The sequence below is a fragment of the Secundilactobacillus angelensis genome, assembly GCF_012641075.1.
Lineage (GTDB): Bacteria > Bacillota > Bacilli > Lactobacillales > Lactobacillaceae > Secundilactobacillus > Secundilactobacillus angelensis.
Genome location: NZ_JAAXLJ010000019.1, coordinates 1 through 45,284 on the forward strand (window position 1 = coordinate 1; position 45,284 = coordinate 45,284).

39 protein-coding genes, 11 tRNA genes, 1 rRNA gene, 1 riboswitch and 1 other annotated feature are annotated in these 45,284 nt (G+C 43.7%); of the genes, 13 read left to right on the forward strand and 38 right to left on the reverse strand.

Annotated elements, in window-relative coordinates; genetic code table 11:
- Nucleotides 1-433 precede the first annotated feature (433 nt).
- Both HC026_RS09575 and HC026_RS09580 read left to right on the forward strand, forming a co-directional pair.
- Complete coding sequence (locus HC026_RS09575) at nt 434-862, forward strand: hypothetical protein (RefSeq protein ID WP_168925751.1); 429 nt, start codon at nt 434-436, stop codon at nt 860-862.
- Nucleotides 863-1,124: 262 nt separating this feature from the next.
- On the forward strand, nt 1,125-1,577 hold the full coding sequence (locus HC026_RS09580) for a TM2 domain-containing protein (RefSeq protein WP_168925752.1): 453 nt from the start codon (nt 1,125-1,127) through the stop codon (nt 1,575-1,577).
- Between the two features lie 157 nt (nt 1,578-1,734).
- On the opposite strand, the gene HC026_RS09585 is transcribed toward HC026_RS09580, so the two are convergent.
- A complete protein-coding gene (locus tag HC026_RS09585) occupies nt 1,735-2,046 on the reverse strand; it encodes a YbjQ family protein (protein WP_168925753.1) in 312 nt (103 codons plus the stop codon).
- A 138-nt stretch (nt 2,047-2,184) separates the two neighbouring features.
- Here HC026_RS09585 and HC026_RS09590 point away from each other — a divergent pair, with 138 nt between their 5' ends.
- Together HC026_RS09590 and HC026_RS09595 are read left to right on the forward strand one after the other, a co-directional pair.
- Nucleotides 2,185-2,736, forward strand: a complete 552-nt coding sequence (locus HC026_RS09590; RefSeq protein WP_168925754.1) for a biotin transporter BioY — start codon at nt 2,185-2,187, stop codon at nt 2,734-2,736.
- A gap of 129 nt (nt 2,737-2,865) precedes the next feature.
- Complete coding sequence (locus HC026_RS09595; protein ID WP_168925755.1) at nt 2,866-3,330, forward strand: MarR family winged helix-turn-helix transcriptional regulator; 465 nt, start codon at nt 2,866-2,868, stop codon at nt 3,328-3,330.
- A gap of 111 nt (nt 3,331-3,441) precedes the next feature.
- Here HC026_RS09595 and HC026_RS09600 read toward each other — a convergent pair whose 3' ends face one another.
- The 3 genes from HC026_RS09600 to HC026_RS09610 are packed head-to-tail and all read right to left on the reverse strand — an operon-like array spanning nt 3,442 to nt 5,048.
- A complete protein-coding gene (locus HC026_RS09600) occupies nt 3,442-4,149 on the reverse strand; it encodes a CPBP family intramembrane glutamic endopeptidase (protein WP_168925756.1) in 708 nt (235 codons plus the stop codon).
- A 41-nt stretch (nt 4,150-4,190) separates the two neighbouring features.
- Nucleotides 4,191-4,430 (reverse strand): hypothetical protein, encoded by a 240-nt coding sequence (locus HC026_RS09605; RefSeq protein WP_168925757.1) that lies wholly within the window; start codon nt 4,428-4,430, stop codon nt 4,191-4,193.
- A gap of 21 nt (nt 4,431-4,451) precedes the next feature.
- Nucleotides 4,452-5,048 carry a hypothetical protein gene (locus tag HC026_RS09610; protein WP_168925758.1) on the reverse strand — a complete coding sequence of 199 codons (597 nt, stop codon included), beginning with the start codon at nt 5,046-5,048 and terminating at the stop codon, nt 4,452-4,454.
- A 183-nt stretch (nt 5,049-5,231) separates the two neighbouring features.
- On the opposite strand from HC026_RS09610, the gene mscL reads away from it, so the two are divergent.
- From mscL to pgmB, 4 genes are all read left to right on the forward strand, one after another.
- A complete protein-coding gene (mscL, locus tag HC026_RS09615; protein ID WP_168925759.1) occupies nt 5,232-5,597 on the forward strand; it encodes a large-conductance mechanosensitive channel protein MscL in 366 nt (121 codons plus the stop codon).
- Between the two features lie 168 nt (nt 5,598-5,765).
- On the forward strand, nt 5,766-8,063 hold the full coding sequence (locus HC026_RS09620) for a glycoside hydrolase family 65 protein (RefSeq protein WP_168925760.1): 2,298 nt from the start codon (nt 5,766-5,768) through the stop codon (nt 8,061-8,063).
- A gap of 209 nt (nt 8,064-8,272) precedes the next feature.
- Complete coding sequence (locus tag HC026_RS09625) at nt 8,273-10,990, forward strand: glycoside hydrolase family 65 protein (protein ID WP_168925761.1); 2,718 nt, start codon at nt 8,273-8,275, stop codon at nt 10,988-10,990.
- Nucleotides 10,991-11,012: 22 nt separating this feature from the next.
- Nucleotides 11,013-11,684, forward strand: a complete 672-nt coding sequence (gene pgmB, locus HC026_RS09630; RefSeq protein WP_168925762.1) for a beta-phosphoglucomutase — start codon at nt 11,013-11,015, stop codon at nt 11,682-11,684.
- 162 nt (nt 11,685-11,846) lie between these two features.
- Here the strand turns inward: pgmB and HC026_RS09635 are convergent, their stop codons facing one another.
- The 3 genes from HC026_RS09635 to HC026_RS09645 all read right to left on the reverse strand — a co-directional run bounded on the left by HC026_RS09635 (nt 11,847) and on the right by HC026_RS09645 (nt 17,912).
- Nucleotides 11,847-12,497: a TetR/AcrR family transcriptional regulator gene (locus HC026_RS09635; protein WP_168925763.1), complete on the reverse strand. Its 651-nt coding sequence runs from the start codon at nt 12,495-12,497 to the stop codon at nt 11,847-11,849.
- 29 nt (nt 12,498-12,526) lie between these two features.
- Complete coding sequence (locus tag HC026_RS09640; protein ID WP_168925764.1) at nt 12,527-16,861, reverse strand: 2-hydroxyacyl-CoA dehydratase; 4,335 nt, start codon at nt 16,859-16,861, stop codon at nt 12,527-12,529.
- 280 nt (nt 16,862-17,141) lie between these two features.
- On the reverse strand, nt 17,142-17,912 hold the full coding sequence (locus HC026_RS09645; protein ID WP_168925765.1) for a Cof-type HAD-IIB family hydrolase: 771 nt from the start codon (nt 17,910-17,912) through the stop codon (nt 17,142-17,144).
- Between the two features lie 213 nt (nt 17,913-18,125).
- Here HC026_RS09645 and HC026_RS09650 point away from each other — a divergent pair, with 213 nt between their 5' ends.
- The gene (locus tag HC026_RS09650; protein WP_168925766.1) at nt 18,126-18,791 is read left to right on the forward strand and encodes a deoxynucleoside kinase; all 666 of its coding nucleotides are present in this window, start codon (nt 18,126-18,128) and stop codon (nt 18,789-18,791) included.
- 58 nt (nt 18,792-18,849) lie between these two features.
- Here the strand turns inward: HC026_RS09650 and HC026_RS09655 are convergent, their stop codons facing one another.
- Nucleotides 18,850-19,344 carry a universal stress protein gene (locus HC026_RS09655; protein WP_232843718.1) on the reverse strand — a complete coding sequence of 165 codons (495 nt, stop codon included), beginning with the start codon at nt 19,342-19,344 and terminating at the stop codon, nt 18,850-18,852.
- Between the two features lie 12 nt (nt 19,345-19,356).
- Nucleotides 19,357-20,772, reverse strand: coding sequence for a dipeptidase PepV (gene pepV / locus HC026_RS09660; protein WP_168925768.1), 1,416 nt, complete (start codon nt 20,770-20,772; stop codon nt 19,357-19,359).
- A gap of 198 nt (nt 20,773-20,970) precedes the next feature.
- Between pepV and HC026_RS09665 the strand changes: the two genes are divergently transcribed.
- Nucleotides 20,971-21,795 (forward strand): NAD(P)H-hydrate dehydratase, encoded by an 825-nt coding sequence (locus HC026_RS09665; RefSeq protein WP_168925769.1) that lies wholly within the window; start codon nt 20,971-20,973, stop codon nt 21,793-21,795.
- A 60-nt stretch (nt 21,796-21,855) separates the two neighbouring features.
- On the opposite strand, the gene HC026_RS09670 is transcribed toward HC026_RS09665, so the two are convergent.
- The 13 genes from HC026_RS09670 to leuS form a co-directional block, all read right to left on the reverse strand.
- Nucleotides 21,856-23,520: a putative polysaccharide biosynthesis protein gene (locus HC026_RS09670; RefSeq protein WP_168925770.1), complete on the reverse strand. Its 1,665-nt coding sequence runs from the start codon at nt 23,518-23,520 to the stop codon at nt 21,856-21,858.
- Between the two features lie 267 nt (nt 23,521-23,787).
- Nucleotides 23,788-25,038, reverse strand: coding sequence for a phosphoribosylamine--glycine ligase (gene purD / locus HC026_RS09675; protein ID WP_168925771.1), 1,251 nt, complete (start codon nt 25,036-25,038; stop codon nt 23,788-23,790).
- Nucleotides 25,039-25,059: 21 nt separating this feature from the next.
- Nucleotides 25,060-26,589, reverse strand: coding sequence for a bifunctional phosphoribosylaminoimidazolecarboxamide formyltransferase/IMP cyclohydrolase (gene purH, locus HC026_RS09680; RefSeq protein WP_168925772.1), 1,530 nt, complete (start codon nt 26,587-26,589; stop codon nt 25,060-25,062).
- Nucleotide 26,590: 1 nt separating this feature from the next.
- Complete coding sequence (gene purN, locus HC026_RS09685; protein ID WP_168925773.1) at nt 26,591-27,181, reverse strand: phosphoribosylglycinamide formyltransferase; 591 nt, start codon at nt 27,179-27,181, stop codon at nt 26,591-26,593.
- Nucleotides 27,153-28,190, reverse strand: a complete 1,038-nt coding sequence (purM, locus tag HC026_RS09690) for a phosphoribosylformylglycinamidine cyclo-ligase (RefSeq protein WP_168925774.1) — start codon at nt 28,188-28,190, stop codon at nt 27,153-27,155. Before purM ends, purN begins: the two co-directional genes overlap by 29 nt.
- Entirely contained in the window at nt 28,187-29,644 is a 1,458-nt protein-coding gene (gene purF, locus HC026_RS09695) for an amidophosphoribosyltransferase (protein ID WP_168925775.1), read from the reverse strand. Before purF ends, purM begins: the two co-directional genes overlap by 4 nt.
- Nucleotides 29,629-31,848 (reverse strand): phosphoribosylformylglycinamidine synthase subunit PurL, encoded by a 2,220-nt coding sequence (gene purL, locus HC026_RS09700; protein WP_168925776.1) that lies wholly within the window; start codon nt 31,846-31,848, stop codon nt 29,629-29,631. The genes purF and purL overlap by 16 nt, the downstream gene beginning before the upstream one ends.
- Nucleotides 31,849-31,853: 5 nt before the next feature.
- A complete protein-coding gene (gene purQ, locus HC026_RS09705) occupies nt 31,854-32,528 on the reverse strand; it encodes a phosphoribosylformylglycinamidine synthase subunit PurQ (RefSeq protein WP_269814119.1) in 675 nt (224 codons plus the stop codon).
- Nucleotides 32,525-32,782 (reverse strand): phosphoribosylformylglycinamidine synthase subunit PurS, encoded by a 258-nt coding sequence (gene purS / locus HC026_RS09710; protein ID WP_168925777.1) that lies wholly within the window; start codon nt 32,780-32,782, stop codon nt 32,525-32,527. Before purS ends, purQ begins: the two co-directional genes overlap by 4 nt.
- Before the next feature lie 12 nt (nt 32,783-32,794).
- The gene (gene purC / locus HC026_RS09715) at nt 32,795-33,505 is read right to left on the reverse strand and encodes a phosphoribosylaminoimidazolesuccinocarboxamide synthase (protein ID WP_408640996.1); all 711 of its coding nucleotides are present in this window, start codon (nt 33,503-33,505) and stop codon (nt 32,795-32,797) included.
- A gap of 20 nt (nt 33,506-33,525) precedes the next feature.
- On the reverse strand, nt 33,526-34,647 hold the full coding sequence (purK, locus tag HC026_RS09720; RefSeq protein ID WP_232843719.1) for a 5-(carboxyamino)imidazole ribonucleotide synthase: 1,122 nt from the start codon (nt 34,645-34,647) through the stop codon (nt 33,526-33,528).
- Complete coding sequence (gene purE, locus HC026_RS09725) at nt 34,631-35,116, reverse strand: 5-(carboxyamino)imidazole ribonucleotide mutase (RefSeq protein ID WP_168925778.1); 486 nt, start codon at nt 35,114-35,116, stop codon at nt 34,631-34,633. Before purE ends, purK begins: the two co-directional genes overlap by 17 nt.
- 229 nt (nt 35,117-35,345) lie before the next feature.
- A complete protein-coding gene (gene leuS, locus HC026_RS09730; protein WP_168925779.1) occupies nt 35,346-37,769 on the reverse strand; it encodes a leucine--tRNA ligase in 2,424 nt (807 codons plus the stop codon).
- 67 nt (nt 37,770-37,836) lie between these two features.
- Nucleotides 37,837-38,040 (reverse strand) — a binding site (T-box leader).
- Nucleotides 38,041-38,207: 167 nt separating this feature from the next.
- Between leuS and HC026_RS09735 the strand changes: the two genes are divergently transcribed.
- Complete coding sequence (locus HC026_RS09735) at nt 38,208-38,774, forward strand: tRNA (mnm(5)s(2)U34)-methyltransferase (RefSeq protein WP_168925780.1); 567 nt, start codon at nt 38,208-38,210, stop codon at nt 38,772-38,774.
- A gap of 56 nt (nt 38,775-38,830) precedes the next feature.
- Here the strand turns inward: HC026_RS09735 and HC026_RS09740 are convergent, their stop codons facing one another.
- The 3 genes from HC026_RS09740 to metK form a co-directional block, all read right to left on the reverse strand.
- On the reverse strand, nt 38,831-39,136 hold the full coding sequence (locus HC026_RS09740) for a DUF960 domain-containing protein (RefSeq protein ID WP_168925781.1): 306 nt from the start codon (nt 39,134-39,136) through the stop codon (nt 38,831-38,833).
- A 61-nt stretch (nt 39,137-39,197) separates the two neighbouring features.
- Nucleotides 39,198-40,664, reverse strand: a complete 1,467-nt coding sequence (locus HC026_RS09745; RefSeq protein ID WP_168925782.1) for an MDR family MFS transporter — start codon at nt 40,662-40,664, stop codon at nt 39,198-39,200.
- A 118-nt stretch (nt 40,665-40,782) separates the two neighbouring features.
- On the reverse strand, nt 40,783-41,991 hold the full coding sequence (gene metK, locus HC026_RS09750; RefSeq protein ID WP_168925783.1) for a methionine adenosyltransferase: 1,209 nt from the start codon (nt 41,989-41,991) through the stop codon (nt 40,783-40,785).
- Nucleotides 41,989-42,085, reverse strand: a riboswitch (SMK box riboswitch). Its footprint overlaps the gene before it by 3 nt.
- Nucleotides 42,086-42,208: 123 nt before the next feature.
- Between metK and HC026_RS09755 the strand changes: the two genes are divergently transcribed.
- A complete protein-coding gene (locus tag HC026_RS09755) occupies nt 42,209-42,928 on the forward strand; it encodes a hypothetical protein (RefSeq protein WP_168925784.1) in 720 nt (239 codons plus the stop codon).
- A gap of 94 nt (nt 42,929-43,022) precedes the next feature.
- A complete protein-coding gene (locus HC026_RS09760) occupies nt 43,023-43,397 on the forward strand; it encodes a hypothetical protein (RefSeq protein ID WP_168925785.1) in 375 nt (124 codons plus the stop codon).
- A 43-nt stretch (nt 43,398-43,440) separates the two neighbouring features.
- Here HC026_RS09760 and HC026_RS09765 read toward each other — a convergent pair whose 3' ends face one another.
- The 13 genes from HC026_RS09765 to rrf form a co-directional block, all read right to left on the reverse strand.
- Nucleotides 43,441-43,851: a hypothetical protein gene (locus HC026_RS09765; RefSeq protein WP_168925786.1), complete on the reverse strand. Its 411-nt coding sequence runs from the start codon at nt 43,849-43,851 to the stop codon at nt 43,441-43,443.
- Between the two features lie 142 nt (nt 43,852-43,993).
- A tRNA-Leu gene (locus tag HC026_RS09770) sits at nt 43,994-44,078 on the reverse strand.
- A 49-nt stretch (nt 44,079-44,127) separates the two neighbouring features.
- A tRNA-Cys gene (locus tag HC026_RS09775) sits at nt 44,128-44,198 on the reverse strand.
- Nucleotides 44,199-44,227: 29 nt separating this feature from the next.
- Nucleotides 44,228-44,299: transfer RNA gene (locus HC026_RS09780), tRNA-Gln, on the reverse strand.
- Between the two features lie 9 nt (nt 44,300-44,308).
- Nucleotides 44,309-44,383, reverse strand: a tRNA-His gene (locus tag HC026_RS09785).
- A gap of 13 nt (nt 44,384-44,396) precedes the next feature.
- A tRNA-Trp gene (locus HC026_RS09790) sits at nt 44,397-44,467 on the reverse strand.
- A gap of 1 nt (nt 44,468) precedes the next feature.
- Nucleotides 44,469-44,554: transfer RNA gene (locus HC026_RS09795), tRNA-Tyr, on the reverse strand.
- A gap of 5 nt (nt 44,555-44,559) precedes the next feature.
- Nucleotides 44,560-44,632, reverse strand: a tRNA-Phe gene (locus HC026_RS09800).
- Between the two features lie 33 nt (nt 44,633-44,665).
- Nucleotides 44,666-44,739 (reverse strand) — tRNA-Asp (locus tag HC026_RS09805).
- An 8-nt stretch (nt 44,740-44,747) separates the two neighbouring features.
- A tRNA-Val gene (locus tag HC026_RS09810) sits at nt 44,748-44,820 on the reverse strand.
- A 37-nt stretch (nt 44,821-44,857) separates the two neighbouring features.
- Nucleotides 44,858-44,929, reverse strand: a tRNA-Glu gene (locus HC026_RS09815).
- Between the two features lie 17 nt (nt 44,930-44,946).
- Nucleotides 44,947-45,038 (reverse strand) — tRNA-Ser (locus HC026_RS09820).
- A gap of 79 nt (nt 45,039-45,117) precedes the next feature.
- Nucleotides 45,118-45,234: ribosomal RNA gene (gene rrf, locus HC026_RS09825) — 5S ribosomal RNA — on the reverse strand.
- Nucleotides 45,235-45,284: the final 50 nt, after the last annotated feature.

The window sequence follows — 45,284 nt, forward strand, 5'->3', positions numbered from 1 at the left end:
CATAATAAACGTGATTAAATCATGTTATAACGACTGAAAACGCCTAGAAATGGGCGTTTTTATTTTGCATAAAATGAATAGAAATGATACAAAATGAACATTACTCAGGTGAAATTGATACAAGAGCGTGAATTAGTTTTCAGTGAAATCCCAATTTTTCAACCATTAGCGCCCACTCTATTAATTTGTTGCAATTCTTTAACTAATAAGCTGACTAGAGTAACATAAACTTCGTTAGAGAAAAATAATCAGAGTTATTCTTTTGTTGCAGTATTCACGGTTAAAGCTTACTTGGCCAGAAGTTCAGATGGCTACCATTACAACGCATGTGATACTAGATGCAAAGCTTCACGTAAATTATTGCTTCTATCTGGGACAGCAACCACGAAGACCGCTACCCCTAACAAATAATTATAGATTTGGAGACGTTCTTATGAATAAATTTATTACAACTCAAATTGCAATTGCAATCGGCTTAGTTAGTGGGACCATGATAATATCTCCTAATGTTCAAGCTGCTACGTGGCACAAAGGTACCCCTAAAGCCATTCGTGGCAACTGGCGGCATTATACGACAAAAAATGGACAGTATACTCATAATATCGGTAAATCTGTCATTTGGAATGGTAACGGTCCTTGGGCCACTCGAAAAGAAACTAAAATAAGATACTATAAATACAATGCTCATTACTATCGTGTTCAAGGAATCTACCCAGGGACCGAATTTCATCCTGAAGTCAAACTAGATTATCTGATCGCACGTAACGGCAAAACGTTAAAACTGATTAGCTATAATAAATTCGTTAAAAACCATCATCAAACAACCGGTTTGATAGCGACATATCGTCCAGCGGGATACTAAAATCACTTACGTATCCTTCATCTCTGGTTAATGAACAAAGATTATTTACCTGCCTTACCATTCGAAACAACTTTCAAATCGTAAGTTCCAATTTTCTCGTTTATCAATTTCGGCTACGAAGTGAAATTTTCATCAGGACAGGCCCCATAAACTCGATTGGGACACTGTTTAAGATATACAATTTGTGGTAGATTTAGTCTTAGAGTTTCCAGTCCAGATACGGACGACTTTAAAAGCTGAAATGATTACAGGGGAAGTCAACATGAACAATCAATATTATTTGAGTCAACTTACAAACGATGAATTGATGTTGGTCAATTCTGAAGTTCAAAAGCGGAAGAAATCTGCCGCAGTAGCCTATATCTTATGTGTGCTTTTAGGAACTCTTGGTGGTCACCGCTATTACATGAACAAAATCGGTTCAGCAATTGCTATGACATTGATTAGTGTCCTGACATTCGGTTTTGGACTGATTGTCACCGGTATCTGGACCATCGTTGACCTATTTTTAATCGCTGGTTGGCTTCAGGAGGATCAAAACAGTGTCGAAGAAGAAGCTGCCAAGGAAGTCTTGAGCCGTAGAGGTATGCCTAATAATAACTTTGCCGGACAAGCTGGTCCATATGCAAATCAAGCCTATACATCCAATGTTAATGGACAACCAATGGGCAATCCTAATTCAACAAATAATAATCAAGATCAAAATCAATACTAATTCATCGAAATTATCACTGCTATTATTGGTACGTATCATCATGAAGAACACCTGGACACCGTTAAACGTGAGTTTAACGATGTCTTTTTTGACGAAAAAAGCAACTCACTCCCGCCCAACTGAAACCATGCGATTGTTAGCTGCCTGATGCTGGAACTTATTTATGATCCTCAATATCTGTATTGTTATTCTTCGTTGGCAAAGAAATCACAGTACCATACCCGTGTACCACTAAAAACTTTGGCGCCACACTCATCCGGACGACTTCGGTGTCGAAAGAAACATCCACAATACCGTCGCCTTGCTTTTGCTTTGCTTGTTCAAACAGCTTCTGCTTAGCCTGATCAAAAAGACCATCAAACTTTGAGAACTCATCCGGCTTTTCAGAAGTCAGCATGGTAGAAACCGTTACTGTAATAACACCTTTAATAACATGGGCTTGATTAAACCCGCCAGTTGACATGAACATTCTACCGCCCCCCTTAGGACTCAATTATACTCATTCCAACTAGTTCGCGCATTATTTTATCGGGAATCACAGATTAAATACTTGACTATATCCAGCTTATGCGATATTTTCTAACATAACCTATGTTGGAGGCCAATCATGAATTCAAATCAATCCTTGCTCAGCTGGATCCTCGCCAGTCAATTTGCCGCTATTTTAGTTGTCTGTTCCAAACTCACCATTCCATTGGGTCCGATTCCGTTAACCGGTCAAACCCTAGCGGTAGGCACTATTGCCTCACTGCTGACCGTACGAACGGGGCAAAAAGCAATTTTTCTGTATCTGCTCCTAGGGCTGCTTGGACTGCCAGTCTTTGCTGGTAGTTCCACTAGCTTAGCTGCCCTTTTCGGCCCAACTGCTGGTTATTTATGGGGATTTTTCGTATACGTGACCGCTACCGCCTGGTTGCTGAACAATCGAAAAAAGGGTGTGTTAGTGCTTTTTGTTGCTAATCTAGTTGGCGCAATTTTACAATTAATAATGGGTAGTCTCTGGCTTACAGTCAGCAACCAATTAAGTATTCCTGCGGCTTTTTTAACTGGCTTCGTCCCGTTCCTCATCCCCGCGGTGATTAAAATCATCATGGTAGTTGCCGTTGTCCAATTAATTCAACAACGCGTATCCTTGCCCTTGGGACGGGAAGGCAATTAATAGCATAAATATTATAATAATTATTTCAACATTATAGACAAATTAGTAACAACAGGATAAAATGACAGCAACAGAACAATTTAGTTGCACACGATTTATCTAATAATACTTCGGAAGGAAGGTTCTTTCATGTCAAATACCACGCCACGCCGACTAGACGATCAACTTTGTTTCGCCTTTTATAGCGCCAGCAAAAAATTCAACCACTTTTATCAAGATGCATTAAAACCATTTCATCTAACTTACCCGCAATACATCACCCTCTTGGCCCTTTGGGAAACTTCGCCAATGACTGTTCGTGAACTCGGCAGTCATTTAAACTTAGATAGTGGTACCTTAACCCCACTATTAAAGCGGTTAGAAAAACAAGGCTGGATTTCCAGGGAACGCAGTGATCAAGATGAACGCCAAGTGAACGTTTCAGTTACTGAATACGCCGTTGAAAAACGTGATGAAGTTTATGAACGCGTCAATGACTGCATTAACTTAATGTCATTTAACGGAGTTGACTATCATCAGTTAATTGACCAGATTCACCAAGTCATGAGTGAACTTGATGATATCAGTGACAAAGATTTGATTCAAGAAGCCTGATGTTACGCAGATATAGACAGGCTCCATTTATTTCATAAAAACACGTATTCCGGCGAGCATAATCGGAATACGTGTTTTTGTTAAATTTAGGCATATAACGAGTTGTATCGATTATTGTATCAACACTGCCATTCCAATCATGGCAATCAGATTATTCAACATATGCAACCCAATGGATACGCCCAAGTTTTTCGTGCGTCGATACGTGTACGCTAAAAATAAGCCCAACGCCATGTAAATCAGGAAACTCACGATTGTGGTACTGGCATGAGCCAAGGAGAACAAGGCGGCACTGACGATAATTGGTAGCCAAAAGCTGTCCGGTTTAAAGAAAGCGTTCATCAAATAGCCCCGGAACAATAATTCTTCGGCAAAAGGAGACAGAAAAACGCCCGAGAACATCAATAAATAAAAGATCCAGTGGTCACTGGACAATAGCGTCTTAATTGCTTCATTATTAGCTGTTTGCGATTGATGGAAGACACTACGGTTAATTAAATCTAAACCCAACTCAACAACAATCGCCGTGACATATGTAAGCAAGATAAGCCGCACATCTCTTAACTTTGGCCATTGCCAAAAAGGTCGAGTTGCAACGTGTTTCATACTATGCATTAACGCAAAAATGATGACAACGAAGCCACCAAGGTAAACCAATGCCAGAGCACTACGGATTAATAATTGGCTCTGTGCAGCATTTCGAATCCCAACCAGCACCACTGGCACTGCTTCGATAGCGACGAAATACGTGACAAATAATAAAAGCCGTGTGAATATCGATGGCTTGGTTGGATCAGTCGGTTGTTTAAGTTGTTGCATGTCGCCACCCCCTATTCAATATGTAAGGGAAGACAGCAAAATTAATGCTGCTTGCTTTCCCCAGTATTTGGTTTTTTGGAATTTTGTAGCCTTTTCATGTTCGGTCGATGAATCAATAACAGATACAGAACCGTTACAATAATCATGGAAATCAACCAAGCAATCGTCCAGGTCACAATGGTCAAACTGCCAGTCGGTGGCCAACTACGGGTTAAATACACGGTGGTTCCAATAATCAATGCTGGAAACAACACAATTAAAAAGTATGCTAATCCTTTCAAGCGATAACCTCATTTACTTGTTTAATGATAATCCTTAGGCATATAACGTTCCAGCACAGCTGTAATCCCAAAGGTATTAAAACTACCAACTTCAACATAATTCAGATCAGCATAGGCCAGTTTAACTTGCCAACGAGCTTCCAGATCAGTGGGGTCAACCACGTTCAAGTGCAGCTTTTCATGCTTCAAAGACGCAATAAAGCCGGTATAGGTCTTCTCGGATCGACCAGGATGTATGCCAAGGCTAACGACCTGATCAGCCTTGAACGCCCACTTTAACGTTGCTTTTAAAATTGACCGATGACTAAAATCAAGCTCACTTAACAGTTTTTCCACGTGCCAAATGTCAACATAATGGCGTTCTCGAGCCAACGCAACGATTGCAATCAACGACTTTAAGTAATCAGACTGCGTCGCAACTTTGGAAATCGTGTTGATTCGGATAACGATTGCGCCATCCGTAGCACCATTTTGATTGACGCGTTTCAGTAACAAAAACTTATTATCCACCGCCACGACGTTACCTGCCAGAAAATGTGCTTCATCACCATAGCGAAAAATTTCTACCAGTCTGCCCTTTTTCTGGGCAGCTGATAGCTGTTCTCGAACTGTTTCCATTGTCTGCCTCCGTGTAAAACATCGATCAGGTCCGCATCCACTAGTCATAAATTTATTCCGTGTTTTAAAGGTAGCAAGTTTAAATCAATAGTTCAAGCATATTGTTGCCATTCTGCATTTTTATTGCGCACCTCACGTCAAATTAGATATGATGAAACTAATCAATTAATATGAGGTGAGTATATGTTAAAAGAATTTAAGGCATTCATTGCTCGTGGTAACGTAGTGGACTTGGCTGTCGGGGTCATTATTGGTGCCGCCTTCACGTCAATCGTGACTTCACTGACGAAAAATCTGATTAATCCACTCATTGGCCTATTTATTGGTAAAATCGACCTGTCTGGCCTGGTTTTTAGCGTTGGCAGCGCCCATTTTCGTTACGGCCTATTTATCAATTCCATCATCAATTTTGTGATTATTGCCTTTGTCGTCTTTTTGATGGTCAAATTCATTAATCGCATCATGACCAATGCTGAGACAAAAAAAGCGGCACCCACCGCTTCAGAAGTTTATTTGAAGGAAATCAGGGACTTACTCAAAGAAAAATAACGTGTCATTAAGGTAGTTTGCCTTCAGTCAAAGTGACTGGAAGCAAACTATTTTTTGTCTTTACCAGCTCGTTTCAATCACCAATACAAATTTTGCGTTAAGGGTTAACTTCCCTAACTTTTGCCTTATAATGGGCGTAAATTATCAACTCATTGGGGGACAATTCAAATGGACGTAAACGATGCATTTCAGATTCACTTACAAAAGCTTCCGCCTCAAGACGAAAAAACCTTTGAAACTATTTATACCTTGGCAAATGGGCACTTCGGCGTCCGTGCTTCTAACCCGCTGCAAGGCAACAGTAGTCATTTTAACGGCCAGCCTGGCATGTTTGTGAACGGTTTTTACGATTTGACCGAACTTTCCTATGGTGAAAATTACTCGGGGTACGCACAGAATTCCCAAACCATCTGCCAACTGCCTGATCCACGGTTCATCATTTTTGAATTGGACGGCATCCGTTCCGACGAAACCCCCTATGACGTCAAATTAGTGGATAAGAACTTAGACATGCGCAATGGCGTATTAATCGAAATTTTTGACATTCAAAGCCCAACTAATAAACAGTTTCGACTGACCCTGCAATCCTTCGCGTCCCACGCTAATAATCACTTATTCGTCATCAAATACAGTGTTTCCGCTTTAAATTTCACCGGTGCACTCACCGTAATCAAGCAGCATCCCTACATTAACCAACAGATTCAGTCCCACGTTGAAGACATGCGTGCTTCACAACCGGAAACCGGCTTAGACCGTACCTTTATTCAAAGCAAATTGCCTATCATGATGATCAGCACCAGGAAGAGTCAGTTAGCACTGATCATCGCACAACAAGCGTTAGATGATAACCAGATGCAGGTGACCATGATCGACGATTTACCTAGTTACAGTAAAACCTTTGATTTAACTCAGGGGATGTCACAAAGCTTTAGTTTTGTCTATGCCATCAGCGCACCACAGCCCCTCTTGAAGACCACGCTATCCCAATCATCTTTCGCTGCCACAGCTGAGAAACGGCTAGCAGATAAGTCCTTTAAACAGTTACTGGATGAATCAGTGGCCAAAATTGACCAATTTTGGGAAAATAGCGACATTGAACTTACCGGCGATGCAGGGCTTAATAAGGGGATTCGATTCAACCTCTTTCACCTATACCAAGCTGCTGGCAGTAACGGTCTGACTAGCATTCCAGCTAAAGGGCTCACGGGTCCCGGCTATGAGGGACACTACTTCTGGGATGCTGAAATGTTCATGTTGCCCTTCTTTACTTATACCGAACCGGCCACCGCCAGACAACTGTTGCTCTACCGGTACCATACGCTGCCACAAGCCCAGCATCGCGCTCGGGAAATGGCGGTGGACAATGGTGTCATGTTCCCCTGGCGCACGATTAACGGTGAAGAATCCAGCAGTTACTACCCGGCTGGAACCGCCCAAGTTCATATTAATGCTGATATTGCCTACGCTGTGGATACCTACGTTCGGGTCACCGGTGACGATGACTTTCTCTTCGACTACGGCTATGAAATCATTGTGAAAACAGCTCGCTTTTGGCTAGCGTATGGGCATTGGGCAACCGATGAGCTGCATGCCGGTAAGTTCGTGATTGATGACGTGACCGGTCCCGATGAGTATACAGCCATGGTCAGCAACAACTATTTTACTAACCGAATGGCACAAAATAATTTGAGTATCGCTGTTAAATATTCTAAGCAGTTACAAATTAGTCATCCAGAAAAATTGGTGGCTCTAAACGTCACTGACAAAGAAGTTGAAGCATTTAATCATGCTGCTGACGAGATGTATCTGCCATATGATGACGAATTAAAAATTAAGAAGCAAGACGACCTCTCTACCAGCAAACCGGTTTGGCCGATTAAAGAAACACCACGAGACCAGTTTCCGCTACTCCTGCACTATCATCCGATGACCATCTACCACTACCAAGTTAATAAACAAGCAGACACCGTCATGACCGATTTTCTGTTTCCAAAGGATCAGGACAGCGCGCAGTTAAAACGTGATTTTGACTATTACGAAGCCATCACTGTCCACGATTCTTCTTTGTCCAGAGCTATTTTTGGGATTCTCGCGCACCGCTTGCATCATGCTGACGACGCCTATCGATACTTTATGCAGACTGTCATGATGGATCTGAGTGATTCTCAAGGGAACACCGGTGATGGCATTCACGCGGCTAACATGGGTAGTACTTGGCTGAGTTTAATTTACGGCTTTGCGGGACTTGGTTTGGAAAAAGAAAGTTTCAATTTGTCACCGGAACTGCCAGAAGCTTGGAGCAGTCTCCGGTTTCGAATCTGGTTTCACGGCCGACAGATTGAAACCACTATCACCCAGTCAGCAATCACCGTCAAATTACTGTCAGGTGATCCCTTACAGTTTTACTTGAAACATAAACCCTTGCAGTTAACAAAGACGCAACTTGTGAATCAATTTTTAAAGTAATTCAACATCATCAACACGCAATTTTCATGAGACAATCTTTCTTTTTGTACTAATTCACTATTGGCTAATGATAATCGAAATGGTTAAAAACACCTAAGAATTAAGGCTCGATTCATTTTCGCGAGCCCTGTTGTTTGCGATATTTGTGACAACCCCTTATCATTAAGTTATGAGGCATGACGAATTACTCATAGAAAAGAGGACTGATTATGAGAACAATTGCACTACGAGTCCAACGAGACTCGATAGAATTGCTGTATTCAGAAAATGATAATCAAGAACCTTTCAGAAAGTTCATTATCACCTACAATACTGAGCAAACAATTGGCGATAACCTGGAAAAGATCAAGGTGGCGCTGGCTGGTTTAAAAATCGACGCCGCGGTTTTGTTGAACTCTTTAGAGTATGAATTTTCCGACACGATTATCGGCATTAATCACAATCGGATTGACATTGGATTAGCCATTACTAATATGTTAAATATTCCGGTCGTTTCACAAAGTGACGTTGAAAAAAACGGGCTTGATAAGGCCGTTAAACATAAACAGCGCTACAACGAATGGCATTTGGACTACTTTGGCGAATATGAAAAGAAACGCAACTATGGTCAAGAAGCCATGCTGACTATTGGTAACGGTTACTTTGGTCTGCGCGGCGCCTACGTCGAAGCTCACGCAGATGAAGACAACTATCCTGGAACCTACGTTGCTGGCGTCTACAACCAGTTAACGACTAAAATCGGTGACCGTGACGTGACTAATGAAGATCTGGTCAACATGCCTAACGCGCAATTCATGACTTTTGGTGTGGACGGTCAACCGCCCTTTAAGATCAATAAAAAAGATATTCAAGATATCTACCGCAGTCTGGATTTGAAGCATGGGGTATTAAGAACTGCCATGCACGTGCAATTATCCACCGGACACGATTTATCCATCGTGACCACCAAGGTCGCTAACATGACCAACTGGCACGATTACGCCATCCACTACGCGATTACACCGTTAAATTTCAGTGGTACCTTGCAGATTTACTCAGAAATCGACGGTACCATCATCAATGGCAACGTTGACCGGTACCAGGACTTTGACCAGCATCACCTACAGATAACTGGTATGAGTTCTCGAGAAAACGAGATGTACATGACCGGTGAAACCAAAAACTCCCACATTCAGTTTGTTGTTGGGAGCAATTTGCGTCTCGTGGAAGCTAAAAAGCAACCACAAATTGAAGTTAGCAATCAGGATAATCGACTTCAACAGATCCTGACAACGGACGTCAGTGTGGGTAAGACGTATGAGTTTGAAAAGAACGTTACCATTTACACCGACCGCGAAACCGCAGCTGACTCATTAATGGAGACAGCTAATCACGATATTGCAACCGCTTCATACGATCAAACTGCTCAACAAAGTCAAGATTACTGGAAAAAAGCGTGGAACAACTTTGACGTGAAAATTAACACGGATATTACTAGTCAAAAGTTGTCTCGAGTCAACCTATTCCACACCATGGTCTCCGCGGCGGCAGTCGGTTCCGGTAAATTGGACGCATCAGTGGGCGCCCGCGGCCTTCATGGTGAAGCCTACCGTGGTCATGTGTTCTGGGACGAAATGTTCGTGTTGCCTTTCTACACACTGCATTATCCAGAATTAACGAAGCAATTATTGATGTACCGTTATCGTCGCTTAGACGCCGCCCGGGCCTACGCTAAACAGGAAGATTACGACGGTGCCATGTACCCTTGGCAATCCGGGCAAACTGGTGATGAACAATCGCAATTTCTGCATTTGAACCCAATCACTCATCAGTGGGATCCCGACAACAGTCGTCTACAACGACACGTTTCCCTAGCAATCGCCTACAACGTTATCAACTACACACAAGTCTCTGGTGATCATGAATTCATGGATAAGTATGGTTTGGAAATGCTGTTGTCGATTGCTAAATTCTGGATCAGTGCCACCACTTATGATCCTAAAGAAAAACGCTACAGCATTTCTCACGTCATGGGACCAGACGAATTCCACGAAAACTACCCTAACGCTGACGAACCAGGCCTGACCAATAATACCTACACTAACATCATGGTGGCTTGGCTATTCAACTACTTAGTTGAACTACAACCAGAAGTACCTAAGAGTACCTTTAAGGCCGTTCAAAAGAAGAGTGAATTTGACGATTCTCTGTTTGATAAAATGACGGATATTTCTCACAAACTCAAACTCGATATTAATAAAAATGGCATCATGGCTCAGTTCGAAGGTTACTTCAATCTGCCAACCCTTGATTTCGATGCTTACCGGCGTAAGTATGGGGATATTTCGCGGATGGATCGTATTTTGAAGGCCGAAGACAAAACGCCAGATGCTTACCAAGTTGCCAAACAAGCTGACACTCTAATGGCCTACTATGTTTTGAACATTAAAGAAGTTGACCACATTTTAAATCAACTCGGCTATCACATGCCAAAGGAATATCTCACCAAGAACATTCAGTACTATCTGAATCGAACGACCCACGGCTCAACGCTTTCACGGATTGTCTACTCAGTTCTTACAGAAATGGACGACAACATGGATCAATCATGGTCGCTATTCAGCCAAGCATTGTTCTCTGATTATTACGATATTCAAGGCGGTACCACGGCTGAAGGGATTCACCTAGGTGTCATGGGCGCAACCTTGATGATTGAAACCCGGAACTACGGCGGTGTTGACAGCTTAGGTCGTGAGATTGATTTACACCCTAACCTCCCTGCCGAATGGGACTCAATTTCATTTAAACAATTCATTCGTGGGCACTGGTATGATTTTACAATTACTCAGTCGCAGATTCACGTCACTGCTGACGGCGATTCCACTGTTCAATTTCAGGGTAAGCCAGTTGAACTGAAAGCTAACCAGGAAAAAGTCATTGACTACTAATTTAACTTAAGGGGTGTTTTTTATGACAACGTTCAAACAGATCAAAGGTTTCGTTTTCGACTTGGATGGCGTAATCACTGATACGTCACTGTACCACACGAAAGCATGGCGGCAATTAGCCGAAAAATTAGGTGTCACGTGGAATAAAGAACTCGAGGAAGGTCTGAAGGGGATTTCTCGGATGGACTCACTGGAACTTATTTTAAAGACTGGTGGGAAGGAAAACGACTATTCAGAAGATGAAAAAGTCGCTTTAGCCACCGAAAAAAACACCAACTACGTCAACGAAATTAAACAAATGACACCAGCCAATATCCTACCAGGAATCAAAGAATTTCTAGACGACTTGCGCGACAAAGGCTATCTGATTTCGTTGGCTTCCGCTTCCAAAAACGGCCCAACCGTTTTAAAACAGTTACAGTTGACCGATTACTTTCCGAAAGTCGTTGATCCGGCCAGCCTTTCAAAGGGTAAACCTGATCCAGAAATTTACATCAAGGGTGCTGAATTACTTAATCTGGCACCAGAGGAATGCATCGGCGTTGAAGATGCTAAGGCTGGCATTCAGGCAATCAATGCCGCCAACGAAACCTCAGTTGGCATTGGTGATGCAAAGACCCTTGCAGCTGCCGACGTCCGGTTTGATGATACGTCACAGATGACGTTAGCAAACATCGAAAAGGCGATGGGATAAGCCTGTCTCCTTTTGATCATTACTTCAATATAGCCTAATCGAGCGTCAAAACTCAGATTCCGGCCATGTAAAACAAATAAGGTTAATTCCGACAAAGTACGCCGGAATTAACCTTATTTGTCTTACATTCTGGAATCTACCGAGTTTTGCCACTCACTCTTTTCAATCTCTAGGCCTCAATCCATCCAACAAGAACTCACAGACCTCATCCGTGGTCTTATCAATATCCAATGGCGTGTCACTCATGATGATATTGGGAATCAAATAGCCCACAATCACACCGCTAGCCATCCGGATAATACGCATAGAATCCCAATCAACTAGCTCGCCCTTCTCCTTGTACTCATGAAATAGACTATCCACACCGCCTTGAAGTAGCTTGCTCAAGCGCTGTGTCAGGCTGGTCATGATTGAAGGATCCTTCACCATTTCTTGAATAAAAATCTTCATCTCCGGACGGTTATCCATCGCGTAAGTCATTCGATCTTTAACCGCATATCTCATAAAGGACTCAAAACTATCAAAGGGATTTTCGTGCAAACTCATCAAGAATTCACCGGCCACCCGCGGAAATATATCGTGCAAGAAGGGATTCAAAATCGCTTGGAGCAAGCCGTCCTTAGTTTTGAAATGTTTAAACACCGTGCCTTCAGAAACACCCGCTAAATGGGCAATATCCAAAGTACTGGTATTCTCATAGCCCTTTTTTGCAAACAGCGTCAAACTCGCTTGCAAAACCCTTTGCTGCTTCTCAGATAAATCAGTTGTTTTGATATTATCGGCAAATAATGTTTCCACATCAGTATGTTTCATGGCAATTTCTCCAATTTAATCGTTCATTTTTACCTGCCATTGACTGTGGTACCGATTCTAGCCAGTTGTGCTTTGGCAGGATGCTGATTTTCAGTTGTCTCAGCCTTTTGAGCTGCTAAGTTCTTGTTGGCAGTGGCTAACATCAACCGAATCCGATTCAGTTGGTTAACCACTGAAGTACCGGGATCATAATCGATTGGAGCAATGTTTGCACCCTTGAACTGTCGTCTAATTTCTTTGACCATTCCCTTACCAACAATGTGGTTTGGTAGACAGCCAAATGGTTGCATGCAGATGATGTTTGGCACACCACTCTTCAACAATTCAATCATTTCACCAGTGAGGAACCAGCCTTCACCAGTCTGATTACCCAGCGACAAGATCTTGCTGGCGTCATCAGCAACTTCTTTAATGGCTTCGCTTGGTTCAAACCGTTTCGAAGCGCTCAATGCTTTTTGCATTGGCTGTTCGCACCACTTAATCACTTGCATGGCAAACTCAGCAAACCACTTGGCCTTGGCGGAAGCACCTAAATGCTGATACTTGTAAATTTGGTTGTAGAGCGAGTAGTTCATGAAGCCAACAATGTCTGGGACAACCGCTTCGGCGCCCTCTTTTTCCAGCAAATGAACAATGTCGTTGTTGGCAATCGGTGAGTACTTGACCAGAATTTCACCAACTAATCCGACCTTAGGCTTGCGAACTTCATTGAGCTTGACTGTATCAAAGTCTTGAACAATTTCATTGACGTTACGCTTGAATTCCTTAAAGCTGCCATTTTCAATCGAAGGTCGTACTAGTCTCAACCAGTCTTCGTGCATCTTATCGATTTGGCCAGGTTCAGACTCATATGGCCGAGTCCGGTAAACCACCTTTTCAAACAAATCGCCGTATAAGAAGGCAATCGCAACCCGACGCAACAATGGCAAGGACATCTTGAAGCCAGGCGTTTCCTCAACCCCTTGATTTCCCAGAGAAAGCGACACGACGGGTACTTGGCCGAAACCAGCATCCTTCAAGGCTTTGCGAATCAAAGGAATGTAGTTGGTTGCCCGACAACCACCACCGGTTTGAGTCATCATCACGGCGGTATTATTGACGTCGTACTTACCACTTTGGAATGCCTCAACCATTTGACCAATGGATATGATAGCTGGGTAGCAGGCATCGTTGTTGACGAACTTCTGACCCACATCAACTGATTTCCGGTCGTTCATTGGCAAGTTAACGACATTATAGCCCGAAGCACGTAACGCCACGTCAACCAGTCCGTGCTGGTGAATTGGGGACATCATTGGTAGCAGCAGTGTGTATCCCTTTTTGTGCATTTCCGGTGTAAAGTCAACAGGTTTTTCGTTTTCATGCAGTTTCATTGGTAAAATCTTGCGGTTCTGACGTTCCTTAACAGCAGCTTTCAGTGACCGTAATCTAATCCGGATGGCACCCATGTTGGTGCCTTCATCAATCTTCAAAGAAGTGTAGAGCCGATTATACTGGCTCATAATTTCTTCAACTTGGTCAGTGTCAATGGCATCGATCCCACAGCCAAAGGAATTCAACTGAACGAATTCCAATTGAGGCGTCTTAGCAGCAACTCTCGCAGCGGCATAAAGCCGTGAGTGGTATACCCACTGATTGACCACTCGAAGACCTTTAACGTCACCAAGATGGGCAATTGAGTCTTCGGTGAGCACGTGGAATCCTTCTGCAGTCATAATTTGTGAAATCCCATGGTTAACTTGCGGGTCCAAGTGATATGGCCGACCAGCAAGAACGATACCGTGCTCACCAGTGGTCATCAGCATCCGCATCGTGTCTTCACCACGGTTACGAATTTGCAGCTTGAAGTCTTCCAGGGCTTTATATCCTGCTTCAAGGGCTTCCTTGATCTCAGCGCGGCTGATATTAAACTTGCTCAAGGCATCCACCAGGTTGTTGGCAGTTCCCTTTTTGTCAGCTAAGTTCAGATAAGGAGAAATCAAGTCAACTTGGCCCGAGGTGATTTCATCCACGTTATTGCGGATCACATTAGGATATGACTGCACGATTGGGCAGTTAAAATGATTATCCGAGTCCTTATTTTCAGCTACTTCGTAAACAACGGCTGGGTAAAAGATTGTTTCATATCCACGGTCAATCAAGGCCTGAATGTGTCCATGCACTTGTTTGGCTGGGTAGCAAACCGTGTCCGATGGGATCGTTTCCATGCCTTTTTCGTATTGTTCAGCAGTCCCTTTCGGCGATAGCTGAGCACGAATGCCGAGGTGCCGGAAGAAGGTTTGCCACAACGGGTAGTTTTCGTACATGTTCAGTACCCGCGGAATTCCAATCGTACCGCGATATGCTTGCTTCTTGCGAAGTGGCCGGTAGCTGAACAACAACTTATACTTTTCAGCAACCAAATTAACCTTCCCGTTATCCTTTGGCACCCGCTGTTTCATGCCACGGGCTTCACCGCGTTCACAACGGTTTCCCGTAACGAATCGACGACCATCATTGAAAACGGTAATGGTCAACGCACAGTTGTTTTCACAGGCACCGCAATGCATGTACTCTTTATTGAAGCTTAAATTGTCCATTTGATCTACTGATAGTAGAGTCGTTTGGTCGCCTTTCTTGTAATCATCTTCAGCAATCAATGCGGCTCCATAGGCCCCCATCAAGCCAGCAATGTTGGGCCGAACAACTTTAGTACCGGCAATCTTTTCAAACGCTCTTAAAACGGCTTCGTTATAAAAGGTCCCGCCTTGGCAGACGATATGGTGCCCCATGTCTTCTACCCGACGCATTTTAATCACCTTAAACAAGGCGTTCTTGATAATCGAAACTGACAGTCCTGCTGCAATATCACCAATTGTAGCGCCCTCTTTTTGAACCTGCTTAACCTTTGAGTTCATGAAGACGGTGCAACGAGAACCTAAATCTGATGGATTCTTTGCCAGCAATGCTGCTTGAGCAAAGTCCTGAATTTTATAATTGAGCGAGGTTGCAAAGGTTTCCAGGAATGATCCGCAACCAGAAGAACAAGCCTCATTTAATTTAATCGTTGATAACGCGTCTTTCTTAATGGTCATGGCTTTCATATCCTGACCACCAATATCCAAAATGAAATCAACTTTCGGATCGAAATAGTGTGCAGCCCGGTAGTGGGCGACAGTTTCCACTTCACCAATATCAACCATCAGGGCGTTTTTAATGAGGTGTTCGCCATAGCCAGTCACAGCTGTCTTGCCAATGGTGACACCAGCCGGAATTTTACTGTACATATCCCGTAAGATCGTCTTAGTTTTTTCCAGCGGATCACCATCATTGCTGTCATAGTAAGTGTAGAGAATCTTGTTATCGTCACTCATTAACGCAACCTTAGTTGTAGTCGATCCGGCATCAATCCCTAAGAAAGCAACACCCTGATAGCTGGCTAAGTCACGAGTTTCAACCTTAGCTTGCGCATGCCGTTTCCGGAACTCCTGTAACTCATTATCATCCTCGAATAACGGTTCCAGCGAATGGCTTGGATGCATGCCTGAATCGTCGCCGTTGAGCAACTGATCCAGTAAATGATTTAAAGTGGTTTCTGGCTGGTCAGAAGCATATAAAGCTGCCCCTTTTGCGACAAACAATTGGGGATCCTCTGGAAAGACCACTTGTTCTGGAGTTAATTTTAACGTTTCAATAAACCGGTATCTGAGCTGATCCATAAAGTACAGTGGGCCACCCAAGAAAGCGACGTTGCCCCGAATTTTATGCCCAGCGGCCAAGCCGGAGATTGTTTGGTTAACAACGGCCTGGAAAATTGACGCTGCAATGTCGGCCTTCTTAGCACCATCATTGATCAGTGGTTGCACGTCAGTTTTGGCGAACACCCCGCAACGACTGGCAATGGGATAAATGGTCTCAGCATCCTTAGCCATGATATTCAGACCGTTAGCATCAGTTTTAAGCAAGGTTGCCATCTGGTCAATAAATGCACCCGTACCACCGGCACAGCTACCATTCATCCGCTGTTCCAACGAATCGCCAAAGAAGGTAATCTTGGCATCCTCCCCACCAAGTTCAATGGCCACATTAGTTTGAGGGATCAAGGTTTCAACCGTTTTGGTGCAAGCAATCACTTCTTGAATAAACTTTAACTGAAGCAGATTTGCCAACCCAATACCGCCTGAACCCGTGATCGTGCAAGCAATTTTAACGTCTGCCCCTAATTCAGAAATTGCTTCGCGAAAGATTTTTTCAGTGGCTGTTTTGACATCTGAATAATGTCGTTCATAGCGTGAAAAAACGGTTTGGTTGTCCTGATCCATAATCACGAGTTTCACCGTGGTGGAGCCAACATCGATACCGCCAAAATATTTCGTTTCTGTCATTTCACTCACCTCTACTTGTAAATCTAATAATCAACTGTGAAATTAATCCGCTTCACAAAAATTATCACCCGGTTACCTTTACTTTTTAAAAAGTAAAGTGACTACTCACTTAGAGTAAACCCGGACTGGGAACGGTTTCAATAGCATATCAAATTATTGATTTTATAGGTAAACAAGTAGGAATTTTTCGTCAGAATATTACTGGAATATTATTCCTGACCAAAAAAATAGCTTGAACGTCCATTTAAGTGAACATCCAAGCTGGGTTGTTATGGTTCGACTATTTAATTAAATTGAAATGCCTCAAGCCATTAACGATGCCATCATCCATATTAGAGGTCGTCACGTATGCCGCCTTCTCTTTGGCGAGTTTGTGACCATTGGCCATGGCAATTGGTGTATCAACCATTTCAAACATTTGTAAATCATTCAGCTGATCGCCAAACGCATAGGTATGAATATTTTCTAGGTGAGCGGCCTCCAACAGAATTTGAATGCCGGTTCGCTTAGAAACGCCCGCGTTCATGGTATCCAGGGCTCTAGGATTGTTACGGACTAAGGACAGAACACCCTTGAAACGTTCTTGATATTGTTCTTCCTTATCTTCATTAAAAACGTTCATGAAATTAATCTGTTCGTGGTGGTAAAAATCAGGGTCTACTTTGGCATCAAGACGTAACAGTTTAAAGTTTTCCTTGGTCGCCTCATTTGCTTGATTCAAGCGAAAGCCGCGGTTATTGAAGTAACCTACTGGATCTCCTTGCTGATTAGCGTAATCGGTGAATTCATCCAATACGTCTTCTGGAATCACTTCTTGATGAAGTTTCTTCCCCTGATACTGAACGTAGCTCCCATTGGCACTGACGATTGTATCAAGACCCGTTTCATCCAGTACATATTGCACTTCAAAAACATTACGGCCCGTAGAAATCACTGACAAAATATTGTTCTTTGTCATTTCTTTGATTGCGGCAATACTGCTTGGCAAAACGTTCTTTTGGTCGTCAAACAAGGTACCATCCAAATCAAAAAATACGATTGCATCATACATTATCCATCCACGCTCCTTTGTCCCTTTACCTTTGATTATACTACTAGTTATTTTGTCATTAGCCCTAGACGCCTTATGGTTAAATTATTCTTTGAAAGTCTGATATATTGGTAATTAAAGCGCTTAATCCTAAAAAAATTAAAAAGAACATGTAGTATCTACGTAATCTATGGTACACTATATGTTGCATATTTTATTAAAAGAGGGGCTATTATGGTGATTATTACAGCCGGAATGATTGGTGTTGGAAAAACAACTTTAACGGGAATGCTTGCGGATCATTTAGGAACCAAGGCATTCTTCGAACCAGTGGGCGAAAACCCAGTACTACCTTTATACTATTCGGATCCAAAACAATACGGGTTCTTGTTACAGATCTACTTCTTAAACAAGCGCTTTTCAATGATCAAACAGGCCTTGGCTGATGATAACAACATCCTAGACCGTTCCATCTATGAAGATGCTCTTTTTACAAAGGAAAACAACGCCGAAGGTAACATTAGCGACACTGAACTGTCCGTTTACCTGAAGTTGTTAGACAACATGATGAATGAACTAGATAGCCTGCCAAAGAAGGCACCTGATCTACTCGTTTATGCTAGCAGCGATTTTGAAACGATCCTTTACCGGATTAAAAAACGCGGTCGGGATTACGAACAAATTGAAGGCCATCCTGAACGAGAAGCATACTACTACAAGATGTGGTCTGCCTATCAGAAGTGGTATGACGAATTTGATGTCAGTCCTAAGATCAAAATCGACCTGCAAAAATACAACCTTGAAGATCCTCAAAACGTTCAAGTTGTCTTGAACCAAGTTGACGAGGCACTGAGCAAAATCAGAAGTACAAATTCACAGTCGATCTCAAACGCAATGTAATCAAAAACCGGTTTCAGCACACTCAAACGTGTACTGAAGCCGGTTTTCTTGTCAGTCATTATAATTGATCAAGTGGCTGATTGTCTAAATCAGTGCGAACAATTAAGACATCAGCTTGAGCATTGGCCACAACGTAAGTAGCAGTGGAACCCATCATCATTCGTTCAACCACATTAACACCTGTGGCCCCGATAACAATTAGGTCAATTCCCAACAATTGTGGCAAATTCTTGGCCAGTTCCGTTTTGGAATGTCCAAAAGTGACGTGAATTTCAACTTGGTTGATTCCCGCCTTTGTTGCCTGATCACGGTAACCCGCAACCAGCCGATCCATCTTAAGCTTAAATTCATCAAGTACGTCTGGATCCACCGCGCCAAACCCGAATTGAGCCTTGCCAAGATTCGTCAGCTTGCTCACGTTTAGGACACTCACAATGTAGAGTTTTGACTGGTTACGCTTAGCAATCGCGATTGCTTTTTGAACCGCTCGTTTTGCTTGCTTCGACCCGTCGACGCCGACCATAACGTTTTGATAATTACTCAGCTGTGCCAATGCCATCACTCCTTATTCCGGCAATTCGTTTGCCAATGCTTCGATTGAACGGCCATAAATTGCCATTGCCATCATCAAATCAGAAATTGGTTGGAACTCATCCACTTGGTGCATGGTATCCGGTGTATGATCCATGAAAAGTGCACCAAACGCCACACCACGTTTCATTAACCGACCGTACGTCCCGCCGCCGACCACTTCTGGTTTGGCTGCGTCATTACCCGTCATCTCACGGTAAGCACCCATCAACGTGGTCACAATCGGATCCTTAGGGTCGACATAGTGCGGTACCATTTCTCGACCCTTACTTAGTTCAAACTGATTTTGTTGAGCAACTTCAGTGAGCTTAGCTTGGATATCATCTGCGGTCATTCCCTTTGGATAACGGAAGTTTAATACGATTTTCCCTGGTTTGCCGGCATCAAAATCCATCACCCCAACGTTCATGGTTAAATCACCCATGATTTTGTCGGTGAAGGCTAAACCTAATTTGTGAACACGGGAATCATCGTGGAGGTCACCGCCGAGGAGTTCAACGAATGCACGAGCATCCCCGCCAAATGACAAGGTTTTTAAGAAGGACGCAAGATAAGTTCCGGCATTGATTCCGTTTTTCGGTTCCATACCATGAGCCGCTTTGCCGATCACATGGAAATGAACACCATCAGTATCAATGTGAACATCACCGGTTACTGGGGCCTCATCAAGAAATGCGGTGAAGGCACTAACCAACGCCTCGTTATCGTCAGTTTCAACAACTGCTTGGGCATCACGTGGTACCATGTTTTCGCGTAAGCCAGCACTGAAATGATTTAAGCGATACTGACTGCCGTTTGATCCCTGAGTTGTCAGAGTGAAGCTTACGTTCCCCTTCTCACCGTTAATCAACGGGAATTCTGCGTCTGGTGAAAAACCCATGGTTGGTTCTGGCTGCGTTTTGAAGTAGTGGGTCATCCCTGTCCAATTGCTTTCTTCATCAGTACCCAAAATGAAGCGGACTTTCTTGTTCAACTTGATGCCTTGTTCCTTCAGAATTTTCAAACCATAATAACAAGCAAGCGCTGGTCCCTTATCATCAGAAGTACCCCGGCCATACAAGTTGCCATCTTTTTCAGTCAAGGTAAATGGTTCAGTTGACCATCCCTCACCAGCTGGCATCACGTCAACGTGAGCCAGAATGGCAATAGTCTCATCACCTTCACCATATTCCACGAAGCCGGCTAAATTATCTAAATTAGTCGTCTTGAACCCATCACGCTCAGCCATTTGCAAAAAGGCTTGAAGCGCTTGTGCGGGTCCTGGTCCCAACGGTGCATCAGCAGTTTTCTTAGTATCGTCACGAACACTTTCGATGGCGATCAACTTGGTTAAATCATCTACATAAGCTGCTTGATGTTGCTTTGCAGCTGCTTTCCAATCAATTGACATTTGGTTGCCTCCCAATATGATTTCTCAATACTATTCTAGCATACAACCGCTTTCGAGAGTGAGCAGACTGCTGAACAGACCTTTAAATTTATCTTTTTCCCCTGCAAGCATCCACTACCCGATCACTAAAATCCGTCACAGATTTAACACAACATGCTATACTCGAGTTAAAGACTTAACTACAGGAAGGCGATAATTGTGGAAACACTCACAGACGAAATTTTAACGCAAACGATTCGCGTTCGGCCACAGGAAAGTCACAAGGGTACCTATGGTCGGGTGTGCCTTATCGGTGGCAATGATCATTTTGGCGGTGCAATTCTAATGGCCACCGAAGCTAGCGTTTACAGTGGTGCTGGATTGAATACCACGCTGACTGATCCTAGTAATTTTGTTAGTCTACATTCCCGGATGCCAGAGGCAATGGTGGCTGATTTTACTCATCAGGATGAACTAACTGAGTTGGTTTCGGCTGCAAATACGGTTGTCGTTGGCCCAGGATTGGGAACAACTCCCCAAAGTTTATCAGTACTCCAAGCGGTTTTTGGCACTGTTACCCCCAAGCAGACACTGATTGTAGATGGCTCAGCCATCACCCTGCTATCTGAAAAAAATGTTAAACTCCCTCAGGCGAAGTTAGTCTTCACCCCCCATCAAATGGAGTGGCAGCGATTGTCCGGCATCAAGATTGCAGATCAAACTGACGAAGCTAACGAAGTCGTTCGCCAACAGTTAGGTGGCATCGTCGTTCTCAAATCCCACCAAACCAAAATCTATACACCTGCTGGCGGCTTCCTAAATAAAGCAGGCACACCCGCTCAAGCAACCGGTGGCATGGGTGACACCCTAGCCGGAATGATTGGTGGCTTTACAGCACAGTTTGCTAATCAAACCAACGCTGTCCTAGCTGCGGTCTACGCCCACAGCGCCATCGCTGATGAGCTAGCCGAGAATCAGTACGTGGTATTACCCACGCAAATTATCCACCAGCTCCCTCGTTACATGCATGAACATCAATCATAATCGTGACTAAAATAACGCCTTATCCCCGTTTTGGGAATAAGGCGTTATTTTTCAATGGATTTACTTAATATGCAACATCGTTCTCAAACGACTGGTTCGGTCGCCAAGTACGGTATCGGCTAAACGAGTGTGTAAGACAAGATAAACGTACACGTAACCCGCGATACCAACCGCAAAAAGCAACACGACGAAACTGCCCCAGAATGAATCAACTACCATAAACATTCCGAATATTCGACTCAATAATTTCACCAATACGTAAGCAACCCCGCACATTATGAGTGAAAACGCCAAAATCCCGTTAGTTTTCTTAGCGATACTAGGAAAATCAATGCCAAAGGACTGGTTGAGCCAATGAATAATCAAAAAGTTGGCAACGAGAAAACCAAGCGTAGTTGATACTAGTGGGCCAAAAACACCCAGGTAATGAATGCATGGCCACTGTAATACTAGTTTTATAATCGTACCCACCGCAAAATAACGGACCGCCCGTTTATTCTGAGAGACACCTTGCATGATGGCAGAAGTCACGCTAAACAAACCTAACATAATTGCTACAAAGGCTGAAAAGGCCAGTATTGAAATGGCTAATTCTTTGTGAGATGTCCCATAAAACATAATATTTAGAGGATGCGCAACTGCCGCCATCCCCAGTGAACTAGGAATCATTACAAATTCAAACAGCAAAACAGAGTTAGTCAGTTGGCTACTAATATCCTTGCGGTCGTTTCGAGTGTATGCTTCAGACAACAACGGAACCACGGTAATTGCTAATGCAGAAGACAATGAAACAATAATCATGATTAATTTGTTAGCATTAACACTAAACATCGCAAATAAATTGTTAAGCATGACTGAGGACGTGATTCCTGTCCCACGCATAAAATTAAAGAACGTATATTGATCAATCAATTGAAAAATAGTGATACCAGCTCCAAGCACAATAAATGGTAAAGCCTGCTGTAGGATCTCTTGATAAAGTTGCTTGGCAGGAACCACAATTTCATTATTACTGTTTTCAACCAAGTAGTTGAAGTTTGATCGATTCTTTAAATAGTACCAACCCAATGTTAGGGTCCCTGCAAGTGCACCAATAAAGGCTGCAAATGTTGACTGGGAAACAGCAGTAATCCAACTACCATGAAGGACCTGCATAATCACAAATGCCGAACCAAGCATATACAAAACTCGGGCAAGCTGCTCCACAAATTGTGAAATTGCCGATGGTGCCATTTGTTGGTATCCTTGGAAGAAACCACGGGACAAGCTCATGATTGGAATGATTAACACTGCCCAAGCAAGAGAATGCAATACGGGAATAACGTGAGGATCACCACCATCAAAAAGTGGTGCGCCAAAGTAAAGCAATCCTGCAGAAACGAGACCAGTTATGGCCGCGAGAACAAAACCATGCTTATACAGCCGAAAGCCAACACCATACTCATTCATGGCATTATAGTGTGCCACTTGTTTAGCAATCGCTGAAGGTATTCCGGCGATTGCTGCAATCAGAAAGAAGCTATAGATATTATAGCCCTTTCCATAAAGGGCATTTCCTAGGAAGAAATAAGTACCAAACCAGACGCGCCATGGAATAATATAGATGGCACCAAGTATTCTCGAAAAAATGCTACCCGCGGTCATCCAGGCAGACCCTGTCACCATTTGGTCCTTTGAGTCCGGCACTGAATTGCCAGATTCCTTGTGATTTGACGTCTCAGTCATTAAAAAATACCTGCTTTCATTCGTCCATTCTTTACAAATTACACATAATTTTAATATTTTTTTGAGCTTTCAGCAATGCTTTATGTAGAAGTCATTCAAACTACTTTACCATAAGCTTTAATAATACCAGTTTTGCAGACTTTGAGGCTGTTCTTTAAACTTCCTTAAACATTTATCTGAACCTAACATACCAAAAACACTATGATTTTCAGTCATAGTGTTTTTTATGAATCAAATTCTCATTTTGTGTATGGCCAAAGTACAAGATTACTCGCCAATTGCATGAAACCCGATATCATGCCGAAATGTGTAGTCATTTTGATCAACGGTAGCCCCTAACACCGAATTGACCCTGGTTTGAGCCGTCTTCAAATCAGCAGCTTTGGTGGTGACCATTAACACCCGACCACCATGACTGACGATGTGCTGATTGTCTTCGATGACGCCCGCATAACTCACAGCCACGTCGGCATCCGTTATCGTGGGTAACTGCCGACCATTCACAACAGCGCGGGGATAGTCACGGGAAGCAACCACCGTTCCCAAGTAAAATTCACCTTGTTGCCACTGTGCTTGCGGCTGTCTACCCTGCTTCAACTGCAAAATGAGATCACCTAAATCACTTTCAAGCTGTGGTAAAACCACTTGAGTTTCAGGATCACCCATTCGAACGTTAAATTCGATGACTTTGATTCCACTATCGGTTTTGATTAAGCCGGCATACAAAAAGCCGTTAAATGGCGTGCCTGCTTCAGCCATCCCGTTCAAAATTGGTTTGATAATGTCGTTGACGGCCGCTTCTTTTACTTTGTCGTCGATGTGCGGCACAGGACTATAAGCGCCCATACCTCCAGTATTGGGGCCTTGATCACCGTCTGCCAGCCGTTTATGGTCCTGAGCAACCGGCATGGTAACGAAGGTTGTTCCATTAACCATGGCAAATAGCGAAAATTCCTCACCCTGCAAATATTCTTCTACAAGCAGCTTTTTAGAGCCATTTGTCGCCAATTGTTCAACGGCAGCCATTGCTTCAGTTGATGAATTAGCAATGATAACCCCCTTGCCAGCAGCCAATCCGTCAGCCTTAATCACCAGTGGCGGTTCTTGTAAATGAACGTACGACAGTGCCACAGCCAAGTCGGTAAACTCACGGTAATTAGCCGTTGGCACCCCACTTTGTTGCATCATTTGCTTGGCAAACGTTTTGGATGATTCCAGTTGCGCTGCTTGTTTACTCGGTCCAAAGATTAGCAGATCTTTGCTCTCAAAATAATCCACAATGCCTGCTGATAACGGTTGTTCAGGTCCCACAACCGTACACTGAACGTGATGCTGACTTGCAAATTCAGCGAGCTCATCAAAAGCCATTTCATCAATTGGTACGGTCTGAACTCTCGGTATTTTGTTCATCATGACGTTGCCAGGTGCAACGTATACCTGACGACTGGGTGCTTTGGCCAGCGTCTGTGCTAAGACGTATTCGCGACCGCCGCCACCGACGACTAACCAGTTTTCCATTATCTTAGCCCCCACTTAAAATTAGTGTTTAAAATGACGCACGCCTGTAAATACGAGTGCAATACCATATTCATCCGCTTTATCGATTGAAGCTTGATCTTTAATACTGCCACCTGGTTCCACAATTGCTTTGATCCCATGCTTAGCTGCGTATTCAACACAATCATCCATTGGGAAGAAGGCATCTGAGGCAACGATAGCTTCATCGTAAGCCCGCTTTTCCTCTGCTTTATCGACGGCAATTTTTAAAGAATCAATCCGGTTCATCTGGCCTGCACCAACCCCTAAAGTTTGGTTTGCAGTCGTCACAACAATTGCGTTGCTCTTCACGTGTTTTACAACAGTTTGACCAAATTCCAAAGCTTTTAATTGTGCTTCAGTTGGTTGGGTTTTAGAGACTACCTTAAAGTCGTTCACCGTTTCATGAACCGTATCTGCATCTTGATAAAGTGCGCCACCAAGCACGGTGACGATATCTTTTTGATTTGGGTTCACCTGACCAAAGTCGAGCGTCAAGATCCGCAAATTCTTCTTCTTAGCTAACACTGCGTATGCATCATCATCAAAGGCAGGTGCAATGATGATCTCCAGGAATAAAGCGTGCATTTTTTCTGCTGTTGCGAGATTAACTTTACGATTCAAAGCAATGATGCCACCAAAAATGGAAATTGGATCTGATTCATAGGCTAAATTCCAAGCTGATAGCAGATCATCGCTGACACCAATCCCACAAGGATTCATGTGTTTTAATGCCACCACAGTTGGCTTGTCAAAATCGGCAATAATTCGAAGTGCGGCATCTGCGTCACGAGTGTTATTGTATGAGAGTGTTTTACCGTGCAATTGTTTAGCGTTGGCCAATGAATACTGATCTGGAATTGGTTCCTTATAATAAGCTGCGGCCTGATGACTATTCTCACCATAACGCATGTCTTCGACTTTTTCGTAGGTTACCGTTAGTTTCTCAGGGAAGGACTCTTCCGTCATATACTTGGCAATCAAGGCGTCATAAGCTGCAGTCTGACGAAAGACTTTAGCTGCAAGATGGCGTCGATAAGCGACATCTAATTGATTACCATCGTACCGTTCCAAAAATTCCGAATAATCAGCCTGGTCAGTAATGACAGTGACATCTTGAAAATTTTTAGCAGCTGCTCGAAGCATTGAAGGACCCCCAATATCGATCTGTTCAATTGCTTCTGCGTCGGTTACGCCGTCTTTTTGAATGGTTTCTTTGAAGGGGTATAGGTTCACACAGATGAGATCAATTGGGTCAATGCCGTTTTCTTTTAATTTAGCCATGTGCTGAGGATTATCGCGTTTTGCTAAAATACCAGCGTGAATGCGCGGATGCAGCGTTTTAACGCGGCCATCCAGCATTTCCGGAAAGCCCGTCACGTCCTCAACGGGGGTTGCTTGAACACCGCCATCAACCAACGTTTTTAGGGTTCCGCCCGTAGAAATAATTTCGTAACCGCGCTTTGTCAGTTCGGAACCAAATTCTACAATGCCAGTTTTATCAGACACACTCAATAATGCTAATTTAGCCAAATTAAAGCACTCCTTTTTGGATTAGTTGACGTACTGTTTTGGGATATAACTGATGTTCAACAGAATGAATTTTTGCCTCTAAACTTGTTAACGTGTCTTGGTCGGTGCGATATACCGGTTCTTGGGCGATAATCTCGCCTGTATCCACACCACCATCGACATAGTGAATGGTTACGCCAGTGACTCGTACACCGGCTTTATAGGCATCTTCTATACCATGCCGGCCGGGGAATGAAGGTAACAGTGCGGGATGAATATTAATGATCCGCCGTGGAAATGCACTAAGCAGGGTTGGACCAACGATTCGCATATAACCAGCCAACACTAATCCAGTCACGCGATAAGGTGTCAAATTTTCCAGAAGAGATTGCTCTCGAGCAGCTTTACTAACACCCTTCTCAGGTACAGACAAGATGACTGGAATATGATGGTGTTTAGCCCGTTGAATAACTGGGACGTCCGGATTGTCACAAACAAGTACACAGATTTTTGCTGGCAAATTGGCGTTGACTAGTGCCTCAAAATTCGTTCCGTTCCCTGATGCAAAAACGGCGATGCGAGATTCACTCTCGGTATTGGACTGGTTGCTCAAGTCGCTTCACCACCTTACCAATCAATTGGTATCCTGTTTTTTGTTGGGCTAAGGTTGCCTCAACTGCTTCAATATCACGTGGAGAAACAACTAACACCATACCAAGCCCCATGTTGAAAACTTGCCGCATTTCGGTAGTTGAAACATTTCCTGCGTCCTGTAAGACTTTAAAGATACTTGGTACTTGCCAGCTATCGGGGTCAATTTCAGCCGTTAATCCTTCTGGAACCATCCGGCCAAGATTATCCGCTAAACCACCACCGGTAATATGTGCAATGGCATGCAGTTTACCACTCTGAACTAACGGATAAACTTGGTGAAAGTACAACTGAGTAGGCGTCAAAAGTGCATCAATCAGTGGCTGCTTCAAACCCGGATAAACCTTATTCAAGTCTAAATGTGCGTCCTGAATGATTTTACGGACCAGTGAATAGCCGTTGGAGTGGACACCACTGGAATTTAAGCCAACCAGAATATCGTTTTCCTGCACCTTCATAGCACCCAGCAAATGCGACTTATCGGCAATTCCAACCGCGAAACCGCTTAGATCGTAATCTTCCGAGTGGTAAATGCCTGGCATTTCTGCCATTTCGCCACCAATTAAGGATAAGCCTGCATGTTGACAACCAACAGCAATCCCCTTCACAATCGCTGTGACCTTTTCTGGCTCCAATTTCCCTAGGCCAATGTAGTCAAGGAAAAATAACGGTTTTGCCCCCTGAGCCAGCACATCATTGGCACACATGGCAACGAGATCGATGCCAATCGTGGCGTGATTATTTGCTTCAATCGCCAGCATCAACTTGGTACCAACCCCGTCCGTTCCGGAAATCAACACCGGTTCTTTGAGCTTGGTCAACTCTGAAGTGAGTTCATATTCGGCACCAAATCCGCCAATACCACTCAACACATTACTATCGTGGGTTTGTTTGACGATCGACTTGATATCGTCAACTGCGTCCTCGCCAGCATGAATATTGACACCTGCTTGTTCATATTGACTGGTCAACTTTTGTTCGCTCCTTCGTATAAGCCTAAGCGTGCAACTTCAGCATCAAACCCAGCCTGATAATCATAGAGTGGGGTTGGATATTTACCATCAAAATAAGCAGTACATAGACCGTGGTTGGGTGCGTCATTCAAATCACCAATCGATCGAACTAATCCGTCTACACTTAGGTAAGCCAGTGAATCAGCCCCAATCATCTGACAAATCTCAGGCACGGTATGATTGGCACCAATCAGTTCCTTAGTCGTCTGAATGTCAATGCCATAGTAACAAGGAAATTTAAGCACGGGTGAAGCGATGCGCACGTGAACCGACTTAGCACCAGCCCGTTTTAGCAATCTCACAATATAGCCACTGGTCGTCCCACGAACTATGGAATCATCCACTAATACGATGTCCTTACCTGCTACCACTGACCGAACAACGGATAACTTCATAGAAACACCGCGGACTCGTTTAGCCTGTGTCGGCTCGATAAACGTTCGCGCCACGTACTGGTTCTTAATCATGCCCATATCGTAGTGAATACCACTTGCTTGGGCGTAACCAATTGCAGCTGATAAAGACGAATTGGGAACACCAATCACCACATCCGCTTTGACAGGTGCTTCATTAGCGATTGCGGCTCCCATCCGCTTTCTAGCCTCATGTACACTTATTCCACGAATAACGGAATCTGGTCTGGCAAAGTAAATATACTCCATCGAACAAATTGATAAATGTGTATCAGTTGTGAAATGATCAATTTGCATGCCATCGTCATTTATAATCACAATTTCACCTGGTTCAACATCCCGAATGAAAGTGGCGCCGACTTGATCCAAAGCGCATGTTTCGCTGCAAATCACCAAAGCACCGTCATTCATTTTGCCGATGACTAATGGTCGAAACCCATTGGGATCTAGGGCAGCGACCATCATATGTGGCGTCATCAGTAAGTAGGCAAAGCCTCCGTGAATCCGATTTAAAGCATCTTTCAGCTGATCAAGAAAAGTTGTCTTAGAACTGGTTTGGATTAACTCGCCCAATAATTCACTGTCAGAAGTTGCCTGAAATTGGACACCCTTTTGCTTTAAAGTCTGCCGCAATTGCGTTGCATTGGTTAAATTACCGTTATGCGCCAGAGCAAATTGACCTTCAACTGAATGATCAAAAAACATCGGTTGGATATTTGCAATACCGTGATTACCAGCCGTGGCGTACCGAACATGGCCAATCGCTGCGTTGCCCACCAGGGAATGCATCTTGGTCGGGTCAGCAAACACTTCAGCCAATAGCCCCAAACCGCGCTGCCGCTGAAACTGACCGTCTTGGTTACTCACAATGCCGGCACCTTCTTGGCCGCGGTGTTGCAGACTATGCAACCCGTCATAGGTTAACTGAGCGGCGTCATCATGTCCCCAAATTCCAAAGAGTCCGCATTCTTCGTTGAGTCCTTTTATTTCATTAGGCATTCAAGTGCACCTCCGAAAGTGGCTTTAAGTGCCGAAACAGTTGTGTTTAATTCACCATCAGCAGTTTGAAGTCGAATCTGATCTTGAGCCGTGGTTTCACCCAGCAAAACTGCTTGACCGGCTGCTAGAGCTTCGAATTCAACTTTGTCTTCTGGACGAATGCTGACAATAAAACGTGACTGCGTTTCACTGAATAGTTTGGCGTTGGTCAAACTTGTTTGACCCTCAAAACCTAAGTTGGCCTCGAACAACGCCTCAGCAAGTGCCACACCTAAGCCACCCTCACTTAAGTCATGGGCACTTTGAAGTAAATGTTGTCGAATAGCCCTTTGAACCAGTTGTTGATTGGCTGTTTCAGTATTCAAATCAAAGTTCAGCTTTCCGATTGGTGTGGACTGTCCTTGCAACTTCTGAAGTTCGGAACCCGCAAAATCATCAGCAGTATTACCGATAAGATACACCGCATCACCAGCCGATTTAAACGATTGAGTGGTAATATACGCCGTGTCCTCAATCAAACCAACCATTCCAATCATTGGCGTCGGATAAATTGAATGGCCGTCCGTCTCGTTATACATTGAGACATTGCCAGAGATTACCGGTGTATCAAATCGTTCACAGGCTAAGGCTATTCCCTGTACTGATTGGTCCAACTCCCAGTAACTTTCAGGGTCGTTAGGACTCCCAAAATTCAAGCAGTCGGTAATTCCAATAGGAATCCCACCACTGGCCACGATGTTGCGAGCAGCTTCACTGACGGCAATTTGCCCGCCAACAAACGGGTCGAGATAGATATACCGAGCATTACAATCAGTGGTCATGGCAAGCGCCTTTTTAGTGTGCCGTACCCGCACAACCGCCGCATCACTACCTGGCGTTACCGCTGTGTTGGCCTGAACTTGAGAATCGTACTGTTTGAACACCGACTGTTTAGAAGCAATCGTTGGTTGTCCCAGTAACTTTTTCAAGGTTGCTGCAGGATCTTTTATGGGTGTTGTTTCAACGGATTTAACATGTGCCAAACGAGCGGGTTTAGCACTGGGTTGCTCTTGTTCAACGACATCATCAACCAAACTCGTCACAGGAACGTCAGTCACTAACTGGCCGTGCTGATAAAGCCGGTATTGCCGGTCATCAGTTACAGAACCAACGACCACTGCATCCAAGTCATAGCGAGCAAAGATATCTAACACAGTTTGCTCTTGACCCTTTTTTACACAAAGTAACATCCGCTCCTGAGATTCTGAAAGCATAATCTCATAAGCGCTCATTCCTGGCTCACGTTGCGGTACCAAATCCAGATCCATCGTCACACCAGACTTTGCTTTTGACGCCATTTCGGCTGACGATGACACCAAGCCCGCTGCACCCATATCCTGAATGCCCATTAAAATATCAGCGTGGTCATGTATAATTTCCAGGCAAGCATCCGTCAATAATTTTTCCATAAACGGATCCCCAACTTGAACAGCTGAACGATTGGCTTCTTTTTCTTCACTAAATTCGTTTGACGCAAAGGTCGCACCGTGGATACCATCTCGGCCCGTCTTAGCACCAACGTAAATGATGCTGTTACCAGTTCCGCTTGCACGGCCTCGTTTCAAATCAGCCTGGTCCATCAAGCCAACGCACATGACATTGACTAACGGGTTGCCATCGTATACTGAATCAAAACTGATTTCACCGCCGACCGTTGGAATGCCAATACAGTTGCCATATGCTGCAATACCCGCAACAATTTCGGTTAATAAGTAGCGGTTTTTCGGATTGTCCAGTTCACCAAACCGGAGACTGTCAAGCGAGGCAATTGGTTTAGCACCCATGGAGAAGATATCGCGGATGATCCCGCCGACACCGGTGGCCGCGCCTTCGAAAGGCTCCACAAAACTCGGATGATTGTGACTTTCTGCTTTAAAGACCACCGCTTGCCCGTCACCAATATCCAAAACACCAGCACCTTCACCAGGACCTTGAATCACTCTGGAACCGTCATTCCAAAACTTTCGTAGAATTGGCTTTGAATTCTTGTAAGAACAGTGTTCACTCCACATGACTGCAAACAAGCCGGTTTCCGTATAATTTGGTAATCGGCCAATCAGTTTCTGCGAAATATAATCATACTCTCGCTGGGATAACCCCCAAGCTTCGTACGGTTTTTGATCACGAATTTCTTCTGGCGTTGGTTCACTCTTTAGTTGCTGCATTCCGCTTACACCGTCCTTAAATGAGCTTGTACCAGTGATTTAAATACCAGCAAACCGTCCGTTCCACCCTGAATGTCCTCAACCGCCCTTTCTGGGTGAGGCATCATGCCCAAAACGTTACCCGCTTGATTAGTGATGCCAGCAATATCTGACACGCTACCATTTGGATTACGTCGATAAGTAAAAGCGATTTGATGGTTTTCGCGTAGACTGGCTAATGTGGCTTCGTCGCAGTAATAATTACCCTCACCATGAGCAATGGGCAATGTAATTCGCTGTTGATCCTGAAAGGCTGAAGTAAACATGGTCTGATTGTTTTCAACTTGCAATGGTTCTGGTTCACAGATGAATTGCATTTGCTGATTATGCTGTAAAGTGCCTGGCAGTAAACCGGCTTCAGTGAGAATCTGGAACCCATTGCAGATGCCTAGAACTGGCTTACCAGTGTTGGCAAAGTCCTTGACTGCCGGCATCACTGGTGCAAACTTGGCAATCGCACCACTGCGTAAATAGTCACCATAGGAGAAGCCGCCAGGAATCAACACGACGTCAAAATCCGATAAATCAGTGGTGGTATGTGGCACAACAGTCGCTGCTTCGTGTAAACCATCAGTGATTGCGTAATACAAATCTTCGTCACAATTGGAACCAGGAAAACTAACAACAGCAAACTTCATCATTGATTAGCCAGCTCCTTTACTTGATACCGGTAAGTCTCCATATTAGGATTAGCCAAAAGTTGATCACAGATAGCATCAATCTGCTTTTCGGCCTGTTGGACGGTTGGTACATCTAAAGTAATTTCGAAATACTTGCCTTGTTGTACGGCAGTTACCTGATTGAATTCAAGACGGTGCATGGCATTTTTAATCGCCTCTGCCTGAGGATCTAGAATTGAAGGTTTGTAGGTCACGTGAACTTGGGCTAAGAACATGTTTTAGGCCTCCTATTTGGCTGTGGCTTCCAGACGTGAAAGAACGGTGCGGTAACCATCCATAACATCACCAGTATGTTTTCTAAAGACGTCTTTATCTAATGATTCATGAGTGCTGGCATCGACTAACCGGCAAGAATCTGGTGAAATCTCGTCGCCTAAGATCAGGTTCCCGTCGGCATCAAAACCAAATTCAACTTTAAAGTCAACTAGGGTAATACCAGCGGCTGCAAACAACTTACTTAAAGCAGAATTAATCTTGTAGACTTGTTCGCGCATGATACCCAATTGATCCGGGGTAGCAATCTTTAACGCATGAATCTGTGAGTCGTTGATGAAAGGATCATCCAGGCGATCGCTCTTGTAGTAAAATTCCTGAACGGGTTGTTCAAATTTTTGCAGGTACTCCGTATCAAACTTGCGCTGAAAACTACCCGAGGCGTAGTTTCTGATGACCACCTCTAACGGAATCATTTTCATTTTTTTCACCAGTTGATCACTATCTGACAGTCGTTTAATAAAGTGGGTGGATATGCCAAGATGGTTCAGATATTCGAAAATCAAGCTGTCGATTTGATTATTGACCTCACCCTTGTCATCAATATGTTCTTTACGTTTACCATTTAATGCGGTTGCCTGATTCATATAGTGCACCTGAATTACGTTAGGATCATCCGTCGTAAATAACTGCTTTGCCTTACCTTCATTAATCAATCTTGCCAATCTATTCAGATCCTTTCTGGTTATCTAAACTGACTCACAGATGCTAACAATGATTCAATCGATGGGCCTGTAACAGTGATGTGGCCCATCTTGCGACTATCTCTAACTTCGGCTTTACCGTAATCATGGAGGTGCCATTCTGGATGAGATGGCCAATCAGCACGGGCTACCAACAGGTTATCCCCTAGCAAATTCACCATAACAGCTGGTTCAAACTGGCGAATCGGTGGAATTGACAGCCCACAGATACTTCGGATATGAGCATCAAACTGGGAAATGTTGCATGCTTCAATGGAATAATGCCCCGAATTATGAGGTCGTGGTGCCAATTCATTAATCATCAATTCCCCTGAAGCCAATTCAAACAGTTCAATTCCCAGAACACCTCGTAAATCCAATGCTTCCGCTGTATGACTGGCAATACTTTGGGCTTTCCGTTTGACTTCATCACTTGTCTGAGCTGGTATGATACTGGTGTGTAAGATATGGTGTTGATGCCGGTTTTCGCTAACGGGGAAGGCGATTACCCGGCCCCGACCATCTCGGGTGACCATGATGGATAACTCACGAACGAAGTTTTGCTTCAATTCGTAAATCCATTCAGTTTGGTTGATTTCGTTTTCAATCATCGTCCAGTCAGTCTGATCATCAATATCAAATTGACCGTGACCATCATAGCCGCCCTCAACTGTCTTCAATAATCCTGGCTGGCCAATTTTTTTGACGGCCGCTTCAAGATCTTCCATCGTTTTTACTGAGGCGAAAGGGGTGACTGGCAAGCCATGGTGCCGACAAAAAGTTTTCTCTCTTAAACGATGACTAGTAATGGTTAATAACTCAATCCCCTGTGGAATTCGAGTTAAGTTTTTAACTTTCTTTAACGCGACTTGGTCAACGTTCTCAAATTCATAAGTTATAACATCACTTTGATTTGCGAGTTCTGTCAGCGCTTCTAAATCATCATAGTCAGCAACAACTTGAAAATCCGCGACCTGACCAGCTGGGGCTTTATCCGTTGGATCTAGTACGCCAACTTTATAGCCCATCGACTTAGCTGATAAGGCCATCATCTGGCCAAGTTGGCCTCCACCAATGATCCCAATAGTGGCTGGTGGCAAAACGGGACTACTGTAATTGGTCATTACTTTCAGTAGCCTCCTTTGTTTGACGAGTTCGAAATACCTGAAGTTGTGCATCAACGTCTGAATCTTGCAATGCAATAATCTCTGCCGCTAATAAGGCAGCGTTCTTTGCGCCCGCACTACCGATAGCAACCGTTGCAACCGGTACTCCGGACGGCATTTGAACGATTGAAAGCAACGAATCCATCCCATTCAGTGCTTTAGATTGGATTGGAATACCGATCACTGGCAATGTCGTGTTAGCTGCTAACATACCGGGCAAATGAGCCGCCCCACCCGCTGCTGCTATGATTACTTGATAATGTTCGTCTTTTGCCGTTTCACCAAAATGCTGCAGTTCACGTGGCATCCGATGAGCGGATATGACATGGCTGTCGTAACTAACGTGTAACTCGGTAAGCAGATTGGCCGTAGCTTTAACCTGTGGCCAATCGGAAATTGATCCCATTACAAGTGCAACTTGCATCATCAAAATCTCCTTTGCCTTTTATACCCATAGATTAACAAGTGTTATCGTAAGTGTCAACACAAAAATCGAACTATATCATTACTTGTATATTTAATGTTCGTTATTAAATCGTTTTATGTTGTTGATTCCACCCAACATGCAGTGGATGCCACAACTAGGTCACCAAAAAAGGACCTAGTAACAGTCCCTGATTTTGACTGTTACTAAGTCCTTTAATTTTAATTTGAGGTTACTTTCCGATAACAATATTCACGATTTTCTTTGGTACAACGATGACTTTCTTAATATCATGACCATCCGTGAAAGCTTTCACTGAATCGTCAGCTAATGCCGTCTTTTGAACGGCTTCGTTATCAGCATCAGTTGCAACCTTGATGTGACCGCGAACTTTACCGTTTACTTGAACGGCTAATTCAAGTTCATCAACAACCAATTTTGATTCATCATAAGTTGGCCATTTAGCATAAGCAATCGTATTATCATGACCCATAATTGACCAAAGCTCTTCGGTAATGTGAGGCGCAATCGGTGCCAGCATCTTCACTAAGCCTTCCATGTATACCAGTGGCAGACTATCAGCTTTATAAGCTTCGTTAACAAAGACCATCATTTGAGAAATAGCCACGTTAAACCGCAGTTCTTTCATGTCCTCTGTAACCGTCTTGACAGTCTGGTTGTAAATTAAATCTAACTTACCGTCATTAATGGTGGTTACCCGGTCACGCAAATGGTTATTATCATCAATGATTAAACGCCAAACCCGATCAAGCCAACGGTAAGCTCCAGCAATTCCTTCAGTACTCCAAGGTTTTGAGCCTTCCAAAGGACCCATAAACATTTCGTAAACTCGCAGTGTGTCAGCACCGTACTTGTCTACAATTTCATCTGGGTTGACAACGTTGCCCTTGGACTTAGACATCTTTTCGTGGTTGGTACCAAGAATCATACCTTGGTTAACCAGTTTCTGGAAAGGTTCCTTAGTTGGAACGACGCCGATATCATACAGGAACTTGTGCCAGAACCGGGCGTACAGCAAATGCAGCACAGCATGTTCAGCACCACCAATGTATAAATCTACGGGCATCCAGTACTTCAATTTCTCAGGATCAGCAATCATCTTATCGTTCTTTGGATCAATATAGCGCAGGAAGTACCACGAACTACCAGCCCATTGAGGCATGGTGTTCGTCTCACGTTTCCCCTTGCGACCATTCTCATCCACAACGTTGACCCAGTCATCTACGTTAGCCAATGGGCTTTCACCGGTACCCGAGGGCTCCAACTGCTTAGTAGCAGGCAGGCGCAATGGTAACTCGTCTTCAGGCACTAATGTGGTTTCACCATCTTCCCAGTGAATCACTGGAATTGGTTCACCCCAGTAACGTTGACGTGAGAAAATCCAATCACGCAAACGGTAATTGACCTTCTTCTTACCTGCATCGTGCTCTTCTAGCCAGTCGATGGCAGCCTTAATGGCCGTCTTCTTATCCATCCCGTTTAAGAAACCGGAATTGATATGCTGACCATCACCGGTATAAGCGGCTTCTTCGACGTTGCCGCCTTCAATAACTGGCTTAATGGGCAAGTTGAACTTGTGTGCGAACTCGTAGTCACGGTCATCATGAGCAGGAACGGCCATGATTGCACCAGTTCCGTATGAGGCCAAGACATAGTCACCGATCCAGATCGGCAATTTTTCGCCGTTGATTGGGTTGATGCCATAAGCACCAGTGAACACACCAGTCTTGTTCTTGTTTAAATCAGTCCGTTCCAAATCAGAACGACTTTCGATTTCTTCCTTATAGGCAGCCACTTCATCAGCGTGTTCTGGCGTCGTAATTTGATCAACCAGATCATGTTCTGGTGCCAAGACCATGTATGAGGCACCAAATAACGTATCTGGTCGCGTTGTATAAACTTCAATCTGCTTATCTTCGTCGCCAGCAACCTTAAAGAAGACACTGGCCCCTTCAGAACGGCCAATCCAGTTACGTTGCTGCTCCTTGATGCTTTCAGGCCAGTCAAGGTCATCTAAGTCCTTAAGCAAACGGTCCGCATACTTAGTGATCCGCAAAACCCATTGTGTCATTGGTACCCGGTATACAGGGTAACCGCCACGTTCAGTCTTGCCATCAACAACTTCTTCATTGGCAACCACGGTACCACCCATGAAATCAGGAGCCCAGTTCACCATGATCTTATCTTCATAAGCGAGACCCTTTTTATATAATTGTTCAAAGATCCACTGAGTCCATTTGTAATAACCTGGATCAGTAGTGTTAACTTCGCGATCCCAGTCGTATGAAAAGCCCAATGACTTAATTTGACGCTTGAAGGTCTTAATGTTTTGAGCCGTGAAGTCCTTAGGATTGTGACCCGTCTTCAACGCATACTGCTCCGCCGGTAACCCAAAAGCATCCCAACCCATTGGATGCAAAACATTGTAACCCTGCATCCGCTTCATCCGAGATACGATATCAGTAGCCGTATAGCCTTCAGGGTGTCCCACGTGAAGTCCCTGACCAGATGGATACGGAAACATATCTAGTGCATAAAACTTTGGCTTTGATTGTTCATCAGAAGTTTTAAAAGTTTTATGTTCCTTCCAATAATGCTGCCATTTTCGTTCAATAATACTGTGATTGTAAGCCAAACAAATACGCTCCCTTTCTCTTATGTACAGCTGAAAACTAAAAAAGCCTACAAGAAAACAACGTTTCTTGTAGGACGGAATTTCCGCGGTACCACCTAACATTCCCGCAAACACGGGCTCTCATTATTTCGTAACGCGAAAATCACGTCTCAACTTACTTCAGTTCAGTTGAAAAACTCAGAGACGAGTTCGGTGCACAGTCGACGAATTCGCAACAGCCATCCGCTTTCTGAACGACGTCATACACCTAATAGTCCTCATCAGTCTTTAATTTTTGTTCAGTGATTTCATGGTACCAAATTTAAGTTTGAGAAGCAAGTCCATTTCACAAGAACCGGGGACATCATCAATCAATAAGCTGTGGATGGTGGGGTGATGAATCATTTAAATTAAACGACTATAATAAAATTAATCTCACTTACGAAAGGAACCTCTAATATGAATCTTGAACCCGCCGTCAAATATAGCCATACACTGCTAAAACCGATTATCGCTCCTGGTGATACCGTTGTGGATGCTACTGTGGGTAACGGCAATGATACTATTTTTCTCGCCAGCCTTGTAGGTAAAGCCGGCCACGTATTGGGCTTTGACATCCAACAACAGGCGTTAGACGAAACTGCCACCCAACTAACGCTCACCGGAATGACAAACCAAGTTCAGTTGATTCATGATGGTCATGAACACCTTGAACAATATCTAGCACCGCAGCAACAGCTTGCTGCCGCCATCTTTAATCTTGGTTACTTACCAGGGGGCGACAAGCGGGTGATCACTCACGGAGATAAAACCCTGAGCGCACTGACAGCTTGTTTAACCCACTTACGGCGGGGCGGGATTGCCGCTCTAGTCGTGTATTACGGTCATCCTGGTGGTGAACAGGAAAAAGAAATGGTACTCGAATATGTTAAAAGATTGGATCAGCATACCTATTCAGTCCTACAGTATGGTTTTATCAACCAGATTCATGAACCACCGTTTTTGCTGGCAATTCAGAAACGCTGATATCACAAAAGGCTTTGAATCTGCACCCACTGGGTAACGGCTCCAAAGCCTTTTAATTACATTTCTTCCTTAGGTAACATCACGATCTGGCTACTACCATCATCGTAAACCCATAGTGCGCCAGGAAAACTTTCGGCGTAAGGAAACGGTGTATCAAAGCTGGCAACCACCTCATCGTGTTGTGTGAAATCAAAGGTTAAATGATTATTATGGTTTGTTAAATTAAACCCAATGATTTCGCCTAATTGAAACATACCTTGTAAATTATTATCAATAATGTACCAAATTTGATCAATAATTTCGCCAGGTAAAGAATTGACAATTCCAAAACTGGCATATCTAGGACGATTGTTTTCAAACAAGTAGATCGTCTCACTTTCTGTTTAGATCTGGTAATAATTATACTTCATTTATCCAAAAATATCAGGCTTCAGGCTTATCCAAACGATCCAGTTGGTTGATGAGGTAGCTTAAAACAACAAGGCCAAGTGCCACAATAAAAATCCAGTGTAATCCACTATAAAGTATCTGCCGCAGTGGTTTTAACAACGTGTGACTTAAATATTTAGCTGTCTGAGGATTGATCAGACGATTCATCATGTTCAAATTAGTCCCCTGATGCGCTGCCACGCCGCCTGCCATTTTGACGTTCATAATAATACCGAAGACTGAAATCATCAGTGTTTGGCCTAACGTTCTCGCAAGTGTATTCAGAGACGTTGCTACCCCAACATCTTCCTTAGGTACTTGATTTTGGACCGTAACAGTTGTAGTCGTGATAGTGATTCCAAAACCAGTCCCGCAAATCGCTGCAATCACGAAAAAGGTCCAGAATGGTGTTGCCTGAGGTGCCATGGCCATGGCTAAACCACCAACCAAAATAAAGGTCAAACTGAAATTAATGATTTGTTTTGGTGAACGATTCAGCAATAGCTTACCAGCAATAAACGAACCCACAATCCACATGAGTGAACTCGGTGTGATGGCAAACCCAGCTAAAGACGCTGGTAATCCCAGAAGTCCTTGTGTCCAAGTGGGCAGGTATACCTCAAAGCCCATCAAAAAACCACTAATTAAAGCGGCCACCATATTTTGAGTTACAAACGTGCGAATTTTAAAGAGCTTGAGTGGAATAATCGGGTTTTCCACTCGATTTTCTTGGCGAATAAAGCCATAGAAACTGAATGCAGAAATCAGCAGACTGATAGCTAAACTTAGCCAATTAATTTGAACGTCTCCCAACACTTGGAAACCAAACATCAGGGCCAGGAGTGCCACCGAAAGCCAAATGCTTCCTAGGATATCCAGCGACTGGGTCGTTTTTCGTGGTTTCTCTTTTAAGAATATCCAAATCCCCAACATTGCAAGCAATCCCACTGGGATATTAATGAAAAAGATCCAATGCCAGGACATTTGATCCACAATAAACCCGCCTAACAGCGGTGCGACGATTGAAGCTATCCCCCATGCTGACCCGTTAAAGCCCATCACTTTCGCTCGTTTTTCAAACGGGTAAATATCAGCAATAATTGTAAATGAAATTGGCATAATAGAACCAGCACCAATTCCCTGAACTGCTCGCCAAATGATCAGCTCTGTCATACTGTTCGACATACCCGATAGTGTCGAACCAATAATGAAGATTGCTAGCCCAAAAAGAAATAACCTTTTACGGCCAAACATATCGGATAATTTTCCATAAATGGGTGTTGCCATGGCATTGGTCAATAAGAAGATTGAAAAGACCCAATTCATTAACGCGACGCCACTCAAATCACCAACGATCGTGGGCATTGCAGTTGAAACAATCGTCCCTTCGATAGCACTCATAAACGTTGCAATAAAGATGGCGCCCGTCACTAACGGGACATTGGTTTTGCTTGAACTCATAGTTTTTCCTCACTTAGCGTTAGCCCACACCCCTAACGCAATTTAAGAGTCAAATACTCTCGCCACAAAAATAACGACCAGCCCGAAAGTTAGTCGTTATCTGTAATAAAAATTGAATTTATTTGCTTACTGCCTGATTCTGCTTAAGCACGTTTTTCAATTCATCGACTTTATCTGTATGTTCCCAAGGTAAGTCAATATCGGTCCGGCCAAAGTGACCATAAGCTGCAGTTTGCTTATAGATTGGCCGCTTCAAGTCCAGCATTTGAATAATACCAGCAGGTCGCAGATCAAAAATCTGACGAACGGCCTTGGTTAATTCAACTTCTGAAACTTTCCCAGTACCAAAAGTATTTAGCGAAACTGATACCGGTTGAGCCACACCAATAGCGTATGCTAACTGGACTTCCACTTGGTGAGCTAAGCCAGCAGCAACGATATTCTTAGCAATATAACGCGCTGCATAACTAGCTGAGCGGTCAACCTTTGTTGCGTCCTTACCAGAAAAGGCACCGCCACCATGATGGGCATAACCGCCGTAAGTATCAACAATCACTTTCCGACCAGTTAAACCGGCGTCTCCTTGGGGACCACCAATAACAAATCGACCAGTTGGGTTAATCAAGTAACGGGTATCTGCATCCAATAGATTGGCTGGAATAACCGGCTTGATTACCTTTTCGATGACATCCTTGCGAATCTGATCTAATGTTGCCGACTCAGCGTGCTGAGTACTTAAGACGATAGTATCAACCCGAGCAGGCTTTCCGTCATCATCATATTCAACTGTCACTTCGGATTTTGCATCAGGACCAAGATAGTCAAGTATGCTTTCCTTCCGAACCTTGGCAATGCGCTGCATCAACTGATGTGCCAATGAAATGGCTAAGGGCATTAGCTCAGGTGTTTCATCAATCGCATAACCAAACATGAGCCCTTGGTCGCCAGCACCAATCTGATCGAGTGGATCTGTTTCACCATCACGCTTTTCGAGGGCGTCATCAACCCCTTGGGCGATGTCTGGTGATTGTTCGTCGATTGCCACTAAAACAGCGCAATTGTCGCCGTCAAATCCGTACTTGCCATCGGTATAACCAATTTCCTTGATGGTTTCACGAACGATATGCTGGATGTCAACGTAGGCACTAGTCGAAATTTCACCAAATACCAGAACTAAGCCGGTAGTTACTGAAGTCTCACAGGCAACCCGGGCATCTGGATCTTGGGTCAGCATTGCATCCAAAATAGCATCGCTAATTTGGTCAGCAATCTTATCAGGATGTCCTTCAGAGACAGATTCTGACGTAAATAAATGTCTTTCTTGCATTGTAAAAATTCCCCCAATATTATTTTTCGGTTACAAGGCATCTTCACTAAGTCAGGCTAGTGAATCCTATCGGGAATGAAGACTCATAACTGTATTATTTTAACACAATTATTTCAGCTTCGAAAGTTACCTTATAACTTACTGAAAACTTTTGAGAGTTGACCCAAGACCTGAAAATGGTAAGCTATTCTATATCACAAAAAAGGAACTATCGACTATGTTAGAAAAGATCGAAGCGTTTATCGTTCATCATCGACGATTGATTCAAGGGTTATTCTTCGGGTTCATCGAAATGAGCGGCTTATTACTCTATGCAAACGCTAATTCATTTCAATCCTATACCCAACCGCAGCAACTCCCCTTACTGGTTCTTGCATTAACAACCATTTTAATTTTCATTTCCCTTTATGTTCTAAAAACAACTTCATCAGCCAGTAAAACAGCTCCAATAGTGCTTTTACTGACCATCGCTTTCATCATATTAAGCATCTTTAAACTGCCAACTTTCGTTAATATCATCAACGGACTGGCCATTGTTGTACTCCTACTAATTCGGTATTTACCGAAGTGGTTCAATAATGAATTGGGCATCATGCTGTTATCACTAATCTTATCCAGCCTAGCTGCAGGTAATTTTTTGTTGACCCACAACTATTTATCCACCGCCTATTTAACAACGATGATCCTACCGTTTTTGCTATTCATGTATTTTTTTCTCCCTCAAAAAGCGTTCCACTTAATTCTCCTTCCGATTGGACTAATCATTTTAATTCTGGCATGGTTACTTTTCTCTCATTTGACTGTATCTGTTATTATGCTCTCAGTCATCGTGCTATTAATCTGGCTAGGTGTCCAAACGATACGACAACCATCTCCGTCACGAGGGTTACTGATTGCAGCATTATTACAAACCATCATTTTAGTCATCAGTCGTTAATTAAAACTTTCTAAAGCTTCCAGTTAAATTTCATGATTGGCACTATTTTGTCATAAGATAGACTGTACAATAGCATGATACTGGGGGCTTTATAGTGACACAAATTAAAATTGTTGGTGATATATGGTCCGGAAAGTTTCAGCCTGCACTAACGGGCAACCGGATTGTGGACACAGCCCTATTAACTCAATTTTGCTCGAAACTTGCAGACTGGCTTTCCGGTCAAAACATTAAATTACCGGTGAAAATTGAACACGATTTTTGTCTAGAAACTGCTGTAAGCGATGGGACACTCTATTTGATTGATTCCAATATTCTCAACGCATTTCCTAAAGACGCCTTAAGACGAATTAATTTTCTAACAATAAAGCACCAAAATTTTTTGCATGGCGATCCCATGGACATCTGCCAATCAGTTTTAGCCCGGTTAAAAACCGGCTTGAAATTACAACAAACAAAAAGGGGTTAGGTACAAAACATCTACTGTTTTGTACCTAACCCCTTGCTAATTTTCAGACGAAAAGACCAGGAAAAATAACGCAATGAACATACGGTTTGGCTATCTGTCTTAATTCTGGCTCAAGATGATCGATAAAGTAGTCCTTTTCTACCTTCTTATTACCGATCCAGCCCACAAAATATTTCGGCCGGTAACGTTGATTAGCAATTTCAAAGGATTGATAAGTTTTTAACTGCGTTCCTCGATAAAAAACCTCTATTGTTGCAACCCCTTTAGTAATCTGCAACCGTTCGACTTGTTTAAGCTGATTATTACGAACGTCAAATTGATGTTGATGAATTTCGTCCCTTAGATGTAATATGACTTCGATTTGGTTACTTGCTTTCAAAAACATTTGACTATTGTGTAATAGATCAAGATATGAACTGATCAGTTCTTTCAGTGTCGTTTCACCGAAGAGCATCCGGTTACCTCCTAAATTGTTGTCTAACAATTTTCGCAATCATACAATTTGATTGCACGCAAAGTATAACACGTTACATTGGTATAGACAACTAAAAGGCGTAAAAAAATTACCAAGCATTATTTGCTTGGTAATTTTAAGATACCGGAGGTGGGGTTCGAACCCACACGTCCTCAACGGACACTGGATTTTGAGTCCAGCGCGTCTGCCAGTTCCGCCACTCCGGCATAAATATATGATGACCTCAGCTGAATAGCCAATCCCACTTGACGGGAAAGGCGGTAATCGGATTCGAACCGACGATAGAGGTTTTGCAGACCTTTGCCTTACCACTTGGCTATACCGCCATAATCAGATGATACAATGGGCTCCCCAACTGGGTTAGCTGGATTCGAACCAGCGCATGACGAAGTCAAAGTCCGTTGCCTTACCACTTGGCTATAACCCAATCATCAAGGGCGGTATGTGGGACTCGAACCCACGCGTGCCGGAACCACAATCCGGTGTGTTAACCAAACTTCACCAATACCGCCATTATACTAAAACAGGGATAGCAGGAATCGAACCCGCACTAGCGGTTTTGGAGACCGATGTACTACCGTTATACTATATCCCTATGGTGGATGGGAGTGGATTCGAACCACCGAACCCGAAGGAGCGGATTTACAGTCCGCCGCGTTTAGCCAGACTTCGCTACCCATCCATATATGGCGCGGGACGGAATCGAACCGCCGACACACGGAGCTTCAATCCGTTGCTCTACCAACTGAGCTACCGAGCCATGTAATGTCAATCTATTTGTTAATATTAACAACGGTCCGTACGAGACTCGAACTCGTGATCTCCTGCGTGACAGGCAGGCGTCCTAACCAGCTAGACCAACGGACCATCTTCTATGGAGGATACAGGGCTCGAACCTGTGACCCTCTGCTTGTAAGGCAGACGCTCTCCCAACTGAGCTAATCCTCCAAGATGTGTGAAAAATGATAATCAATTAATTGACTAATGACCCGTACGGGATTCGAACCCATGTTACTGCCGTGAAAGGGCGGTGTCTTAACCACTTGACCAACGGGTCATACTAAAGTTGTTGAACGGAGAGTGAGGGATTCGAACCCTCGAAACAAGCTTTTACTCGTTTACACCATTTCCAGTGGTGCTCCTTCGGCCAACTCGGACAACTCTCCAATTAATCCAAGACAAACCTGTCGAGGACAAACTTATAATTCAAGAGTTATCCCAACAACAAAGTTTGCCGGATATATCGCGTGGCAACGTCCTACCCTTGCAGGGGGCGATCCCCCAACTACTCTTGGCGTGCTGAAGCTTAACTGCTGTGTTCGGCATGGGAACAGGTGTATCCTTCAGGCTATCGCCACCACACTATTGAGAACTGGTGCTCTCAAAACTAGCTAATATCAATTTTCTTACCG

What these genes read in the sequence shown, in the direction of transcription:
- HC026_RS09575 (WP_168925751.1), top strand. Translation starts at nt 434, where the DNA reads ATGAATAAATTTATTACAACTCAAATTGCAATTGCAATCGGCTTAGTT.
- HC026_RS09580 (WP_168925752.1), top strand. Translation starts at nt 1,125, where the DNA reads ATGAACAATCAATATTATTTGAGTCAACTTACAAACGATGAATTGATG.
- HC026_RS09585 (WP_168925753.1), bottom strand. Translation starts at nt 2,046, where the DNA reads ATGTTCATGTCAACTGGCGGGTTTAATCAAGCCCATGTTATTAAAGGT.
- HC026_RS09590 (WP_168925754.1), top strand. Translation starts at nt 2,185, where the DNA reads ATGAATTCAAATCAATCCTTGCTCAGCTGGATCCTCGCCAGTCAATTT.
- HC026_RS09595 (WP_168925755.1), top strand. Translation starts at nt 2,866, where the DNA reads ATGTCAAATACCACGCCACGCCGACTAGACGATCAACTTTGTTTCGCC.
- HC026_RS09600 (WP_168925756.1), bottom strand. Translation starts at nt 4,149, where the DNA reads ATGCAACAACTTAAACAACCGACTGATCCAACCAAGCCATCGATATTC.
- HC026_RS09610 (WP_168925758.1), bottom strand. Translation starts at nt 5,048, where the DNA reads ATGGAAACAGTTCGAGAACAGCTATCAGCTGCCCAGAAAAAGGGCAGA.
- mscL (WP_168925759.1), top strand. Translation starts at nt 5,232, where the DNA reads ATGTTAAAAGAATTTAAGGCATTCATTGCTCGTGGTAACGTAGTGGAC.
- HC026_RS09620 (WP_168925760.1), top strand. Translation starts at nt 5,766, where the DNA reads ATGGACGTAAACGATGCATTTCAGATTCACTTACAAAAGCTTCCGCCT.
- HC026_RS09625 (WP_168925761.1), top strand. Translation starts at nt 8,273, where the DNA reads ATGAGAACAATTGCACTACGAGTCCAACGAGACTCGATAGAATTGCTG.
- pgmB (WP_168925762.1), top strand. Translation starts at nt 11,013, where the DNA reads ATGACAACGTTCAAACAGATCAAAGGTTTCGTTTTCGACTTGGATGGC.
- HC026_RS09635 (WP_168925763.1), bottom strand. Translation starts at nt 12,497, where the DNA reads ATGAAACATACTGATGTGGAAACATTATTTGCCGATAATATCAAAACA.
- HC026_RS09640 (WP_168925764.1), bottom strand. Translation starts at nt 16,861, where the DNA reads ATGACAGAAACGAAATATTTTGGCGGTATCGATGTTGGCTCCACCACG.
- HC026_RS09645 (WP_168925765.1), bottom strand. Translation starts at nt 17,912, where the DNA reads ATGTATGATGCAATCGTATTTTTTGATTTGGATGGTACCTTGTTTGAC.
- HC026_RS09650 (WP_168925766.1), top strand. Translation starts at nt 18,126, where the DNA reads ATGGTGATTATTACAGCCGGAATGATTGGTGTTGGAAAAACAACTTTA.
- pepV (WP_168925768.1), bottom strand. Translation starts at nt 20,772, where the DNA reads ATGTCAATTGATTGGAAAGCAGCTGCAAAGCAACATCAAGCAGCTTAT.
- HC026_RS09670 (WP_168925770.1), bottom strand. Translation starts at nt 23,520, where the DNA reads ATGACTGAGACGTCAAATCACAAGGAATCTGGCAATTCAGTGCCGGAC.
- purD (WP_168925771.1), bottom strand. Translation starts at nt 25,038, where the DNA reads ATGGAAAACTGGTTAGTCGTCGGTGGCGGCGGTCGCGAATACGTCTTA.
- purF (WP_168925775.1), bottom strand. Translation starts at nt 29,644, where the DNA reads ATGCCTAATGAAATAAAAGGACTCAACGAAGAATGCGGACTCTTTGGA.
- purL (WP_168925776.1), bottom strand. Translation starts at nt 31,848, where the DNA reads ATGCAGCAACTAAAGAGTGAACCAACGCCAGAAGAAATTCGTGATCAA.
- purQ (WP_269814119.1), bottom strand. Translation starts at nt 32,528, where the DNA reads ATGATGAAGTTTGCTGTTGTTAGTTTTCCTGGTTCCAATTGTGACGAA.
- purS (WP_168925777.1), bottom strand. Translation starts at nt 32,782, where the DNA reads ATGTTCTTAGCCCAAGTTCACGTGACCTACAAACCTTCAATTCTAGAT.
- purK (WP_232843719.1), bottom strand. Translation starts at nt 34,647, where the DNA reads ATGACCAATTACAGTAGTCCCGTTTTGCCACCAGCCACTATTGGGATC.
- purE (WP_168925778.1), bottom strand. Translation starts at nt 35,116, where the DNA reads ATGATGCAAGTTGCACTTGTAATGGGATCAATTTCCGATTGGCCACAG.
- HC026_RS09735 (WP_168925780.1), top strand. Translation starts at nt 38,208, where the DNA reads ATGAATCTTGAACCCGCCGTCAAATATAGCCATACACTGCTAAAACCG.
- HC026_RS09745 (WP_168925782.1), bottom strand. Translation starts at nt 40,664, where the DNA reads ATGAGTTCAAGCAAAACCAATGTCCCGTTAGTGACGGGCGCCATCTTT.
- metK (WP_168925783.1), bottom strand. Translation starts at nt 41,991, where the DNA reads ATGCAAGAAAGACATTTATTTACGTCAGAATCTGTCTCTGAAGGACAT.
- HC026_RS09755 (WP_168925784.1), top strand. Translation starts at nt 42,209, where the DNA reads ATGTTAGAAAAGATCGAAGCGTTTATCGTTCATCATCGACGATTGATT.
- HC026_RS09765 (WP_168925786.1), bottom strand. Translation starts at nt 43,851, where the DNA reads ATGCTCTTCGGTGAAACGACACTGAAAGAACTGATCAGTTCATATCTT.